At 47.3% G+C, this 57,671-nt stretch carries 47 protein-coding genes, 1 tRNA gene and 1 pseudogene (1 of these 49 running past the window's edge); 21 read left to right on the top strand and 28 right to left on the bottom strand.

Annotated elements, in window-relative coordinates; all coding sequences use genetic code 11:
- Window positions 1-70 precede the first annotated feature (70 nt).
- Window positions 71-589, top strand: coding sequence for a hypothetical protein (locus QGP82_RS18705; protein WP_163666583.1), 519 nt, complete (start codon window positions 71-73; stop codon window positions 587-589).
- Between the two features lie 319 nt (window positions 590-908).
- Window positions 909-2,756 carry a biosynthetic-type acetolactate synthase large subunit gene (gene ilvB / locus QGP82_RS18700; protein ID WP_163703334.1) on the top strand — a complete coding sequence of 616 codons (1,848 nt, stop codon included), beginning with the start codon at window positions 909-911 and terminating at the stop codon, window positions 2,754-2,756.
- A gap of 85 nt (window positions 2,757-2,841) precedes the next feature.
- Here ilvB and QGP82_RS18695 read toward each other — a convergent pair whose 3' ends face one another.
- The gene (locus tag QGP82_RS18695; RefSeq protein WP_163703333.1) at window positions 2,842-3,981 is read right to left on the bottom strand and encodes a SpoIID/LytB domain-containing protein; all 1,140 of its coding nucleotides are present in this window, start codon (window positions 3,979-3,981) and stop codon (window positions 2,842-2,844) included.
- A gap of 320 nt (window positions 3,982-4,301) precedes the next feature.
- Window positions 4,302-5,675: a hormogonium tapered terminus morphoprotein TftA gene (tftA, locus tag QGP82_RS18690; protein ID WP_163666590.1), complete on the bottom strand. Its 1,374-nt coding sequence runs from the start codon at window positions 5,673-5,675 to the stop codon at window positions 4,302-4,304.
- A 791-nt stretch (window positions 5,676-6,466) separates the two neighbouring features.
- Here tftA and QGP82_RS18685 point away from each other — a divergent pair.
- Complete coding sequence (locus QGP82_RS18685) at window positions 6,467-6,637, top strand: hypothetical protein (RefSeq protein ID WP_163666591.1); 171 nt, start codon at window positions 6,467-6,469, stop codon at window positions 6,635-6,637.
- A 45-nt stretch (window positions 6,638-6,682) separates the two neighbouring features.
- Here the strand turns inward: QGP82_RS18685 and QGP82_RS18680 are convergent, their stop codons facing one another.
- From QGP82_RS18680 to QGP82_RS18665, 4 genes are all read right to left on the bottom strand, one after another.
- Entirely contained in the window at window positions 6,683-9,538 is a 2,856-nt protein-coding gene (locus QGP82_RS18680) for a CHAT domain-containing protein (RefSeq protein ID WP_499060649.1), read from the bottom strand.
- A gap of 98 nt (window positions 9,539-9,636) precedes the next feature.
- Window positions 9,637-14,097 carry a two-partner secretion domain-containing protein gene (locus QGP82_RS18675; protein ID WP_499060648.1) on the bottom strand — a complete coding sequence of 1,487 codons (4,461 nt, stop codon included), beginning with the start codon at window positions 14,095-14,097 and terminating at the stop codon, window positions 9,637-9,639.
- A gap of 100 nt (window positions 14,098-14,197) precedes the next feature.
- Window positions 14,198-15,898 carry a ShlB/FhaC/HecB family hemolysin secretion/activation protein gene (locus tag QGP82_RS18670; RefSeq protein WP_499060647.1) on the bottom strand — a complete coding sequence of 567 codons (1,701 nt, stop codon included), beginning with the start codon at window positions 15,896-15,898 and terminating at the stop codon, window positions 14,198-14,200.
- A gap of 568 nt (window positions 15,899-16,466) precedes the next feature.
- A tRNA-His gene (locus QGP82_RS18665) sits at window positions 16,467-16,539 on the bottom strand.
- A 558-nt stretch (window positions 16,540-17,097) separates the two neighbouring features.
- On the opposite strand from QGP82_RS18665, the gene QGP82_RS18660 reads away from it, so the two are divergent.
- From QGP82_RS18660 to QGP82_RS18650, 3 genes are all read left to right on the top strand, one after another.
- The gene (locus tag QGP82_RS18660; RefSeq protein ID WP_163671015.1) at window positions 17,098-17,994 is read left to right on the top strand and encodes a CbiX/SirB N-terminal domain-containing protein; all 897 of its coding nucleotides are present in this window, start codon (window positions 17,098-17,100) and stop codon (window positions 17,992-17,994) included.
- A 200-nt stretch (window positions 17,995-18,194) separates the two neighbouring features.
- The gene (gene cobA / locus QGP82_RS18655; protein WP_163671870.1) at window positions 18,195-19,001 is read left to right on the top strand and encodes a uroporphyrinogen-III C-methyltransferase; all 807 of its coding nucleotides are present in this window, start codon (window positions 18,195-18,197) and stop codon (window positions 18,999-19,001) included.
- A 59-nt stretch (window positions 19,002-19,060) separates the two neighbouring features.
- Window positions 19,061-20,017 carry an RluA family pseudouridine synthase gene (locus QGP82_RS18650; protein WP_163671016.1) on the top strand — a complete coding sequence of 319 codons (957 nt, stop codon included), beginning with the start codon at window positions 19,061-19,063 and terminating at the stop codon, window positions 20,015-20,017.
- Between the two features lie 89 nt (window positions 20,018-20,106).
- On the opposite strand, the gene QGP82_RS18645 is transcribed toward QGP82_RS18650, so the two are convergent.
- The 3 genes from QGP82_RS18645 to QGP82_RS18635 form a co-directional block, all read right to left on the bottom strand.
- Entirely contained in the window at window positions 20,107-20,925 is an 819-nt protein-coding gene (locus tag QGP82_RS18645; RefSeq protein ID WP_163699987.1) for a phycobilisome rod-core linker polypeptide, read from the bottom strand.
- A 137-nt stretch (window positions 20,926-21,062) separates the two neighbouring features.
- Window positions 21,063-21,752: a molybdenum cofactor guanylyltransferase gene (locus QGP82_RS18640; protein WP_499060646.1), complete on the bottom strand. Its 690-nt coding sequence runs from the start codon at window positions 21,750-21,752 to the stop codon at window positions 21,063-21,065.
- The gene (locus QGP82_RS18635; protein WP_499060645.1) at window positions 21,749-22,447 is read right to left on the bottom strand and encodes a hypothetical protein; all 699 of its coding nucleotides are present in this window, start codon (window positions 22,445-22,447) and stop codon (window positions 21,749-21,751) included. The genes QGP82_RS18640 and QGP82_RS18635 overlap by 4 nt, the downstream gene beginning before the upstream one ends.
- 198 nt (window positions 22,448-22,645) lie before the next feature.
- Between QGP82_RS18635 and QGP82_RS18630 the strand changes: the two genes are divergently transcribed.
- Window positions 22,646-23,122 carry a hypothetical protein gene (locus tag QGP82_RS18630; RefSeq protein WP_163671020.1) on the top strand — a complete coding sequence of 159 codons (477 nt, stop codon included), beginning with the start codon at window positions 22,646-22,648 and terminating at the stop codon, window positions 23,120-23,122.
- A gap of 93 nt (window positions 23,123-23,215) precedes the next feature.
- On the opposite strand, the gene dxs is transcribed toward QGP82_RS18630, so the two are convergent.
- Window positions 23,216-25,129, bottom strand: a complete 1,914-nt coding sequence (gene dxs / locus QGP82_RS18625) for a 1-deoxy-D-xylulose-5-phosphate synthase (protein WP_163671021.1) — start codon at window positions 25,127-25,129, stop codon at window positions 23,216-23,218.
- Between the two features lie 328 nt (window positions 25,130-25,457).
- On the opposite strand from dxs, the gene QGP82_RS18620 reads away from it, so the two are divergent.
- Complete coding sequence (locus tag QGP82_RS18620; protein WP_163671022.1) at window positions 25,458-25,970, top strand: hypothetical protein; 513 nt, start codon at window positions 25,458-25,460, stop codon at window positions 25,968-25,970.
- Window positions 25,971-25,997: 27 nt separating this feature from the next.
- Here the strand turns inward: QGP82_RS18620 and QGP82_RS18615 are convergent, their stop codons facing one another.
- The 4 genes from QGP82_RS18615 to QGP82_RS18600 all read right to left on the bottom strand — a co-directional run bounded on the left by QGP82_RS18615 (window position 25,998) and on the right by QGP82_RS18600 (window position 30,583).
- Window positions 25,998-27,722, bottom strand: coding sequence for an NAD+ synthase (locus tag QGP82_RS18615; RefSeq protein ID WP_499060644.1), 1,725 nt, complete (start codon window positions 27,720-27,722; stop codon window positions 25,998-26,000).
- A 68-nt stretch (window positions 27,723-27,790) separates the two neighbouring features.
- Entirely contained in the window at window positions 27,791-28,513 is a 723-nt protein-coding gene (locus tag QGP82_RS18610; protein WP_499060643.1) for an NUDIX hydrolase, read from the bottom strand.
- Window positions 28,483-29,166 (bottom strand): nicotinate-nucleotide adenylyltransferase, encoded by a 684-nt coding sequence (locus QGP82_RS18605; protein WP_499060642.1) that lies wholly within the window; start codon window positions 29,164-29,166, stop codon window positions 28,483-28,485. Before QGP82_RS18605 ends, QGP82_RS18610 begins: the two co-directional genes overlap by 31 nt.
- A 73-nt stretch (window positions 29,167-29,239) precedes the next feature.
- Window positions 29,240-30,583 (bottom strand): nicotinate phosphoribosyltransferase, encoded by a 1,344-nt coding sequence (locus QGP82_RS18600; protein ID WP_163671025.1) that lies wholly within the window; start codon window positions 30,581-30,583, stop codon window positions 29,240-29,242.
- A 424-nt stretch (window positions 30,584-31,007) separates the two neighbouring features.
- Here QGP82_RS18600 and QGP82_RS18595 point away from each other — a divergent pair, with 424 nt between their 5' ends.
- Window positions 31,008-31,892: a 4-hydroxybenzoate solanesyltransferase gene (locus QGP82_RS18595; RefSeq protein WP_163671026.1), complete on the top strand. Its 885-nt coding sequence runs from the start codon at window positions 31,008-31,010 to the stop codon at window positions 31,890-31,892.
- Window positions 31,893-31,970: 78 nt separating this feature from the next.
- Here the strand turns inward: QGP82_RS18595 and QGP82_RS18590 are convergent, their stop codons facing one another.
- A complete protein-coding gene (locus QGP82_RS18590; protein WP_490793932.1) occupies window positions 31,971-32,306 on the bottom strand; it encodes a nucleotidyltransferase family protein in 336 nt (111 codons plus the stop codon).
- A gap of 470 nt (window positions 32,307-32,776) precedes the next feature.
- Between QGP82_RS18590 and QGP82_RS18585 the strand changes: the two genes are divergently transcribed.
- The gene (locus QGP82_RS18585) at window positions 32,777-33,607 is read left to right on the top strand and encodes a PHP domain-containing protein (RefSeq protein WP_499060641.1); all 831 of its coding nucleotides are present in this window, start codon (window positions 32,777-32,779) and stop codon (window positions 33,605-33,607) included.
- Window positions 33,608-33,677: 70 nt separating this feature from the next.
- Here QGP82_RS18585 and QGP82_RS18580 read toward each other — a convergent pair whose 3' ends face one another.
- The gene (locus QGP82_RS18580) at window positions 33,678-34,703 is read right to left on the bottom strand and encodes a DUF6492 family protein (RefSeq protein ID WP_499060640.1); all 1,026 of its coding nucleotides are present in this window, start codon (window positions 34,701-34,703) and stop codon (window positions 33,678-33,680) included.
- Between the two features lie 92 nt (window positions 34,704-34,795).
- A complete protein-coding gene (locus QGP82_RS18575) occupies window positions 34,796-36,568 on the bottom strand; it encodes a sedoheptulose 7-phosphate cyclase (protein ID WP_499060639.1) in 1,773 nt (590 codons plus the stop codon).
- A gap of 517 nt (window positions 36,569-37,085) precedes the next feature.
- Here QGP82_RS18575 and QGP82_RS18570 point away from each other — a divergent pair.
- Window positions 37,086-38,105 carry a zinc-binding alcohol dehydrogenase family protein gene (locus tag QGP82_RS18570; RefSeq protein ID WP_499060721.1) on the top strand — a complete coding sequence of 340 codons (1,020 nt, stop codon included), beginning with the start codon at window positions 37,086-37,088 and terminating at the stop codon, window positions 38,103-38,105.
- 31 nt (window positions 38,106-38,136) lie between these two features.
- On the opposite strand, the gene QGP82_RS18565 is transcribed toward QGP82_RS18570, so the two are convergent.
- Window positions 38,137-38,739: a 5-formyltetrahydrofolate cyclo-ligase gene (locus QGP82_RS18565; RefSeq protein WP_499060638.1), complete on the bottom strand. Its 603-nt coding sequence runs from the start codon at window positions 38,737-38,739 to the stop codon at window positions 38,137-38,139.
- 115 nt (window positions 38,740-38,854) lie between these two features.
- Here QGP82_RS18565 and mutL point away from each other — a divergent pair, with 115 nt between their 5' ends.
- Complete coding sequence (mutL, locus tag QGP82_RS18560) at window positions 38,855-40,507, top strand: DNA mismatch repair endonuclease MutL (RefSeq protein ID WP_499060720.1); 1,653 nt, start codon at window positions 38,855-38,857, stop codon at window positions 40,505-40,507.
- Between the two features lie 308 nt (window positions 40,508-40,815).
- Here the strand turns inward: mutL and miaA are convergent, their stop codons facing one another.
- A complete protein-coding gene (gene miaA / locus QGP82_RS18555) occupies window positions 40,816-41,796 on the bottom strand; it encodes a tRNA (adenosine(37)-N6)-dimethylallyltransferase MiaA (RefSeq protein WP_499060637.1) in 981 nt (326 codons plus the stop codon).
- A gap of 171 nt (window positions 41,797-41,967) precedes the next feature.
- On the opposite strand from miaA, the gene gyrB reads away from it, so the two are divergent.
- The 5 genes from gyrB to QGP82_RS18530 all read left to right on the top strand — a co-directional run bounded on the left by gyrB (window position 41,968) and on the right by QGP82_RS18530 (window position 46,276).
- The gene (gyrB, locus tag QGP82_RS18550; RefSeq protein ID WP_163671035.1) at window positions 41,968-43,905 is read left to right on the top strand and encodes a DNA topoisomerase (ATP-hydrolyzing) subunit B; all 1,938 of its coding nucleotides are present in this window, start codon (window positions 41,968-41,970) and stop codon (window positions 43,903-43,905) included.
- 175 nt (window positions 43,906-44,080) lie between these two features.
- Window positions 44,081-44,413: a pyrophosphohydrolase domain-containing protein gene (locus QGP82_RS18545; RefSeq protein WP_499060636.1), complete on the top strand. Its 333-nt coding sequence runs from the start codon at window positions 44,081-44,083 to the stop codon at window positions 44,411-44,413.
- Window positions 44,414-44,428: 15 nt separating this feature from the next.
- Window positions 44,429-44,698, top strand: a complete 270-nt coding sequence (locus tag QGP82_RS18540) for a phospholipase D-like domain-containing protein (protein WP_499060635.1) — start codon at window positions 44,429-44,431, stop codon at window positions 44,696-44,698.
- A 22-nt stretch (window positions 44,699-44,720) separates the two neighbouring features.
- Window positions 44,721-45,314, top strand: coding sequence for a hypothetical protein (locus QGP82_RS18535; protein ID WP_499060634.1), 594 nt, complete (start codon window positions 44,721-44,723; stop codon window positions 45,312-45,314).
- The gene (locus QGP82_RS18530) at window positions 45,314-46,276 is read left to right on the top strand and encodes an HNH endonuclease (RefSeq protein WP_499060633.1); all 963 of its coding nucleotides are present in this window, start codon (window positions 45,314-45,316) and stop codon (window positions 46,274-46,276) included. Before QGP82_RS18535 ends, QGP82_RS18530 begins: the two co-directional genes overlap by 1 nt.
- A 6-nt stretch (window positions 46,277-46,282) precedes the next feature.
- Here QGP82_RS18530 and QGP82_RS18525 read toward each other — a convergent pair whose 3' ends face one another.
- Complete coding sequence (locus tag QGP82_RS18525) at window positions 46,283-46,516, bottom strand: helix-turn-helix domain-containing protein (RefSeq protein WP_499060632.1); 234 nt, start codon at window positions 46,514-46,516, stop codon at window positions 46,283-46,285.
- Between the two features lie 258 nt (window positions 46,517-46,774).
- On the opposite strand from QGP82_RS18525, the gene QGP82_RS18520 reads away from it, so the two are divergent.
- The 3 genes and pseudogenes from QGP82_RS18520 (at window position 46,775) to dndE (ending at window position 49,362) form a co-directional block, all read left to right on the top strand.
- Entirely contained in the window at window positions 46,775-48,328 is a 1,554-nt protein-coding gene (locus QGP82_RS18520) for an ATP-binding protein (RefSeq protein ID WP_499060631.1), read from the top strand.
- A gap of 324 nt (window positions 48,329-48,652) precedes the next feature.
- Window positions 48,653-48,976: pseudogene (locus QGP82_RS18515) on the top strand (DNA sulfur modification protein DndD); the annotation flags it as partial.
- A 2-nt stretch (window positions 48,977-48,978) separates the two neighbouring features.
- Window positions 48,979-49,362: a DNA sulfur modification protein DndE gene (dndE, locus tag QGP82_RS18510; RefSeq protein WP_163671041.1), complete on the top strand. Its 384-nt coding sequence runs from the start codon at window positions 48,979-48,981 to the stop codon at window positions 49,360-49,362.
- A gap of 15 nt (window positions 49,363-49,377) precedes the next feature.
- Here dndE and QGP82_RS18505 read toward each other — a convergent pair whose 3' ends face one another.
- The 4 genes from QGP82_RS18505 to QGP82_RS18490 are packed head-to-tail and all read right to left on the bottom strand — an operon-like array spanning window position 49,378 to window position 51,638.
- Entirely contained in the window at window positions 49,378-49,737 is a 360-nt protein-coding gene (locus QGP82_RS18505) for a nucleotidyltransferase domain-containing protein (RefSeq protein ID WP_163671042.1), read from the bottom strand.
- A complete protein-coding gene (locus QGP82_RS18500; RefSeq protein WP_023071818.1) occupies window positions 49,727-50,152 on the bottom strand; it encodes a nucleotidyltransferase substrate binding protein in 426 nt (141 codons plus the stop codon). Before QGP82_RS18500 ends, QGP82_RS18505 begins: the two co-directional genes overlap by 11 nt.
- Window positions 50,153-50,162: 10 nt before the next feature.
- Window positions 50,163-50,420 carry an HTH domain-containing protein gene (locus QGP82_RS18495; protein ID WP_499060630.1) on the bottom strand — a complete coding sequence of 86 codons (258 nt, stop codon included), beginning with the start codon at window positions 50,418-50,420 and terminating at the stop codon, window positions 50,163-50,165.
- A gap of 21 nt (window positions 50,421-50,441) precedes the next feature.
- On the bottom strand, window positions 50,442-51,638 hold the full coding sequence (locus QGP82_RS18490) for a phosphoadenosine phosphosulfate reductase domain-containing protein (RefSeq protein ID WP_499060629.1): 1,197 nt from the start codon (window positions 51,636-51,638) through the stop codon (window positions 50,442-50,444).
- A gap of 294 nt (window positions 51,639-51,932) precedes the next feature.
- Between QGP82_RS18490 and QGP82_RS18485 the strand changes: the two genes are divergently transcribed.
- Window positions 51,933-54,023: a DNA phosphorothioation-associated putative methyltransferase gene (locus tag QGP82_RS18485; RefSeq protein ID WP_499060628.1), complete on the top strand. Its 2,091-nt coding sequence runs from the start codon at window positions 51,933-51,935 to the stop codon at window positions 54,021-54,023.
- 18 nt (window positions 54,024-54,041) lie between these two features.
- Here the strand turns inward: QGP82_RS18485 and QGP82_RS18480 are convergent, their stop codons facing one another.
- The 4 genes from QGP82_RS18480 to QGP82_RS18465 form a co-directional block, all read right to left on the bottom strand.
- A complete protein-coding gene (locus tag QGP82_RS18480; protein WP_499060627.1) occupies window positions 54,042-54,620 on the bottom strand; it encodes a hypothetical protein in 579 nt (192 codons plus the stop codon).
- 34 nt (window positions 54,621-54,654) lie between these two features.
- A complete protein-coding gene (locus QGP82_RS18475) occupies window positions 54,655-55,227 on the bottom strand; it encodes a hypothetical protein (protein ID WP_499060626.1) in 573 nt (190 codons plus the stop codon).
- Window positions 55,228-55,394: 167 nt separating this feature from the next.
- The gene (locus QGP82_RS18470; RefSeq protein ID WP_499060625.1) at window positions 55,395-56,753 is read right to left on the bottom strand and encodes a cytochrome P450; all 1,359 of its coding nucleotides are present in this window, start codon (window positions 56,751-56,753) and stop codon (window positions 55,395-55,397) included.
- A 96-nt stretch (window positions 56,754-56,849) separates the two neighbouring features.
- Window positions 56,850-57,671: the end of a lipoxygenase family protein gene (locus tag QGP82_RS18465; protein ID WP_499060624.1), read on the bottom strand. Its footprint extends 1,071 nt past the window's final position; only the last 822 of its 1,893 coding nucleotides appear in the window; the start codon falls outside the window, past its right edge — the gene reads right to left on this strand; the stop codon is at window positions 56,850-56,852.

Genomic DNA, 57,671 nt, shown 5'->3' with positions numbered 1-57,671 from the left:
TAACAGCTGTTGCAATGTTTTTTTACCTTGCGATCATTTTGTTTCAATTCGGGCGAATCATGTTGTGACGATGCAGTTGTTGATTTGTTCTGGTTATCATTCCGCCGATTTAACCTATGACTTCCTGCAATCTTTGTTGAGGGTAATTACGCCAGAGCGGTTATGGGTGATGCCAATTTGGGCGGCCCCCGGAACGTTGCCCTGGCTGCTCAATTCACCACAAGCGCCACGCCGCGATCGCTTGTTACAGGTGATTGCATTTAGTGCTGGGGTGGTTGCCGCTTACCCAATGTTAATGACCTGGACAAAGATGGGGGGAAGCAGTCGATTAATTGCAATCGATGGATGGGGCATGCCGCTCCTGGGGGACCTGGAAATTTATCGTATGAGTCATGACCATTGGACCCATCGCACTACATACTTTCCTGCAGCGATTGAGAGTCAGGGCTACTTCTATTCAGATCCGGCGGTTGAGCACCTAACACTCTGGCAGTCACCTGATTCCACTACGGGAATGGGGGCTATAAATGCACGGAGTCAGCCGATGACCGCGCTTGAGTTCATCTGTTCTGTTTTGTCCTTGGATTAAGGTGAACTTGATTTTGTTATCAGGTGTTGACGTAATTTTGTCCTGAGATGAATTAACTTACGAATGATTGGGGAACCTTGAATCCATGCTATTTAGGGCGGCAGATGGTGATGCCGTGCTCCTCTATTTACTATCTCAGAACCTGCTCAGAGCCCGATTGTTTGTTTGCTTGAGTCTTCTGACCTGAGGCTAGAAAATCGTTTTTCTATGAAATTTGTCTAACTCCTTGGAATTGGGATTGTAAAATAGACAACCATCAGCAATTATGCCTAGATAGCATTCCCGTAGCTGACGCACTTCTGACTGCCCTTCGAAAATTATGACTTCAACGTCTGTTAAGCCTTCCATTAAAGCAAAACCCGTCATTCAGCGAGCGACCGGTGCCTTTGCTCTAATCGATAGCCTGGTGCGCCATGGCGTGCGTCACGTGTTTGGCTATCCCGGTGGGGCAATTCTGCCGGTTTATGACGAACTTTATAAAGCAGAAGAGAGAGGTGATATTCAGCATATTCTGGTGCGTCATGAACAGGCTGCATCCCATGCGGCGGATGGGTATGCTCGGGCGACAGGACAGGTGGGTGTGTGTATTGCCACTTCGGGACCTGGGGCGACCAACCTGGTCACAGGAATTGCAACGGCCCAGATGGATTCGGTGCCAATGGTTGCTATCACTGGGCAGGTAACTCGCAAAGCAATCGGTAGTGATGCGTTTCAGGAAACCGATATTTTTGGTATCACGCTGCCCATCGTTAAGCACTCCTATGTGGTCCGCGATCCGCGACAGATGGCAAATATCGTGGCTGAGGCGTTTTACATTGCTCAGTCTGGTCGTCCTGGTCCAGTGCTGATCGATGTGCCTAAGGATGTTGGCTTAGAAGAATTTGACTATGCTCCAGTGGCACCACGCTCCATTGCAATTCCAGGGTATAAGCCCACGACACGAGGGAATCCCCGGCAGATTGTTAATGCGATCGCACTGCTGCGCAGCGCTCAAAAGCCTTTGCTCTACGTCGGTGGTGGGGCTGTTATTTCCGGGGCCCATGCAGAAATTGCTCAGCTAGCCGAACATTTTCAGATTCCTGTTACCACCACGCTGATGGGTAAGGGGGCTTTTGATGAGCGACATCCTCTATCTGTTGGCATGCTAGGGATGCATGGTACAGCCTATGCCAACTTTGCCGTGAGTGAGTGCGACCTTTTGCTGGCCATTGGTGCCCGCTTTGATGACCGAGTAGCGAGCAACCTGGAGCAGTTTGCACAGCACGCTAAAGTCGTTCATGTCGATATTGACCCCGCTGAGGTCGGTAAGTGTCGTGTGCCTGATGTGCCGATTGTGGGCGATGTCAGAAATGTTTTGACTGAGTTGTTGGCTCGTCTGGACAAACCCGCCAACCCAGACCAAACAGGTGCTTGGCGTGCCCGCATTGATGAATGGAAAACGGATTATCCCCTCAAAGTTCCTACGTATAGCGATCAGCTTGCTCCACAGCACGTGATTGCTCAAGTGGGTCGTTATGCCCCTGATGCCTACTACACCACTGATGTCGGTCAGCATCAGATGTGGGCAGCTCAGTTTCTTCAGAATGGTCCGCGTAAATGGATCTCTAGTGCGGGTCTGGGCACCATGGGTTACGGTATGCCAGCAGCATTGGGTGTGCAAATCGGTGTGGGTGATGAGCAGGTCATTTGCATTAGTGGTGATGCCAGCTTCCAGATGAATTTGCAAGAGCTAGCGACCCTGGCTCAATACAATATCAAGGTTAAAACCGTCATTATTAACAACGGCTGGCAAGGGATGGTACGTCAGTGGCAACAGGGCTTCTATGGTGAGCGCTATGCCTCTTCCAATATGGAAGTGGGTATGCCTGACTTTGAGAAGTTGGCCGCCGCCTTTGGTGTAAAAGGGATTGTTGTGCAATCGCCTGATCAACTTGATCAGGCCATCGTTGATATGCTTGCCCATGACGGTCCAGTACTCTTGGACGTGTGGGTCCGTCGTGATGAGAACTGTTATCCTATGGTTCCACCTGGCAAGAACAACTCTCAGATGATTGGTTTAGCCGAGCCTGCAACTAAGCGCCCAGTAGAATTTGTTCATTGTCATAGTTGTGGCAGTGACAACAAAGTGAGTCATCGATTCTGTTCTGAGTGTGGCACTAAGCTGTAATAGATTGCTCGCCTAAGTCACGATCTGCTCATCTGGAAGGTGAATGCGTCGTGATTGGGGTTGCTCTATGGATACTTTTGGTTCCCTATAGCGACCCTAGGCGAGTTCCATTATAAAAATGCGTGAGAATATCACGGTATTGCTGACCCCGTTCAGCCATGCCTCGGGCTCCCCACTGGCTCATGCCAATGCCGTGACCAAACCCATTGCCCGCCACTGAAATGCTGGTGGGACTGACGGCCAGATCAAACTTAGTGCTACGTAGACCCAACTTTTGACGGAATGTATTGCCCGTAATGGTTAATGCGCCAGCATCACCAATGATGCTCATGCGATTGGCCCGACCTTGGGGGCTGCGACTCAGGACTTCCACAGCCTGGATGATGCCAGGGTAGCCGATGCGTGCGCCAACTTCTTCCAACGAAAACTGTGCTCGCCAGCTGTAAACAGGCGCATTTTGATCAAAGTCAGGCACCCCCTTCAGATAAGGCACAGCTTGAGACCATACATGTTCTGAATTTTCGGTGTGGCCGCCGGATGACGAATGAAACACGGCTTCAATCACTTTGCCGCCATGGGTAAGTACCTTGCCATGGGTGGCATCTACGGCAGACTGGGTAGAGGCTGCTTCACCGTCTAATCCTTTATACACTTGGGACGCTTGAGTGCTTTTTAGATCATAGGATTGACCGTTAGCTTTGCTCTTGTGATACATGGCATAGGAGCGAGCCGCCACGGCTTGCGATCGCAATGCTTCCTGGGGCCAGCTCGCAGGCATTTCACTACCAACAACGCTGTAGAGATAATCGTCGATATCGACATAATTAATCGCCGTTACCCCACCATTACTGGGTATTAGCTTAACTCTACCTCTATACCAACGGTCGCCAATCCAGACCACTCCATCGTTGGAGGGCTCTAACCAAAAGGTGTTGGCTTGACCAAAGTCGCTATAGCCATCAGTAAGTTCCAATCGTCCACCGTTTGTATCGACGCTGATGGACTGTAACTCAGGTAGCTGAAGAATTGCCTGTCCTCGGTTGTCGCGAATAACACCTGTTGTAGACGCGCCAATCTGGACTTGATTAGCACTGTTGCGGATAGCAATTCTCAGCTCGGTAGCATGGGCAGGAATAACCCAGAGGAACCACAGGAGGGCACCCCACCAGCTATGACGGCCAAGGGCTAAAAAAAGTTTAAGAGGCCAAGAAGAGGTATTAAGCATGGCAGATAGTCAGGAATTGAGGCAGATATCAGTAGACCAGTTCTAAGGGTGCCCGGTAATACGCAGTATTTAAAACCTAAGCAGATGCTGGGTGACAAATCATAACCATAAAAGGTAGTCTGCCAACCCCAATGTCTAAGAAAAACCTACACAATGACCGCTTAAAGGCTGTAAACAGCGCTATTTTGGCGGCAGTTCGGTGTTCTCAGAATAATCTCTACAGGGATGTGTGCCAGTTGGCATATGACAGTTTGCCGATGGGCATTAGCCATGAATAATACCAGTTTGAGGAACATCTATCTGGGGCTACTTTTGCGAAGTTATAGTAGCTTTGCAGACTCATAAAGTCGTCTCACCATGTTGAGAATTTTCTCACCATAGTTTGGATCAGCAGCCCAACGACCGCTGAGCTGACCCACGAGTACGGCACTGCCCCGACTGACAAATTTGAAACGGGGATCTACCTGTTCCTGCACCAGGGGTTCTTTACTGCCATAGGCTTTGAGGTGTTGAATGTGAGCCCTCACGCCAATACGTGCACTGGGGAAGGATGCCCCTGCTGCATCCCCTCCCAGGCCGCCAATTCCTGCAAAATTATTTTGCGAGGCTTTCACATTCCCGCCAAATCGTAGAAAAGAGGTTTCTACACACATCTGACAGAAAGCGATGTCATAATTCACACCCTCAATTATTCCTTCTTGACGATAAATTTTATGCAAATCCGGGAAGTCTCGAAGTGCTTGTTCGTTATTGTTCTTCAAGAACATCATCAGGCTGATTTCAGAGGCGTTGCCGTGGCCCATGATTTGATCAATGAGGCCTGGGCAGATGGTAAGGGCCGACTGAGACTTGAGTTGCACGGTACGGCTAGCAGCATCCCAGCCGATGGAGATGCTAAAGTCTCTTAAATCAACGGCTTTGACGTACACCACATTGCCATACCGTACTTTGCGGATGTCATCATTACTGGCCAGATTAAGCCCAAGTCGGTCTGCGACATCAATCGGCACATAGGAGTTACCGCTGACTAAGACGCCTTTCTCGTCATACTGACCGCCATTAATGGTGATATTGATGATGGGAAACTGGGGCGCAGGTGTGGGTGCTGTCGGCTGGGTGCCACTAATCTCACGACTCCAGGCTGCCAGACCATCCGCTAAGCCAATGGCAATTTCGCGGCGGCGACTGAGGATAATGCCGCGATCGCGATCATTGGTTATGTAGCCCAGTTCTAGTAAAAGGGATGGCGGTTCTACCTGTCGACAAAAGGCCAAGCGACCCATACCAGCCTCGGTGTCTGGTCTAACGCCTGGACCTCCTGGGCCAGTTAACGTCGGTACCCGGCGCAGCATGGCTACCAACACAACCCGGGCATTTTCCGCCCGAGCTTTGTTGCCTGCAATGTAATAAGCAGTTGCTCCCCGGACGTTCTTATTTTGAAAGGCTCCCACATGTATTTCTAACGCAACATCACCGGGACGGTTGCGGGCATTTATCCAGCGGATGCTTTCTTGTAGGCTGAGGTCGTCGGGGACGGAAAGGACTGCGAGTCCACGTGCTCGCAACTCCGGGACAATTAGATCCCGAATGCGGATCATTTCCTGGGCTTCCGTAATACCCTCGACTTTTGCTCCAGAATCGCGGACTCCATTTTCAAATCCACCGTGGCCTGCTGAGATAAAAATTTGTGCCATGTGACCCTGTAAAGCGTTCTATCCAGGCATATTGCCAATTGTCCCCGCAAGGATACATCAATTTCTCAATCTTGGGGAATGAAATGGAGGATGTGTACGTACCTATCTTTGACGCGCAACTTTGGCCTCAGCAGGTGATTGAGCATCAAGGGTGTGGAATTTCGGATGACATAGCATGCTTGGCGCGAGTTAATCCCTGGTGGGATAAGTATTTTGGATAAGTATTTTTGAAAAGACGACTATCAAGATAGTCACTGGTATCAGTTTCAGGAGTTAGCAAAAGCTCAACAAGCATCTGTATGGAAAATTTTGCAAGAGAGTTCTTTTCGTGAGTTGGCTATTAGTAAACCTAGAGGAAATAGCTAGCACAAAAATAAAAACGAATAGCCTACTAATTTTGATCGAAAGAAAAGGAAATAGCGTGTTTTTACCGTTGACAGATGTTGTTCTTAGATCTGAATATTGGGGGTGAAACGATTGAGCCGTGAGATTTGTCCGAAGTTTAGTACAGAGAGCAATAATTAACATCCTCTGCTAATCTCTTGAAGTATGTCTTCGAAACATTAAGCAATATGGCAAATATAAAAACACTTGCATGGGTGATTTATGGTGTGAATAGATAGCGGTATATAAAAGTAAGATCTTGTTAGATTTCAGGGATTTCTGATGCAAGATTGAGAGGGGTGTGTGATTTAAGTGAGTGGGTCTTGAAGTGGTTCAGATCTCCCCCCTTTGCCAGTGAGTTAATGCCTTGATGCTCCCTTAGACAATGGTGGAGGCTTGTATTAGCCATGGAAACATACGTTAGCATAGCTCAGGTGGAAGCGCCTGTAATTACGAACGAGATTGAGCAGGATAGTCTTGCCCCCTATTTTGGTGTGAGTGTATTAGTTTATGTCTTGCTACTGTTTATGTTTGCTCCAAGACGTAATCGATTAAATCGGCGTAAGTCTTCTTTGTAGTCCTTGCTTGTGGCGTTAGAGTGGGTATTCGCCTTGAAATGCTCTCTAACGCCAGTCTCCTACTAATAGATAGGGAGCCCAATAAGAGGGTCTTATATTCTGTCTAATTAGGTTTACCTGTGCCTGTTGTAGAGCTTTTGCCTTAGAAATATCTGGGTTAACTAACTGTTCGTAAAAATCCTTAATTAACTCAGCTGTAGAGAAATCATTAATACTCCATAGAGAGGCCACAGTGCTGCGAGCGCCTGATTGTACTGCAAGGCCTGCAATACCCAATACCTCCCGACTATCACCTGTAGCTGTTTCGCATGCACTAAGAACCAGTAACTCAAGTGGTGTTTGGTTGCGAGTTCTAAGCAAACGGTCAAAGTCATTAAGGTCCATTTTTTCTACTTCAATAGCCTGACCTTTCTGCTCTGCCCTGTTTTCTGTGGGTTGCTCTGATGCTGCCACCAATAAATAAGTGTCGTCTCGGGTAAAGCCAAATACGCCATGGGTGGCAAAATGAATAATATTGTGAGTAGATGAGCGCATTTTGGTTTGTACACTGCTCTTCTTGAATTCTAAGTTGAGCAGGTTTTCTGTCTCGCCCATGATGTTTTGAATGGCTTCTAGTTCATCTTCTACAAAGGCCAGTGCGTGGAAATACATTGTAGACTCGGGCGCATTGGAGTTTGAGGTGATGCTTTGCTCTGGGGCTATGGGTAATGAACTTGCAGAAGATAGGCCCCCTGTGAAAATACTGAAAGATTGTGCGGGAGGGGCTTGGGGAATGGCTAAATCACCAAAGGTGACTGCGATCGCATATTTCTCAATCAAAAATTGTTTTGTTTGTTGATCATACAACGCTGCCATGGGCACATTACGAAATGCTCCATCTAGAACAAAGACTAGGGTGTCTATGGATTCTAGCCAGCCTTGTTCTTCAGCCGGGCGAATTAACCAATCATAAATTTCGTTAGCCAGCCGTTGCCCAGGTTGAGAAAGCACATAATTGTATGTTCTCTCAAGCTCATGGCGAAACTTTTCTAGTTTTGCTTTTACCTTAGAAGACCGCTGCTCAGGACTGTCAGTATTTTGTGTATGCGATAAACCGGTCTGGCTGACTTTCGGAGAATATCTTTGGATGGTCTGGTCTGGAGCCTTGTCTGGTAATTGAAGGAGAACTTCAATGCGGTCTCCTCCAGGTTCATCTGGCAAAATAATTGGGTAAATAATTGCTGTGGTTTTATCTGTATTTGCCACATCCTGAATAGTCGTGCGTTGAATATTGTCATCAGGTGCAATGAGTCCGCAGGCCAGGAAGCTTTCTAACTCGGCTACGCGCAAATCATCAATGACGGTTTGTGCTCGGAGCAGTTGAGCTGTATTGTCTGAAATCGCGATCTCTTCTTTGGGTAGAAGGAGGCTGATATATTCTCGGTATAGAGGTTCGATGCGATCTCGAAAATAAAATTGTATGTCTGGCCCTACATACAATAAATCGTTACGCACTGCCTGCACCTTTTGAAAAGCTACATCATAGTGAGAGAGTACTCGTTCTCGCGTAAACTCTAGCTTGTTCTCAATGCGTCCTAACTGCCATTCCCATTGATAAATAAGACTGGGCTGATGGTGTCCTTGCTTCAGGGCAGCCTCAGTTAGTTTTTGCGCATCTACATACTGTTCTTCTATTTCATAAAGATGGCCTAGATATCCCAGCGCATAAGATACGGCCACTGGATCTCTGATGGCTTCAGCCTGTTGCTTTGCTTTCCAAAGCAAAGAATAGATCTGTTGTTGAGGAATAGTTATCTCTGCAAGGCAGGCGTTTGTGCATTTATCCATTAGTAAGCGTGCCAGCCTCATATGAATAAAAGCAGATGTGCGACCTGAGGGTAGAGCGTCAAGTTTTGATAGTAACGATGTTTGTATAGAGTTTGCCCTTGACCACCCCTTACGATGCAAAGAAATATCAAACTGATTTAACAGGGCTTGAGTTTGAACCAGTAAAGGAGCTTGGACAGAAATCGCTGCATAGGAATCCAATGCCTGTTGATATAAGATGTCAGCCTTTGCCTGATCTGTTTTATTTCGAGTACGGCGAGCAAAGGTTTCCTGTTGTTGCGCCCTGACATGTAGAGTATTGCCAACACTCAATTGAGTGGCTGCTAATTCTTTATCTACAGCAAATTCCTCAGCTAGCTGTAGGCTCTTATCTAGTGAAGCCTGAGATGCTTTAAATTCTCCCAGCAAACGCTGATGATCTCCTACAGTTCGAGTAAGAGCTACTTTTAGTGAGATATTGTCTTGTGCCTCTATAAGTGCCTCTACTTGTGACAAACGACTACGGGACTCTAGTAGAAAGCCTAGCCTGCGTAAGGCATGGGTTTGGTTAAGTAAACTTTTGACTACACCTTCGGAATAGTTAGCTTGCGTATAAATATCAGCTGTCTGTTCCCAGATTTCCAATGCTTTTTGTGTATGTCCCTGAGTTAAGTACAGGCTACCTTGAGTATTTAAGGCTTGACCATAGAGTCTTAATCCTTCAGTCGTTAGAGGGTTTATATTCTGAAGTATTTCAAGACTTTTGCCTATAGCACTTTCAGCCTCTGACCATTGACCTAGTTGACGATAGGCGAGGGCTAAATTGTTGAGAGCCAATACCTGATTCAGTCCATCACGCTGGATGGAAAAGCGCTTCTCTGCTTCTAACCACAGATTGGCAGCCTGGGTAAATTGTTCGGCTCTATAATGTTCTCTACCTTGCTGTAAAAGTTGTTGAGCACTGGTTAAATAGAACGGTGATTGCCCATGCTGACTCAGGGAGATATCATCTGATGTAGTGATTGCTATGGCAGAGCTCAATAGGCTGACTGGTGTTTGTAGTCCTAGAAGGGCTGTCAACCCAGCAGTAACCATTATTAATCTTAAAAAGCGGGACCTCAGTAACCCTCGTTTGAAGACGTTTACTTTCATGGCTGTTACCCCTTGCTGTTAGTTAATTCAACTCATCAGGCCTATCGTAAAGATGAGCAGGAAATAGAGGGTAGCCAGCTACCCTCAGCCACTAAAAAGACATCGCCTGATTCTGTTACAACGGCTTCTTGTGCATCTGCTAGTGATACAGGTTCCTGGTGGGGAAAGCTGGTAATTATTGGAGCCGATGCCTGTGGTTGACCAGTTTCTGGTCCTAGATCGTCTTGTATGAGGTCCTCGCTAGCAATATCTATCGGACTCAAGGGTTGACCACCCCGCCCCGTGATAATAAAGTCGCCTACTTGACTATCTGCAATGTTGTTGTTGGCAAGATTGCAGCCTTGGGCAATTTGATTGCTGGGGTCTACCACATCAATGGGCAGTTCTGATAAGCCTTGGTTCGGATCAACCGCTAAATTATTAATACTGACCTCACCGTCACCGCCCCTTTCAGACTGGGCGCTGATATCATTGAGACCATTGCCGCGAAGGTCATTACTAAAGGTCTGAACTTCTCGAAAGCCAAGGATACGCTCAGTGGTAATGTCAATGTTGCCACCTGTGCCAGTATTGGTGTCGGCCAAAATATCATTATCTTCATCAGGAACCGTGAGCACCAAGTTAGCATCGATGTCAATATCTCCACCGTTGCCGTTTGCACTGGCCCCAGCCTGAATCAAGCTACCCTGGCGTAAAAGGAGAACATCTACATTCTCAACGATGATACTGCCTGCATCTCCAGAGCCATCACTGCCGGTTACAAGGCTGGTATTTCTCAAGATTGCAAGATCTGCATCCCGAAGGATGATGTTGCCGCCTTGACCATTGCTGTTACGTGTTGTAGAAGCGGAAAATTGTGGGCCATCTGTAATGGTTGCAATGATAATGTCACCACTGTTCAGTGGTCTAAGCGTAATGTTGCCAGCCTTGGCCAAACCATTGGTACTGACAGATATTTCTGTCTCGTTACCAGAAAGATTAATGACATCGGCTGCAATATCAAAATCACCACCATCTCCATTCTCTTCTAGACTATTAGTCGCAGCGGTTAATTGTGCTCCGTTCTGAAGGTTCAATAGAGGTGTGCGAATGCGGATACTTCCTGCACGCCCAATACCGTCAGTATTGGTATTTATAAGGGCATTATCTAAAGTTACACTCTCATCACCTCGAATAATGATGCTGCCTCCATTACCGCTGCTGTTGAGTGTTGTAGAGGCTGAAATTTGTGGCTCATTATTGATGCTAGAGACACTAATACTACCACCACTATTGAATGGTTCTAAGCTAATGCTGCCAGCATTGGCTGGACCATTTGTACTTACAGTGATTTCAGTATCAGCATCGGCAAGGGTAATTGTTTCGGCATTGACTCTAATACTTCCGCCAATACCATTTCTCTCTGGGCTATTAGTTGCAGCCGTGATTTGTGCTCCGTTCTGAAGGTTCAATAGAGGTGTGCGAATGCGAATACCCCCTGCAGTTCCTCTACCATCCGTATTCGTATTGATTCTACTATTGGTCTCTAGGGTGATGCTGCTTGCACTTTCAAGCAAGACGTTACCGCCGCTACCACTACTACCAGTATTGGTATTACTCAAAATCTGACTATTATCAAGTTGAATATTGCCTGTCCTAGAGATGATGCTGACATTCCCAGCATCTGCAGACCGGTTCGCATCACTTAACAATTGAACATTATTGAGATTGAGATCCCCATTACTTATTATGAAAACCTCGCCAGACTGATCAAAATCACTGAGCTCTAAGGAAATACGTTGACCATCATTTACAACAGGATTGATAACTTCAAGCTGACCACTAGTGACTAGGTTGAGATTACTTATAGTCAGGTCATTGTTCCCTCCTTGGATTGTGACGTTGCCTGATGCATCACCACTGGAGACAGTTGACACCTGTACATCTAAGATCCTAGATGCTTGTAGGGTAACATTCCCGCCTGCTCCAGTATCTTCGTTGATCTCTGAAGCGGCCACTGTACTTATTCGATTATCGTTATTAAAAATAGTGCCTTCTACAGTGCGAACAGAAATATCACCGCCTCTGCCAACATCCCCATTACGTGAAACTGAGCCTGAGAACAAAGTGTTATTGTTAGTGATATCACCAACTTCTGAGAAAATCGAGATATTACCACCGTTCCCCACGGTACCAGTCTGTTCTGAAAAAACTGGGTTAGATGAAGGTGCATAGAAGGTCGATGATGAATCTATGCGGTTAGTGGAAATATCACCGAAATTGGAAGATAGAAAAATATCTCCACCATTACCTGAACCACCATTTTCTAAAGAAGACGCAGAAGATGAGAAAGAACTCAAACGACCATTTGCTGAGATATTGCCAAATCTTGAGATGAAAGAAATATCTCCACCATTGCCCGATTTGCCTCCAGCTTGTCGCACAAATGAGAACGACCTAATAAATGTTTCTGTTGATATATTTCCACGAACTGAAGAAAGGTTAATATTCCCGCCATTGCCAGCATTGCCAGCACGTGATATCGAAAATGCTGCTAATGGATTATTGTTGATAATATCTCCTGTCTCTGAGGAGATAGATATGTCTCCCCCATTGCCAGAGTCGCTTGAAAACGACTCCGAGAATGTTACTAAATTGTTGAATGTGGCGATGTCTCCAAACCTCGACGAGATCGAGATATTGCCGCCATTGTCTGATCTGCCGCCATCATTGCGTGCGGTTGAATTTGTATCTATGCGTCCACGAGTTGTGATATTACCTGTGATGGAAGAGATAGAGATATCACCGCCCCTACTGGGTCTGCCAGCTGATGCTTCCGAAAATGCATTCAATCGTTCATTGATTGTCAGGTCGCCAGATATGGAAGAAATAGAAATATTTCCAGCATTTCCAGCATTGCCAATTGTGTTCCTTTGGCTAAGGGAGAAAGCATTGATTCTGTCGTTGGTTGTGATGTTACCTGTGATGGAAGAGATCGAGATATTGCCGCCATTGCTAGCATTCCCATCTCCACGCCGTGCCTGCGAGAATGAGGCTATCCTGCCATCAATTAAGATATTTCCAGATAATGAGGAGATCAAAATAGGTCCACCATTGCCAGCATTGCCTGTATCTGAACGCGAAAACGAACGCAAATTTTCACCAGTTGTGATATCACCATCTGCTTCTAGGATGATGGGTCCTCCATCTCCCCCATCTATGACAGATGTTGTATCTATAATGTTGACTGCAATACTGCCGGGAGGTTGATTAGCTACAGGTCCTGCGTTAAAAGAGGTGCCTCCAGATTCCTGTGGTATATTAGGCCGTCCAACTGTTTCGACTCCGGCCCGTAAGATTGCAGCTGAACTGCTGGCTAATAAGTCTTCATCAGAACCGGAGCCATCTGGCGTCAACGTAGTATCGGGACCCGTGATGCGAATATTGCCTGCTTGAATGCTTCCTGTGGCTTCAACTTTGAGGGCGGCTCCTTCATAATTGCCGAAAACCACATCTCCATTGGCAAAGATAATCGGATCATATAAGCTAATAAAATTACCAGGTGTACCGGTCAGGGTTAAAAACTGTAAGCCACCACCACTCTCAAAGTGAGCATCAGCTGAAATCTCTCCATCACTAATCAGGCGTAAATCTCCGCCACTCAAAAAAGGTGTCTGCTCCAAATGCTGAAGTGTCCAAATATCAATGCTTTCATTTCCCTGGATAATGAGGTCATTGCCTGAGCGGGCAATAAAAGCGTCAGTTTCTGTATCCCTAATGGTCACTGCATCTTGTGCCTGTAGAGTCAGATTGTTGCCTGCGCTTAACTGTCCTTCCAAATACAGCTGATTCCCTAACAGTGTAAGATCGCCTCCGGTTTCCAGGTTCCCAGTGTTGTTAATATCTCCTTGAGGTAAGCCACTAAATTGGACGCCTAGTGGCACACTCATCGTTAATAGTGAAGTACCTTGTGGACTGGCAGCACTGAATACACTACCATCTGTAAATTCGATGCTCCCTGCTGTGCTGGCTGTGAACGCACCGCGAATATCTAATTGAGCATTGGGTCCAAAGGTAATGCCATTGGGGTTTAAAAAATATAAATTGGCAGGGCCGTCAATGCCTAATAGCCCATCAATCTCAGAGGGATTACTGCCAGTAACCCGACTGAGAATCATCTCAATGCCATCCGGATTTATAAAATAAACCTGCTGCCCTGGATTGATATTGAATTCTTCAAAGCTATGAAATAAACTTTCTCCCCGGATAGCTCCACCGTTAATGCGCTCAGTACTATTCTCCTTAATTATAGATGAGGACTCAAGCCCCAATGTGTTATCAGGAATAATCTGAGCGACTAGCATGTTTCCTCTGAGAGACTCTGTTGCTTTATCCTCAGAATATCCAGCGGCTAGATGGTTCTGGGAATTACCAGATGAGGCTGCATAAACAACCGTTGCTAGCTGACTAATGGCAAGTATGGAACTAAATAGGAGAAAATGGGGGGATGGGCGATAAGTCATAGGGTAATGACGTTAAATTGTGCTGATACTATCAACTATGTGAGCTTTTAGATGCTGGCTCAATCTTTTTTATAGATTGCTGTTCTCTTCTAATTCATTGCTAAAAGAACGAATACTGAAGCGTAAAATATAGGCCATTTTCTTGCAGAGAATCGCGATCATCTTCTTCAGAAATGAGGGGAATGCCCCAGTCCAGGCGGCCTATCAGATCTTGCTGACGGAATAGCAGGCCAATGCCTACACTGGCTAATGGATCAGGATTATTACCTTCACGATTCCAGCCATAGCCCGCCTCCAAAAATGGTGTAACTTGCAGTAGCCTATCATTGGTGCGATCGCGCCAGATTGGCAATCGTACCTCCGCAGATGCCAACAACCCATTATCTGTAGACAAAAGATTTTGACGATAGCCTCGCACAGTAGACTGTCCCCCAAGACTCAACTGCTCCAAACTTAATAGCGGATCAGTCGTCAACTGAGCACTGCCCTTCAGTAGCAATAACGTGTCGGGTGCAAGAATCCGCAGCCACTGGGCTTGACCTTGCCACGAAAAGAAACGACTATCTGGTATATCTCCGTCATTGACGGTGGCATCTAGCATGTCGAGGCCGAGATTAAACTGCGATCGCAATGCTAAAACCTCTGTTGTACTACGCTGGGTCCACGCTTGAAAAAAACGCAAGGCAGAGACTCTGGTACGTCCTTCATTGTCAGCTCCCAATGACAGTGGTATGGGGCCAATATCATCAATGCCTAAAGATGTTTGAGCGCGTTGATGAGAGGCTGTGAGTCCAATGGCAAACTCTTGAGCTGGAGTGAACTTTAGGGGATATTTGAGGGTAAGCTCAAAAAAATTAGAATCTGAGTCAATATCTAAAACATCAAAAGGCTCCTCAATGACATCATTATCAGAAGTATCAACCGCTAATCTCAGCGTGCTGCCGTGGGGACTAACGGGTAATGTGTAATCAACATTAATTCCATTACTACCACTAGTTGTCGTGTACCCAATACTTAGGCGATCGCCTAAACCGAGTAAATTCGCTTCGGTCGCTTGCAGTTGATTACGCACGGTGCCAACACTGGGAGAGCGATTATTATCCAGGGTGTAGGTGATCCCAAAGCTATCTGCTTCAACCACAGACACCACAAGACGATTGTGGCCTGCTTGCGGACTGGCTTGTAAGTCCGCAGAGATTGTGGTTATTAGCGGATCAAGCTGTAGGAGCTGTAATCTTTTGACTAATGTGTTTACGTTTAAGGGCGCTGTAGCTCCGAGCGCAATGCGACTACTTATATACCCTGGGTGCAGCCGCCGATTGCCTGTGACCAAAATCTCGGACAGGCTACCCTCAATAATCTCCATCAGAACGATCCCATCCACAATTTGTTGTGGTGGAACGATGGCACCGGAGGTAGCATATCCTTCATCTATGTATAGCTGAGTTACGGCTGCACGGGCGGCAGTCACATCTGCAAATGTTTGTGATTCTCCCGTAAATTCATGGGTCACCCCTTGTAAGGTTTCATCATCAAAAGCTGTGTTATTGACAAATTCGAAACGTTTAATCAAAAACGTGCCACTATCTCTTGGGACAGAAGACTGATTGGGTTGATCTTGAGGTTGATCTAAGAGTTCATCCGCAGACGGTAAATCTTGAGCAGGCAGCAGCTCAGGTTGAGGAGTAAGGGGTGGCGGTAACGTGTCTTGGGGGCTGGGCAGCTCTACAGGAGTTGTCTGTGCTTGTGCGTGTTCTATATGATGTGGGCTAAGAAAATGCAGAACGCTGATTGCACTCATCAGCCCAACTGCTAAGAGCAGACCATTTTGAGAGACTGATTGTCTATTCTGTAAGCAGCCCGATGGATGTGAGTTCATTTCCTGTTCTTTTTAGGGATAAGCTTACCTTGGGGGGTATTTATTAGAAAAATTCTTGACCTGCTATCCATAAGCTCAAAATATCTACCGCTATTAGAGAAATACGAACATCTAAATATTTTTATGCAGGAAATTAAATGATAAAATTCTGCAAGAGAAAAATACGAAAAAGTTTTTTTATAGGATTTAGCAAATTAGCTTGTAGGATTTGATTAGCAAGATGTTCTGCAAGAGTAGTCAGTTAAGACATCACAAATCCCTGGGTTCTGTCTATACATCCAATAACGCTTGCTGATGCTGACAGTTGTATTGAGAAAAGTTATGACTACCTTTTAATGTCTGCAACTGTTCTTGCAAGTAGGTTGAGACTTGCTTTGCACGGAGTCTGATAGCTGGTTGAGGGGTTTGACCCCTTTATCAGCAATAACCACTAGCCGATAGATTGAGGCTAGTGGTTGAGCTAACTATTTTCAGCAATCGCTGTAAGGAGGGCGAACGAGGGGACTCGAACCCCCGAATGGTGGAACCACAATCCACTGCCTTAACCACTTGGCTACGCTCGCCGTGTTTGAGTTTCTATAATATCACCCCTGTTCAGCGATTACATGGTTTTCCTGAATATTTTGCGATTAAAAGTTTAACCGATGACTGGGTTGGGCTTACTAAATGCACCCTTGATGATAGATTGAGTTGATTAAATAAGGATGGAAATAGCATCAACCACAACAGAAATCTGGCATGATTCCGTGGATACTACTAAAGTGAGTAGTGTTTATAACAATTGGTGTGTAAGCCGATTATCAAATTGTTTGGGGTCAAGTTGAGAGTGAAAACCTTGATTATGCCCAGCAGCGTTATTCCGGCAACGTTATCAAGAATGTGTGGACTACATAACGTGTGTTGAATAGTTTCCAAGTCTGTTCTAGAGGCATATTGGTAGGTCGCTATACCCGCTGGAAAGTTAGTGAATCTACAGCTACAGCATCGGTTTGCTGCTAGATTAGTGCGCTCACTAGTTATTCCAGCGTCATTAGCTTTGGTTCCTAAAGACAGACATCGGGACAGTGTCCCGGGGATTTATTGATTTCGTCTCACCCTAACAATCTCATTTAAAACTTCTCGTGACATCTACAGCCTATCTTTTGATTTCCCATGGCAGTCGTGATCCACGGCATCAAATCGCTATAAATCGATTGGCTCAGCTAATCAGAGAGCGACTTAACCCGTCTCTAGTGAGCCCATGGAGCAGTCAGTCTTGTGGCCCAGTGATGGTGCCAGACAATCGGTTTACTCCTAAAACGGTTTTAGGTGCTAATCGTCAACAGGCGACGGTATTAGCGGTTGCGCCAGCGTTTAGGTCGACTGTGACTGCCACTACCACTCGATTGCCTCAGGACCGCTTTATTGTTGGAACTGCTGTTTTAGACTGTGGACTTTTGCCGCTACATCAGCAGATTTGTGAATTTGGTCGACGGCTGAGTTCTGCTGGTATCGATCGCTTACACTTGGTGCCGCTGTTTTTGTTGAAGGGTAAGCATGTTATGCAAGATTTACCCGATGAAGTGGATCTAGCTCGCCACGAGCTGGGTGATGTCATTGAGTTGGAACTGGGTCATCATATTGGCGGTGCCCCAGGCATGCATGAACTGATTCAAAATCGATTTTTCCATTCCCCGAAGTCAGGGCGTTTAATCGTTGCCCACGGTAGTCGACGAGTGAGGGGAAATCGAGCTGTGGATAATTTGGCGAAGTCTTTGGGGACAGCGGTTGCTTACTGGACAACTGAGTCTGATATTCAGAACCAAACGATTCATTTAATGCAGCAGGGCTGTTCGACGCTGACTATTTTTCCCTATTTTCTGTTTGCTGGTGGAATTACAGATGCAGTGGCTCATTTGACTGAGGAGTTAGCTGAGCGCTTCCCGCGCACCAATTTCCGGTTATTGCCACCATTAGGGGCCACGTTTGACGTGGCTAATATAGTTGTGCAGACCTTGGGCCACAGCACATCCTCATAATGGTTGTGCTGAAGAGTACGATTTTTAGCCCTTGATTCAGACTATCCATGGGACAACAATGGGACAAATATGACTTAAGGTTAAGGATATCTTAAGTAAAATTAAGCAGGTACATCATTGCTGCTGTATCGATTTTGGCAATCAATGCTGGGTTAGGTTTGCCAGAATTGATCAATCATATCCATCCCATTGCAACTGACATGTCTCATTCCCTGACTCAAGATACGTTTGGCAAAGTCTATTTGGTGGGGGCTGGTCCTGGTGATCCAGGCCTTCTAACTTTGAAAGCTAAGGGCCTGTTAGAGCATGCGGATGTGGTGATTCATGACGCTCTAGTGAGTCCGCCAATTTTGGCCATGATTAGTGAGCATACTCAGGTGATTGATGCGGGTAAACGTCGCGGGCGTCATTCTATGGTGCAACAAGACATTACCCAGCTTTTGATTGAGCAGGCGAAAATTAATGCTGTGGTGGTCAGGCTGAAAGGGGGGGACCCGTTTGTGTTTGGCCGAGGTGGCGAAGAGATGATGGGGTTGCTGGAAGCTGGGATTGATGTGGAGGTGGTGCCAGGGATTACGGCTGGCATTGCGGCTCCTGCCTATGCGGGTATCCCAGTAACGCACCGCAATTATAGTTCGTCGGTGACGTTCGTAACTGGTCATGAGGCTGCGGGTAAGTATCGTCCGCAGGTCAATTGGTCGGCATTGGCCCATGGCTCGGAAACCATTGTTATTTACATGGGTGTGCACAATTTAGTGAATATTGTGTCGGAACTTACGGCAGCTGGCATGGCTGAGGAAACGTCAGTGGCTTTGGTGAGATGGGGAACGCGACCTGACCAGGAAGAGTTGATTGGAACATTGGCTACAATTGTTCAGCAAGTTGAGGAACAGCAGTTTCAAGCACCTGCGATCGCAATCATTGGTCGTGTTGTCGATCTGTATGAAACATTGGCCTCTGCATCGCCGATGCATTCTCCCCATTGGCAAACGGTTCAGGCAAGATAACCGATCGGGAGAATATTGGGTCTGTCCTGATTGCAATGAATGGGGATAGGTAATTCAAAATGGACAATGGGGAGCAATATGGGAGCGTAATTGAGCTGTCGGTTACGGATGCTGCTAATGAAAGAATTGATCGGTGGCTCTCCCAGAATTGTGATTTATCCCGCAATCGTATTCAAAAGTTGATTGAGCAAGGGGCCCTGAGGATTAATGATCAGCCCTGTATCAATAAAAAGGTAATCGTTAGTTCAGGGGATTGGCTACAGCTAAAAATTCCTGAGGTTGAGGCATTTGAATTAACGCCAGAGGCGATTCCCCTCGATATTTTGTACGAAGATCAATACCTGCTGGTGGTAAATAAGCCTCCAGGCATGGTGGTACATCCAGCTCCAGGTCATCCCAAAGGCACGTTAGTCAATGCCGTGTTGGCCCATTGTGGCGATCAGCTGACGGGGGTGGGCGGTGTGCAACGCCCTGGGATTGTGCACCGTTTGGATAAAGATACAACTGGGGCGATGGTGGTGGCTAAGACGGAGCCGGTATTACATCATCTACAGGGACAAATTCAGGCGAAAACAGCCCAGCGAGAATACCTTGGCGTCGTTTTTGGAGTGCCGAAGCTCCCAGAAAATCAGGATGTTGGGATTGTGGATGCTCCCATCGGACGTCATCCGAGGGATCGAAAAAAAATGGCGGTGGTGCCCATTGAGAAAGGAGGGCGGCGAGCCGTTACCCACTGGCGTATTCAGGAGCGTTTGGGCAACTACACATTAGTGCATTATCGATTGGAAACGGGGCGCACCCACCAAATTCGAGTGCATAGTGCGCTACTGGGGAACCCCATTGTGGGGGATATGACCTACGGCTCAGGACGCTCCATAGGGGTAAAGTTACCAGGTCAGGCGTTGCATGCTCGCCAGCTAACGCTGACTCATCCGATAACGGGAAAAGATGTGGTTGCGATCGCACCTCTCCCCCCACAGTTTGAAACCCTGCTTCAAAGATTACGACAACGCTAGAAATACTAGAAATATCTACGTGCTAATAAAAAAGGGAGTGGATCCAGAAAATCTACCCCCTTTTTAATTTTTAAGAGTTATAAAAAATCCTAAGCACCTTGCTTAGCTTTTTCAACAGCGGCAGCTGCTACAGGATCATTAATGGGGAAATTAACTCGACGGTAGGGCACACCCGACGTAAAGTTAACGCTCACAGCTGATACTCGCTGGGAAGGCAGGGGCTGGCTGTTGCTTAACCCACGAGCCATATCCATAAACAACGCTGGGCTACCAGCCTTAGGCTGCTTCTCTTGCGGTGTAAAGCGACGGACAGAAGATTGGAAGACAGGCTTGGGGAAACCCAAGATAGACCGGTAGTACTCGTCGTAGCGAGGTGACTTGATGTTGAAAGGCAGTTCACCTTGATTACGAGTAGGTAGAACACGACGACGCTGATAGGGCAGAATGTCATCGCCAAAGTTGTCTAAATACTCATCACTATCGAGGAGAGCATCAACAAACCCTTCAATACCTTTGGTCGCTACTATAATCGACCAGGCTAAAGTTTCTTCCTTATTAAAGATGTCACGGCCCAGAACTCGCTGAACTGTCTGCTCCACAAAACGATAGTTGTTATTCATTTTGTAGAAGCTGTTGCGATAAGTGTTAGCCAACAGCAGACCACGTACAAATTCACGTACAGTGATTTGGTTACTACGCAACTGAGATTCTAGGAATTTTTCCCGGTCAGCTTTAAATGCATGGAAAAAGATCTGACGGTAGGCCGCTTCAATCAGATCGTCGATATCAGTCGAAGAAAGAATATTCTGAGTCGAATAGATCTTAGGCTGATCATCCCCAGGAATTTCATAGCCCTCAACCCGAGAATTTTGAGTAACCGGTGAATAGTTCAGCAGAGGAATCGCCACTTGAGAATCTCCAGAATATGAGGAAATTTAACAAACGTTAATCATAACTATAAGGGTTTATGGGATCGGCACCGGATATTGTCGGGCAAAATAATACACAGCTTAACATTGAAAAAAAGGACCGTTTGTCAAGCTACCTATGGGTTTCTGGCGTTTATAAAATCTAAAAACTGCTGCCATTGGCCCGGAGTATTGCAATTTCGTAACATATTAGAATCTGCACTGGATAGCGGCACAATTGTTTCGGTTGCTAACCATCGTTGGAATGATCGGATATTATCTGCCAAAGCCTTGTTTAGACTAGGAATGCAGCGACGGTGATAAAACCCGCAGAGGGGTTCCCAGCGATCGCCTGCTTTCGGTAGGGTTGCGATCGCATTCTCATCTATCGTTTTCAGCTGCTCCTGCCATTGCTGGATTGTGGTTGTATCAAGAGCGGGCATATCGCAGGCCAGCAGGAGCAGCCAGTCAGGAATTTCCTGGTCCCGTCTCTGACTTTGGGCCAAAATCATGGACCAACCTTGAGCTAACGCAACCAGTGGGCCAGCCCCAGCAGCTTCTTCCTTTAGCAAAATGGCAGTTGACGTCAAGCGACTGGCGTATTTTGCTGGCCAAGGAGTTAATACATAGGTATGAGCTGCACACCTTTCGGCCACGGAGCAAGTCTGCTGCAGTAACGTTAATGCCTCCCCTGTTTGCCCTGCCATCGGTAATGTCAGTAGGGCCTTATCTTGCCCCATGCGGCTGCTTCGCCCCCCGGCTAATACTAAAGCAGCAGTCCTATGCCCATCATGAACTGATTGATTGACGTCACAGTCTCCGTTCATTGGCGACGCTGGCGATTAGCCCACAGCTGCCCTCTATAAAAATATGACAGCCCCATAAACCCAGACAGCACTGCATAAGCAACGCGGATGCCCCAGCCCGCATTATTAAAAAGCCAGTTATAAATATCGAAAGCCAACCTTAATAACCCCGTCTGCTGTCGCCCTAAATCAGTCAACTGAGTTTGCAGTGGGCTAGTATCATTGGGATTTTCCAGATTGTCTAATCGAGTCGGTGGGGTCGCTCGAGTGGCCGTATACCAGTAAAATCCCACATTGCCAGACTTTGCCGTCTCCCGTCGCAAAAAATCGTCAGTGAGCTGTTGAGCGTGAGTGATCGATAAACTTTCTTGGTTGGCGACCTGTCTGACCCAAGCGTTATAACGCACTCGGTGGCCAAGCATCAGAACCAACGGTAGAGTGATGCCAAGTAGCACCAAGCGCAGGTTGAGGTTGCTGCCTGTGGGTAAATAGTAAGTGAGTGCACCCAGGGTGACCCCTAACAGCGCTAACAGGATTGGGCTAGCAAGTTCAGCAATTTCAAGAGACGCGAGAACACCACCCACAATGGGCAAGGAATATACGTATGAGTCAACACTCCAAACAATGGCAAGTTTGGAAACGATAGCCAATACACAGGCAAGGATGCCGAGTAAAAAATAAATCCCAATGTGTCTTGGACGTGACTTCACTTGCATGAACAACCGAAACAGAGGATTAGTAACGCCTTGTGTCAGGCTAAAAATGCCTATGGAAAATCATTTTCTGCCTAGAAGGTGACAAACACGCCAACAACGATACCATTCGACTGGCTTTTCTCCCATGATGGAGTCATGAGCACAATAAAATAGTACAATTGAACTAATATCCATTAAATCAAGTGGAGTTTGGTTGTGATGTCTTCTGTCCAAACGGGTCAACTCATCTCACTGTTGGTCAATAACGTCTTGATGGTGATTATCGTGATGACGGTGACTCTAGCTGCTTGGCTGCGGTGGTGCTGGTTGCGCTCAGGCAGTACGGTGACCCGAGGAATAAGACGGCGGTGTCGGTGGGCTTACCTTAGTTTTGTGCTGACAGTCGCCACGCTGCTGGGCATGTTGACCAGTTTAGGTGTGCTGACCCTGCGTGCCATGATTGCTGTTAATGCTCTGGTAGTTGGGGCAATGGCTATTTTTTTGTTAAGTGTGATTACTCTGTTAATAGCCTTGGGGCTATGGTTTGTTGATCTATGTAGCGATCTGCCTGCTTTCCCGGTCGGTAGGCGGTCTAGGGAGGGTGATCTGCTTCATGCCCCGCCGATAGCTCTGCTACCTGCTTCGATGGCAACGGGTACTCGTCGTCGTCGCGTCCAGCGTAGACAGCGACGGTAATCAGCAAACCAGAATCAGCAAGATTTTCAAAAAGAAACCCCTGCTAGGACAGTCTGGCAGGGGCGTAATGATATTAGATGTGAGTGTATGTGGTTAACCCATGCTGGCCAGTTCACGCTGAGCTAAGGCGAACCGCTTGAGGATTTTGTCTGCCATCTGAGCAGGGGTCAATCCTAGGGCTGTTTTGGCTTGAGCTTGAGTAGCATGATCCACCAAGATGTCAGGGATGCCCAGACGCAAAATGGGTACGTTGACATCGTTATCTAGTAAGGCTTCTGCTACGGCTGAACCGAACCCACCCATGAGGCAGCCCTCTTCAAAGGTGACGACCCGTTGGATTTTCTGAGCCAACGGCGCAATCAATTCCTCATCTAGAGGTTTCACAAAGCGTGCGTTGATCACAGTCGCTTCAATGCCATGCTCACTTAAAATCTCTGCCGTTTGCATGGTTGAGTAAACCATGGAGCCGTAGCCGAGCAAGAGTAGGTCATCACCCTGGCGTAGAACTTCTCCTTTGCCAATGGGTAGAGCTTCCCAACCTTCTTCCATGAGCGGAGCGCCATAGCCACTGCCTCGGGGGTAACGTACTGCAATGGGGCCATCAGTGTGCTCAATGCCCGTAACAATCATCTGCTGAAGCTCGGCCTCGTCTTTAGGGGCCATAACCACCATGTTGGGGATAGAGCGCAGATAGGAAATGTCGTACATGCCCTGGTGGGTAGGACCGTCAGCACCGACAATGCCCGCGCGATCTAGGCAGAAAAATACCGGCAGGTTTTGGATGCAAACATCATGGACAATCTGGTCGTAGGCGCGTTGCAGGAAGGTGGAGTAGATAGCGGCCACTGGGCGCATTCCTTCACAGGCTAGGCCCGCTGCCAGGGTAACGGCATGCTGTTCGGCGATACCAACATCTATATATTGCTGAGGGAGTGTGGCTTGGAGCTTCTCGAGGCCAGTACCGGTGGCCATGGCTGCTGTAATGCCAACAACCTTCGGATTATCTTCTGCCAGTTTGACCAGAGTTTCTGCAAAAACCTTGGAATATTTTGGTGGCGTTGGCTTTGTAGATGGATACCCCTTGCCAGTCGTTAAGTTGAAGGGGGACTGAGCGTGATAGCCCACCTGATCTTTTTCAGCGATTTCATACCCTTTGCCTTTGATCGTAGACACATGTACTAATACAGGTCCCCCTTTGGCATGGGCTTCTTTAAACGTGTTGATCAGTTCACTTAAGTTGTGACCATCAACCGGACCCATGTAGGTAAAGCCGAGTTCTTCAAAAACAGCCCCTACTTTAGACATTGCCAACCGTTTCATCCCTTCCTTGACTCGGTCTAATTCCGGTGAGAAAGAATCACCGACGAAGGGTATTTGTTTTAATTGCTCCTCAAGGTTATCGCTGAGAAACTGTATCGGTGGGCTCAGGCGAATTTTATTGAGGTAACGAGGAATTGCACCGACGTTGGGAGAGATGGACATTTCATTGTCGTTAAGCACCACCACCAGGTTGGTGTTGGGTAGGTGCCCGGCATGGTTGATGGCTTCTAGGGCCATACCTCCGGTGAGTGCCCCATCACCGATAATGGCAGCGACTTTATAGTCATCCCCTTGTAAATCGCGGGCAATCGCCATGCCTAATGCGGCAGAAATGCTGGTGGATGCATGGCCAGCCCCAAAATGATCAAACTTACTTTCGCAGCGCTTGAGGTAGCCAGCCACACCATCCTTCTGTCGTAGGGATGAAAAGTCGTTGTAACGGCCTGTAATTAATTTGTGAGGATAGGCCTGGTGCCCTACATCCCAGACGACTTTGTCACGATCTAAATCTAGGGTTTGATATAAACCCAACGTTAGCTCTACCACGCCCAGCCCCGGTCCCAGATGCCCTCCGCTGGCGGATACCGTTTTAAGATGCTTTTCTCGAATTTGCTGGGCAATGGCTTCTAACTGTTTCACAGACAAGCCATGCAACTGGTTTGGATGGGTGATTTCACTCAGATGCATGTTAAAGACCCTCTAGATCGTTTGCTGTAATTATGTGTGGCGTTTTTGTAGTGCCGCTCATTTATGAGTCTGAAAGAATAACCTGGATTATTTCCGAACTCAGAAACGGCTCATGTTTTGTCACTCATTCACTGTAGATTAGATCAGGGTTTCAAAGGACAATGATTACAAAATTACCGTTGTCTTATTTAACGATTAATATGCATAGGTAATCTGTTTGCCATTCACTGCATTGCTATGCATGGCATGGTGATTTTGGCAGCAATTTAGGCGCATCGAATGCTAATTAGCAATCTCTGTTCTATTAGACCTATTGATAATGATTAATATGACTGCTACTTCAGTTTTGCATCGTTGTTTAGTGCGTTCACTACTTATGCCAGTGACCCTTGGTTTGGCCACGGCTTCGCTGGTGGCTTTGCCTGGCTATGCAGAAGAAGATGATAGCTATGGTCAATGTGTGGCCGCTCTTAAAGACAGCGGGGTGAGTGCAGAGCAAGCAACGGCTAGCTGTGCTGGTGCTCGCTTCCCAGGTACTCTTGGCGAATGTGTTGTAGATGTTAGTCAGGACGCTGGCATTGGCGCGTTGGATGCTCTAGAGGGCTGTGAGCGTTCCCGTCGCCCTGATGACGTTGCTGATTGCACTGTTGATATTCACCGAGCGTTGCTGACACAGCCGTCAGTCAATGCCTTAGAACACTGTAGCCGCAGCTTACTGCCAGAACGATTTGGCCAATGTGTTGTCGATCTTAGTGATGAGGCTCAATTATCGGTAGATGCCGCCCTCGACCAATGTATTCGAGCTGGCTACCGTCCCTGGACAACGTCTCCCCGGCAGTAGCTGCTATCCAAAATAAGCAGCACTTGATTAGGTGCTCCAGCGGCTGGCGATGGGCATGCGCCAGCCAAGGCCAAAGGCCCGATCGGTTACTTTTAGTACTGGTGGGGCCTGTCTGCGTTTAAACTCGGCACGGGTTAGTAGGCGCACAATTTTGCCGACAACAGTGGGATCGTGCCCTGCGGTGACAATATCGTCTGTGGACTGATGGCGTTGAATTAGGCGTTCGAGAATATCGTCAAGGATGTCGTAGGGGGGTAGGGAGTCTTGGTCAACTTGGTCAGGACGTAGTTCTGCACTCGGGGGTTTTGTCAGAATGTTGTTGGGAATGATTTCTGTTTTACGATCGCACTCGATTAGACCTAGGGCAGTGTCTGTTGTTTGAATACAGTGATTCAGCCAATGGCATAGGCTGTAAACTTGGGTTTTCGGCACATCGGCAATGACAGCTAAGCCGCCATTCATATCGCCGTACAGGGTACAGTAACCCACTGCCATTTCTGATTTGTTGCCGGTGGAGAGTAACAAATGACCAAATTTATTGGTGATGGCCATGAGCAAATTGCCCCGAATACGGGACTGAAGATTCTCTTCGGTAACGCCGGGTTCAGTGCCGGTAAAGAGATCAAGCAGCGTGTTGTCGTAGCCCGCCATGAGTTCGCCAATGGGCAGTTTTTGTGTGGTGATGCCTAGATTATGGGCGAGTTTTTCAGCATCGCTAATGGAGTGGTCAGAGCTATAGGGCGAGGGCATGAGTACGCCTAGAACGTTATCGGGACCCAGGGCAGCGGTTGCGATCGCAGCCACCAATGCGGAGTCAATGCCACCACTAAGACCCACGACAGCTTTACTAAATCCACACTTACGGCTGTAGTCCTTAACGCCTAGAACTAAGGCCGACCATATCTCTGCTTCTGGAGTATCTAGCAGCGGGTGAATAGTTCCAGGGACCAGAGTTTGCTGTTCCAGGTCATAGTCCACTATCTGAACCGCTGGTTGAAAGCTGGTGCTACGGCTGACCACAGTTCCCTGACGATCCATGGCAACACTGCAGCCATCAAAAATCAAGTCGTCGTTGCTCCCCACCTGATTGACATAGATAATCGGGCAGCTATGCTGACGGGCCGCATGGGCAATCATTTTCTCTCGTAATGCTTGTTTACCCACCGTAAAGGGTGATGCCGAGAGATTAACCACCAGATCGACGCCTGCTGCCACCACCTCGGCTGTGGGGTTGACCTTATAGGTCCGCTGTCCCCAAAAGTCATCTTCATTCCAAAGATCTTCACAAATGGTGACGCCAATATGCAATGAGCTGCCACCGGCTTCCAGGGTAAAATGATTGGGGTCGGTACCCGATTCAAAGTAGCGATCTTCATCAAAAACGTCATAGGTTGGCAGCAGACGTTTATGAAACACAGTTTTAATGGTGCCGTTTTCTAACAACGCCATGCTGTTGTAAAGAGGTTTTTGCCCTTTGTTACCTGCGTCAGTATTGGGTTGGGCCAGGCCTATTAAAGTGGTTAAGCCTTGGGGTAAGTCTTTGGCCAGTTTTTCTAAAACAGTCTGCATCTGTTGGATAAAGCCAGGACGCAATAATAAGTCTCTTGGTGGATAGCCACACAAGGAGAGTTCTGGCGTGAGTAAAAGATGGGCCCCTTGTTCTGCCGCATTTTGCGCAGCGGCTAAAATCTGTTGGGCATTACCAGTAAGGTCGCCGACAGTGGGATCGAGTTGAGCAATAGCGAATTTCATGGTGAGTTAAATGGTAATGGAGAGACGTTCCATGGAACGTCTGTACATGGGGGTGGTAATGGAGCGTTTTAAACAAAGACCATTGGTTTATCCTTGAGTGGTTCAAACGCCTCTGCATCAAACCGATACAGGCTGGCAGGGCGTCCCGCTCCGCGAGAGGTTTTAATACCTGTATCTTCCAAGAAACCAAGCTTTAAGAGACGAGTGCGAAAATTTGAATAATCAGAGAAATCTTCACCTAAGATCGTAATATACAGCTGATATAAATCGCTGAGGGTAAACATCTCGGGGAGTACATCAAAGGCAACGGGGCTGTATTTCACCTTGTTACGCAGGCGCATGGTGCCATAGGTGAGAATCTCTTGATGGTCAAAGGCAAGGTCCGGTAGATGGTCTAGGGGATACCAGGCAATCCCGCTGACACCATCGGCGATGAGCTCGGCTTCTGCATACCGTACAAGGGCAAAATAGCTGACTGAGAGATAGCGCACATTGTAGGCATCTTCGGCTTCACGTGGGTCTCGTTTAGGCCCCCCAAAGGAATAAAGCTGTTCTACATAGAGATTTTTGACCCGAATTTTTTCAGAGAGGACTCGGTAGGATGCTGTTTCTAACGATTCACCTTGCCTTACCAGGGTACCCGGTAACGACCACTGTCCTAAGAAGGGGGCTTCGTGGCGCATCACCAACAGCACCAACAGCCGATTGAGCTCGGTATCGACCGAGAAAATAACGTTATCAATGCCCACTTTAAAGTCGGCTAAGGGATGGTTGGTGTGTTTTCCGGGCATGGATACAGGTTGTGTTGGTGGATGTAGGCTTGCACGACAGCAGGGATTTCATCGGGTTTTTCTAGGCAGCCCTGGCGGAGCGTGCTGGAGGATATGTGATGTTGACTTAGGGGCGTGGCGATCGCCACATTTGCCCCCAGCGATCGCAAATGGTCTAACTCAGTTTTATTGAGCCCATAGCCGGGGCGTGGAAAGACCAATATCTTGGCCCACCGCATCACATCCTCTGAGCGATACCAACTGGGTAGCTGTTTAACTAAGTCGGCTCCAATCACAAAGGTAAATTCGGCGTGGGGCCAGATGCGTCGAGCCCGCTCTAGGGTAACGGCGGTATAGGGGTGGCTTAGTTCCCGATGTAGCTTGATGGTGCCGGGGGTATTGAGATCTGCGATCGCAAGTTCCAGCATATCCATTCGCATTTCAATGGGAGATTGGTTTTCTTTCCATGGATTATCCGACGCCCACACTGCCACATGATCAAACTGATGCCCCAACGTTGCCACAATACTGCGATGGCCATTGTGGGGCGGGTCGGCACTGGTCCCAAAAAGTGCCACGCGGAGTTGGTTGGCAGGGGGAATAGTCACTGGCAGTCGCAGGGTAAAGAAGTCTCCTATGAGATTATTCGACATATCCTTAGGTAGATGCTGCATAGTGAATACGAATTTTGTAAGTTTTGCATTGGGTGCTAGATGCAAAATAGGCAAAACTCACCTCACAGGAGTTTCAATTAACAGTAGCGAGGTGACTACGGCGAGTGCAATTGGTTAGATCCCGCAGCGCAGTCGAAATTTCTGCCTGGGGTACGACAGGCTGATACACATCACGTACCGACAATGGCAGTTGTGCCACAGATTGGCTGGCTCGTTCTCGAATTGTCTCTAATGGATCGTCAGGGACTAGCCGGACTCCGTTTCGCATAATGGGGTTTAATAGCCCGCCGCTATCCGCAGACGTGGCTTCTTCTGCCAGCCCTAGCCGGTCGCCAGCCGCAGACCGAAATATCTGTTTGCGACCTGGATATGTGAGTTTGCCACTAGACTCCTTCATGACTGGAACACCATCAATGTCCACTATTTTGTATACCCCATTGACTGGAACCCCTGTGACTAGCTTAGTCCCTAGCCCATATCCATCAATGCAGGCCCCCGCTTGTTTTAAGCGGAGAATTTCTTGTTCGTCCAAATCGCCACTGGCGAAAATCGGCACATCGGGTAATTCGTGACGTACCTGCTGAGATAGCGTTACCAAGTCCCCAGAGTCAATCCGCACACCTGCTAGAGAGTGATCGGTCTGTTGCCCTAGTAATCTTGCTGCTGCCACAGTGTCGTAGGTGTCAATCAGCAGTGCTGCCCCAGGGAAATAGCGGTGAAATGCTTCAAATGCATCTGCCTCACTCCCCTCTAAGGCAGAAATCGCCATCACCAAGGCATGGGCCATGGTGCCCACGGGCTTACGACCCAGCTTGAGTGCTGCTAGCACATTGGATGTCGCATCCAATCCCCCGGCCAATGCAGCGCGTGCCGCCCATAGGGAAGCTTGGGGGCTAAACGCCCGTCTGGTGCCAAATTCTAAGAGTATGGCCTCCGAACCAGCGACATCTCGCAGTCGAGCTGCCCTGGTGGCAATTAGAGTTTGATAATTGATGGCATTTAATAAATAAGTCTCCACGATCTGGGCCTGCCATAGGGGGGCTTCGACTCGCAAAATGGGCTCATTGGCAAATATGGCTGTGCCTTCTGGCACGGCCCACACATCTCCTGAAAACTGGCTGCTTTCCAAAAGGTCCCAAAACTTGGGGGGTGCCCCTGGGAAAATATCGGTCTCTTTAAGAGCCGCTAGCTGGGCTGCCGTAAATCGAAAGTTTTCTAGATAATCGAGGGCTGCCGCTAGCCCTGCCGCAATCAGATAGCCAAAGCCCTTGGGTAAACGGCGCACAAACAGTTCAAAACTAGCCCGACGTTGATCTAGCCCTTCGCCTACGTAACAGGCAGCCATGGTTAGCTGATACAAATCGGTCAGGAGCCCGTATTCATCAGACTTCATTAACAGTGATGCATCATTGGTCATCGGAATTTTATCCTGTAGTTATGGTTATTTTAACCAAAATATACTTGCTGATTTCAGATGATTTATAAATTTATAGCTAAGCTTTCTGGCGATAAATATTGGTTATGAGCGGCCTGATGGGATATTCAAGTTTGTTCGTTAGCAGATTCCAGTTGATTTCAGAGTCTGTGGACAAAGAGAGCGAATAGGGATAATTAAATAGGTGACAGATGGGGGATGATTTTTGGTGTCCTTAAATATAAGTAAGTGTCTGATTACTGGTGTTCAAGGTCTGCATTTTTTGTGATTTGCTGTGGAGATAAGTGCTAGGGGGCAACTCCTCGATTCCCGCCTGCGTCCCTGCTTTCTTCCTCTGACCCCTTCCTTGTTAACAATTAGAAAGATATTCTTAAAAAAGAATATTAAACTTACATCCCTGTCCCCCATGGCTCCGTCTTCGCCAATTGTTGAACCCACGTGGAAAACAGTCATCCGACTGATGCGTTGGGATAAACCCACAGGCCGTTTGATTTTAATGGTGCCAGCCTTGTGGGCTTTGTTTTTGGCGGCAGAGGGTCGGCCTGATGGGGTGCTGTTGGCAGTGATTATTTGTGGCAGCCTGGCTACGAGTGCAGGTGGCTGTGTCGTTAATGATTTGTGGGACCGGAATATTGATCCAAAGGTGGAGCGGACGCGTAATCGGCCTCTAGCTTCGCGGGCGTTGACGGTGAAAACGGGGATTGCGATCGCAGTTGTGACCTTTCTCTGTGCCATTGGCTTTGCGCTATATCTTACTCCGTTGAGTATTTTGCTGTGTTTTTTGGCATCGCCAGTTATTTTGCTTTACCCATTAGCCAAGCGTGTGTTTCCAGTGCCGCAGCTAGTATTAGCCATTGCTTGGGGGTTCGCAGTATTGATTCCCTGGAGTGCTGTCACTGGCAGTTTAGATACTGCCGCCTGGTTGTTATGGGGCGCAACCGTGCTTTGGACCCTTGGCTTTGACACAGTTTATGCAATCCCCGATCGTAAGTATGACGCTCAGCTCGGCGTGAATTCTAGTGCTCGCTTTTTCGGTTCGAATACCCCTGAAATTGTTGGGTTACTCTTTATGGGGACTGCAATATTGTTGTTGTGGTTAGGCAGTTATAAGGCATTAGGTGCACCCTATATGGTTACTTGGGCCATTGCCTGTGGTATTTGGTTTACCCATTATCGAAAATTACGGAATAAGCGCCAGCCTGCCCATGTATATGGGCAAATCTTTCGTCAAAACGTGATTTTAGGGTTTGTATTGTTAGGTGGAATGATCACAGGCTCTTTGATTGGATGATGTTTGCGTAGGTTGGGTTGAGGCACGAAACCCAACAATCGATACCCTCTGAGAATGTCGTTCAGGTAAAAAGATATATCACGCGACACGGATGGCTTCCTTTAAGACAGTTGCTTGTAGTGCAGGTTTCAGAGAACGTTTGGTCACAAGATCAATGGGACATTTAAATAAATTTTCAAGGAAAAACTTTAGATCCATATAGCGATCAAAGGTCGCAGGACTATTGAAATCAACTAGAAAATCCAGGTCACTTGATTCTGTGGCTTCGTTGCGTGCCACTGACCCAAACAGTTCTAGAGATTTGACATCAAAACTTTGAATGCTTTGCAAGTTTTCTTGAATGGATGCTGCAACTGCTTTATGGGTAAGTATGTTCTTTTCTGAGGTGTTTGATAATGATTGTGCAGTCCCCATATGTTTGGAAGAGTGTCGTTTTGCTTATTTTAGCCATTGATTAGGTTATACAACAGAAATGCCATGGAGACGTAGGTTGGGTTGAGGCACGAAACCCAACAATCGATACCCTCCGCCATTAATCTGGTCGATGAACCTCCATGATTTTAACTGTGGGGTGTTGGCGATGTTGGGTTAGGAGAGGGATTGATGTATGGCGAACATGTTGTTGAGGTTTTAACCCAACCTACGGGGAGTGTATTTTTGCAAATTGTTGCCGACTAAATAAACCATAATCACACAGTGTGTTGAGGAGAGTTCCAATATCCATGGGCAAGCCGCTACGATTTTCTACACAGGCTATTTAGTGAATATCGAGTTGTATCAACAAATCCTTATTTTTCTTGGCTGAGCCGGTAGCCACTAAATCTGCCCATAATAGGAAAGGTAGGCCGTCATTCAGTCTACTACCCACCGCCTTTCCATACCCTATGCTTGAACTCCACTGCCACACCACCTTTTCTGACGGGACCCTCACACCACAAAAACTGGTGGAACGGGCTGCGGCCAAAGGTGTTAAAGCGTTGGCGATTACCGATCACGATACAATTTCTGGATGGACTGAAGCCCGTTCAGCGGCTCAATCCTACGACTTGGAAATAGTTCCTGGTATTGAACTCAGTACGACATATAACGAGCGTTCTATGCATATTCTGGGGTTTTACCCAGATCCACAAAAGCTAGCAACACCCTTAAGCGAGCGTATTCAGGGCCGTCATCGCCGGGCTCAGAAAATGGTAGATAAGCTGGCTGAGTTAGGCTTTCCCATTGCACTACCACCGATGCCGGGCACCATGGCCCCTGGTCGCCCCCATATCGCTAATGCACTGCTGGCAGCGGGCCATGTGACATCTCAACAAGAAGCCTTCCAGCGGTTTATCGGCGATCATGGTCCGGCCTATGTTCCCTACGAAAAATTTACTGCTCAAGAAGGGATAGAGTTGCTAAGAAGCTGTGGTGCTGTGCCTGTGTGGGCCCATCCCTATTTGTTTAGAGGTGGCATTGTAGAAGAGGTATTGCCAGAATTGGTTAAGGCAGGTCTGATGGGTGTGGAAGTGTATCACCCACAGCACAGCATTAGTGAAGAGCGGGTTCTCGAAGAACTTTGTGCACAGTACAACTTACTCATGACTGGCGGTAGTGATTACCATGGACCTCAACCCAAGCCCAAGGCTGGTGCCATTGATCTCAACGGATTGCATCTTTCCTTGGAGCTGTTGGATGGGGTGAAGCAAGCAGCAGCAAAGCTGGATAAAGAGTAAAGCGGCGGAGAGTAAAGGGATAAAGAGTGACTCTTGACTTTCTACTCTTTACCCTTCACTGCATCATTCATTAAACTGTAGCCGCTTCCTCTACCATACGAGGATTCCAACGAGAACGTTGTTCCTCAATGTGCATATTTTCACTATTTTTCTTTAAATGGCGAGGGCTGCTCTCAAAGGCTAGAGATGAGGGTAAGGCATCTGCACCATATTCTGTTTGAATAAATGTGTTGACCTCTTTATAGGAAGGGGAGAATCCATCATCTGGTCCAACGGAATTAATGGAGAGATACTCTCTAAGAGACGTTGAAAACATGCCAGTTCCATCATCAAAGAAGCGCTCAGTGGTCTCACCATACTGAGCATAGGTATAAAATGCGATGTCTGTGGGAGCTTGAGTAGCAACCCAAGAAACATAGGCCCAATACTCACTAAATGTGCCAAAATCATTGGCTGAACGCATCATTAGGGAGAGCCAGTGATCGGTCGATGTGTAATGATGATTGATGCGCTGGGCAAATGTTTTGAGGTGTTCTTGCTTAAACCACATGTGATGGGGGATAAACGTGCCAGTTTCGTCTGTCAGTGGTGTTACACCTAACACGTTGCGAATCCAGGTATCCCATTTGCCAACAATGGCAGGATTGCCATATTTGTTGTGTTGTAGCAGTGCAAAGGTATGTTCTAAGGTCGTATCCTCACCACGAAATGCAGGCCAGGTTGCGGCTGGGAGTAGATCACTGTCCCACACTAGATACCATTCGCTGAGATTAGAGATGCCTTCAAAGGCCCCTAGTTTCAGAAGCTGCTGATAAAACCAGCCAGGGTTATACAAAGACTTGCCTAAATTAAGCTCTTCACAGATGACAGTTTTGGTCAGCCCACTTGCCTGGAAAAAGATTTCTTCGTTGTGAATATGGATCGGGGCTGTTTTCCAGCCTTGAGACTTTTCCTGGAGACTAGCTACTTCTGTAGGTAGGGTGATGATATGTATTGAGCGAGGCTGATAATGATGGGTGAGCCCTTCCATGACCGCCCGTGTATTCCATCGAGTACGAAAGAGGGGGATGACAATATCAAAAGGTGGGTGTGCCATAGGTTCTCAAAGCATTGGGATTAACTGGACGCGATCGCGACCTCCTAAATAGAGGCCACGACCGTTGTTTTATACTAATCTCCTAGAATCATTTAAACAGGAGATAGCAGTTCAGTTGGTTCTGTAGAATGGGCTTTGACAGTTTCCATCAGGCTGTGGCCCACTGTAGATGGATCTTCGAGGCCAACATCGCTGCAAAGTGGATCGATGCCAACTCCCTGACGTGGATAGTCTTGGCAGATCTCACGATAGGCGCTGATCGCTTCGTATAGCTCATCTTGAGTCATGGAGTTGAGATAACCACATTTACCAACCCCACCCTTGGGTAGGGGCGCGGCTAAGTTGCCGCCCCGTTTCTGAACAATCTTTTCTTGAGAAGCCCAGAGAGTGTCGTTATTAAGTAGTACGTCATTCCAAAGACTTAACCCAAAGGAACTGATCAGGCGAAGAATCCGGTGGAACTCATCAGCTGTGATCCAGCTGTCGCGGTAGCTGAGATACGCGCCAAAGCCCATGCCAATGGCTACAGCATGCCCGTGCAACAAGCCAGCCTCAATTTCGAAACCGGGTGACCAAGTGTGGCCGTAGGCGTGGGGACGACACTGGTGAGTCTCATAAAGGTTGTCGTACTCAGCTTCAACGTAGCTTCTGAGGGCGGCACCCAGAATTTTTTGAGAAAGAGTGCTAATATCAGCGCCAGGCTCACAGTTGAGAGTCCCAAAGCGAGTCTCAATCAATTCAGGGCCAGCCTGTTCTAGATACTCAAACAGCTCAATATTCTTGACGGTTGCCATTTTGATGATCTCGGCAATACCGTGGCGCAACCACCCTTCCCGCAATGTCTTAAAGAACGAGCGATCGGTTAGGGAGAGTACAGGTGCATGGTAGGCTCCAAAGAGATTCTTATAACCAAATCCATCGCAGCAAGTGCGAGGAGAAGGACCTGCATCAATGCCTGCCACAATGGACGTGGAAAGCATGACATAGGGAGTGTTGCGGTGGTAAAGGGCACAGGCCAACCCACCCGTGTCAGTCAAAACACCACCACCAATGATCAGTACAGGTTCGTTACGGCAGACGCCAATCATTTTGAAATCGCCAAGCATACGTTCCACGGTATGAATACCCTTATCCACTTCCATGGCCCGGTAAACTAGTTTCTCCAGGTGAATGCCGTGGTGCTTGAAATACTTCTCGATTTGCTCCCCGTAGTAATTTTCGACATTTTGGTCGACCATGCAAACGCATCGCCCATGGGCAATATACATGTCTCTTAAAACTGTTTCCTGGGGGTCTAAACAGTTTTCGACTACACGAATTGACGTGAATGTCCGTGATGTCATGACCGCTTCGATGATCTGATCGTCATCGGTGCTGACCACAGAGGCCTGACTCTCACGGTAGCTAGACGTTGGATAAACCGCGTGGGGATTTTCGTCAACCAAATGTGCGGCCAGGTCTTGATAGAAATTTCTGTCAGCGCTTCGCAGCAGACGCTCTAATAGCTTGCTACCCCCTAAATTTGACTGGTGTACTCGGTCTGCGAATGTACTCCACTCCTCCCCAGCTGTTTGATCAAAGGCAGAAATTACTTCTGCCAACAGTCCAAAAAATCGACTAATGGAGAAGTTTAGACAACTGCGTAAACTGCGACAGGCTGATAAACCTGCGATCGCACCTGCTGCTTCAAACTCTTTGCCCAGTTCTTCGGAGAAGGCGGGACTATTTACCAATGCGAGAATTAAACTTCTAAAAACCTCGCCACAGCAAACAGCTTCAATGGCATCGTCCAAATTTTGGTACGCCAAAGGCTCACTGTCGTATGCCGAGATAAACGCTTTAACAGCTGGGGGGGTATTTGCCATTGTTGTTTCGAGAAAATAGCAACCGCAATATAACAAACTTTACAGTATCAGATAAAACCACAAAAAACTTAGTGGAACTGCCCAAAACAATAATTTCCCCGACAAACTTTGGGTAAGTAGCTTAGGCTACATCAAACAAGATGATTTTTAGGTTATGACAACAGAAAAAACAATATTTTATCTGCTTGTAGAATAAATGAAAGACCCGTTGGCGAAGTGTATGTGGTGCTTTCAATTCTGAGTATAACCACATTGTTGTGTAGTTAGTCTGTCAGCTAGAAGACTTTTTTGTATTAATCAATGGATTGACATGTGTATTCGTATACTGTTTCGTTGCCCTTTTTGTTAATATGTAAGCAACCGTATTTGGTTTTTTCTATGGCAATAGCCGCCTCATTTGTCATGAATTGATGTTTTGTAGTATCTTATGGCCTTTTTTAGCCTGGATCGGTGACTATCTAAGTTGAGGGAGGATATGTTGCGATCTCGGTAAGGTGTTTACATCGCTGTCATAATGATCAAAGCATTTGGTGTTAGTCAATTTTTGCCGACAGGGCATCCTGATTGTTTTGCTGAGTGTTTCCTCAGTGATTTATCTCCTGGTCAGCGAGATTTGCAGGTGCAGGTGCGTGCCGTATCTGTGAACCCCATTGATTGTAAGATGCGTGCCTCTGTGCAGGGGCGGTTGATCACCCCGAAAATTTTAGGTTGGGATGTGGCGGGTGTGGTGACTGCTGTAGGTGAGCGGGTGACGCTGTTCAAGCCTGGAGATGACGTTTACTACGCCGGTAGTATGGCACGACAGGGATGTAACAGCGAATATCATTTGGTGGATGAGCGAATTGTGGGTCATAAGCCCAGGAGCTTGTCCTTTGAGGAAGCTGCCGCGCTGCCGCTAACGACCATTACTGCCTGGGAATCTCTTTTTGAACGTTTAAATATTTCTCCTGAACCTCGCAGTAGTGATGCCACTCTTTTAATTATTGGTGGTGCAGGTGGGGTGGGCTCTATGGCTATCCAGCTGGCCAAGTATGCTGGTTTACGGGTGATTGCAACGGCTTCCAGGGATGTGTCAAGACAGTGGTGTATGCAGTTGGGTGCATCTCGCTGTGTCAATCACCATGGAGACTTGCGAGTTGAGCTTGAACGGCTTGGTGTTGCTGCTGTTGATTATATCCTTTGCCTTAATGATACTAATCACTACTGGCAGGTAATGGCCGATGTGATTAAGCCCCAGGGGAATATTTGTGCTGTTGTTTCAACTAAAGAACCCCCTGATCTTAATCTGTTGAAGAATAAGAGTGTCACCTTTGCCTGGGAGTTTATGTTTACCAAAGCGCTGCATGGGACAGACGATATGGTCTCTCAGCATAGATTACTAAATCGAGTGGCGCAATTAGTGGATCAGGGGATTGTTAAAACTACGATGACGGAACATCTGGGAGCTATGAATGTGGCTAATTTGGCTAAGGCCCATGGACGTTTGGAGTCTGGAAAGATGGTTGGGAAATTAGTGCTGTCAGGTGTTGAGTCTTAGGTTGCCTGGGATTTGCCCCCTCAGCTGGTATTTAGCTGGCAAGAAAGAGGCCGCTCTCGGTACAGATGCCATCTAAAGGACGGTCCCAGCGGTTTTTAGGAATCTCGGGCAGGCGAGCAAACTCAAATACAATGCCGATTGTCGTTTTGCCTTGCCAGCTGGTTTGGCTGAGCATGCGGTCATAAAATCCTCCGCCATAGCCTAAGCGGTATCCTCTGACATCGCAGGCGACGGCTGGGACCAAAATTACATCTACCCGGCGAGGATCTACCACAGGTGATGTTGGATCAGGTTCGGTGATGCCGTAGGTGCCAGAGCGTAATGGCCAGCCACAGGTAGGAAACCATCGATGCCAAATCAGTTCTTTGCCCTGACAGCGTGGGAGTCCCCAAGATCGCTGTTGAGCCAGCAAGCTTCCCAGGTCTGGCTCATTACGAAAGCTACAGTAAGCCAATATTGTGCGCGCGTTTTGCAAGGTTGGCCATTGGGCTAAATGGGTGCAAATGCGATCGCACTTTTGATGCCACACCTGGGGTGGCATCGCCTGGCGTGCCTTTAGTAGAGACCGACGCATTTGGGCTTTCTGGTCTTGAATTTTGGCAATTGCTGTTGACTTATAGGTCTCTGACATCATTGCGTTGAACCGATTAGGTGCCGTTATGGTACATCAGAGGAGGGGGGTGGGGAGTGGGGGATAGGCGGTTTTCGCGATAGCGTTAGAAGAACATCAACATCAGGGAGTCTTTACTATTACCACCGTCTCACCTATCCAACGTTTATCTCAGGATGTGATCAGCCTGATTGCTGCTGGGGAAGTGATTGATTCCCTGGCGGCTGTTGTGCGGGAGCTGTCGGAAAATGCGCTGGATGCTGGGGCTACCAGGATTGTGATTCATTTGTGGCCAGAGGTGTGGCGGGTCCGGGTGACGGATAACGGCATGGGTATCTCCCGTGCTGACTTAGAACAAGCGGCCACGGCCCATAGCACGAGCAAGATTCGCACCTGTGATGATCTGAGTCAAATTCAGAGTCTGGGGTTTCGGGGTGAGGCGCTGCATAGTTTGGCGCAGCTATCGGACTTAGAAATTCGTAGTCGGGTGGCTGGGGCTGTGGGTTGGCGTGTGAATTATGGTGTAGAAGGAACGGTGACAGAGATTGAGGAAGTTGCGATCGCACCTGGCACCGTTGTCACCGCTGATACTCTTTTTACACGATTACCTAATCGTCGTCAGGTGTTGCCGTCTGTGGCCCAACAGCTACGCCAGGTGCAACAAACTGTGCAGCAGTTAGCCCTGTGTCATCCCCAAGTCACCTGGCAGGTGGCCCACACTGACCGTGACTGGTTTACCCTGTGGCCGGGGTCTACGGCGAAAACTATTCTGCCTCAGATTCTGCGGGATGTGACGGTCCATGATTTAGCGAACGTAAGTTTGACGGCTGATGATTTGGGGTGTGCGCATGGGCAGTTGAACCTGTTGGTGGGATTGCCGGATCGCTGTCATCGAGGACGTCCGGACTGGGTACGGGTGGCGATTAATGGACGAACGGTGACGGCTCCTGTTTTAGTACAGTCGTTGATCTATAACTTTCGCCGTACGTTACCCCGCGATCGCTATCCCGTGTGTTTTTTGCATTTGCGGGTACCGGCTAAGCAAATTGACTGGAATCGTAATCCGGCCAAGTCGGAGATTTATTTGCAAGATACGGACGTGTGGTGCGATCGCATTGCCATTGCAGTTGAAAAGACTTTGCGACTGTCTAATTTGGCGGACAGTGCCCAAACTCAGCGTACTAAACAGCTGTTTAAGGCGGCTGAGGTCGCTGGTAGTTATGGTCCTAGTAATCATAATCTGCCGAGTCAGCTTAAGGCTGTTGCCCAGGTTCAGGAGACCTATATAGTGGCTGAACACAGTGGTGGCCTGTGTTTAGTGGAGCAGCACATTGCCCATGAGCGGGTTATTTACGAACAAATTAAATCGCGTTGGCAAACGGTTGAGATCGAGCCAGCGATTATTTTGAGTCAGCTTAGTGCCCGTCAGGTTGAGCAATTGAGGCGGTTGAGTTTAGAGGTAGACCTATTTGGTGAAAATCTTTGGGCTGTGCGTTCGGTACCGGTACCGTTGGCGGAGCGAGACGATTGCGCAGATGCTCTGCTGGAGTTGAGTTTAGGTGGAGATGTTGATGAGGCGATGGTGGCGACGGCTTGTCGTACGGCAATTCGCAATGGGACGCCGTTGACGTTAGAGACAATGCAAACGTTGTTGGATGATTGGCAGCGGACTAAGAATCCAAGGACCTGCCCCCATGGGAGGCCGATTTGTTTGACGTTGGAGGAGTCGAGTTTGTCGAGGTATTTTCGGCGGCATTGGGTGATTGGTAAGAGCCATGGGTTGAGGCAGTAGGGGCATGTTTTATGCATGCCCTGGAATAACGACTGCTATTTGACAAAACTCTCTGGTACGAGGGTTGTAGGGCGGCGTCCCGCCCTGCCCAGGGGGGTGTGGGCTTCGACGTGAGCTCAGCCGAACGTGAACACGGAGGGACCCCACGCAACCGGTTTTGGTTCCAGCCGAGAAGCTACATAAATGAAGCCTTACAGCTACCCCTTCAATCAATGCGTTCAGACTACGAGGCTGTACGAAATCCTGACTGATAGCGCCTGTTATCGCAGGGCATCCACAAGGGAATGCCCCTACAAGATTGTCCATTTTTAGGGGCTAAGGAAAGAAGGTCCCCCCATAACCGGTTTTGCATCCAACCCAACAAGCCGATCAGACACATAATCCCAAACCCTATCAAGCAAATCAGGTGCATTAGCATCAAACCACTCAATCGCCTTTTCCTTCCTAAACCAAGTCCGTTGCCGCTTAGCAAACTGCTGCGTATGACGAATCACCAAAGCAGCCGCTTCCGCTAAACTTACATCCCCAGCTAAATGCTGTTTAATCTCCGCATACCCTAGCGTGTTTAATAATGGCAAATCCGCACCGTAACGATTGATCAAGGTGTGCACCTCGTCTACCAAACCAGCATCTATCATATGGTGGGTGCGTTGGGCAATGCGCTGACGTAGGTCCTCACCACAGTCCAAGCCCACATATATAAGGGGATAGTCCGGCGGATTTTCGCCTTGTTGGGCCGAAATAGTATGTCCAGTCGCATAATAAACCTCTAATGCACGCAGGGTGCGAACGGCATCATTGGGGTGAATCCGCTGAGTCGCTGCCGGGTCTACTTGGTGTAAAAAGGCATAACACTGGGGTTGACCTAACTCAGTCAGTTGCTGACGCAGGTTTGGTTGAGGTGCAACACGAGGAATAATTAAACCTTTTGCGATCGCATTCACATACAACCCTGTCCCACCTACCAACAAGGGCACCTGCTCTTGCCGTACGTGTATCTGCTGAATTAATTCCTGGGCCTTGGCTTGATAATCAGCAACTGTTAAAGTTTCAGTCGGCTCACATATATCAATTAGATAGTGAGGTACCTGCTGCTGTTCTGCTAAGGATGGCTTTGCCGTACCAATATCAAACTCACGGTATACCTGACGTGAATCTGCTCCCAAAATCACCCCATTTAACCGCTGAGCTATCTGCAACGCTAGGCCAGATTTCCCCGATGCCGTTGGGCCAACGACTATAATAAGGGATGGTACATAAGCACTAAATTTTAAACTGATTTTAGTCAATGAAAATTGTCCGTATATTTTACGTGTAAATTTTTTTGATCCATCCCTAATAAATACGCTTTCTAAAATCCATTCAGAATCGCTTTTAACACCGTTGTGCTAGAATTCGGGGGCACAATTTCATTTCTAATGCTATTGCGGCTTTACGACCGTCTTAGGAGATAGGAACGCATGACAACCGATTATGGTGCTGATCAGATTCAGGTGCTTGAAGGCCTGGAACCTGTGCGCAAGCGACCGGGTATGTACATTGGTAGTACGGGGCCGCGTGGTTTGCATCACCTAGTTTACGAGGTTGTTGACAACTCCGTAGACGAAGCGCTTGCGGGTTATTGCAAAACGATTACCATCGACCTTAATGCCGACGGTTCTGTCACCGTTACTGACGACGGACGCGGTATTCCCACGGATGTCCATGCCCGTACCGGTAAGTCTGCCCTGGAAACCGTCATGACGGTCCTCCACGCTGGCGGTAAGTTTGGCGGTGGTGGCTATAAAGTATCCGGTGGTCTCCATGGTGTGGGTGTTTCAGTGGTTAACGCTTTGTCAGAATGGGTGGAAGTTACTGTCTGGCGTAATCAAAAAGAGCATCTTCAACGCTACGAGCGTGGTGAAGCCCAAGGAGAATTATCAGTAAAAAGCGGTGCTGGTAGTCAGACGGGTACATCGGTCAGCTTTAAGCCCGACCAGCTGATTTTTACGGAGACCGTTGAGTTTGATTACAGCACCCTGGCCGGTCGTTTGCGAGAGTTAGCGTACCTCAATGCGGGTGTGGATATTACGTTCACGGATCATCGCTTAGAACTGCTCAAGGCAGATGAACCTAAAGTAAACCGCTACTTCTATGAAGGCGGTATCCGTGAATACGTTGAATATATCAATAAAGAGAAGCAGCCTATTCACCCAGACATTATTTACGTGACTGGCGAGAAAAACGGTGTCCAAGTAGAAGCCGCTCTGCAATGGTCTGTCGATGCCTACTCTGATAACTTGATGGGCTTTGCAAATAATATTCGCACTGTTGATGGTGGTACACATTTAGAGGGACTCAAAGCGGTGCTCACACGCACCATGAACAATTTTGCTCGCAAGCGTAATAAGCGTAAGGATAATGAGTCCAACCTCGCTGGTGAGAACATTCGCGAAGGCCTAACGGCGGTTATTTCCGTAAAGGTGCCAGAACCCGAATTTGAAGGCCAGACTAAAACTAAGCTGGGTAATACCGAGGTGCGCGGTATTGTCGATTCGCTGATTGGAGAAACCCTGAGCGAGTATCTAGACTTCAATCCCAATGTGGTGGATTCTATCTTAGAAAAAGCCATTCAATCGTTTAACGCAGCGGAAGCGGCCCGTCGTGCGCGAGATCTGGTCAGACGTAAGTCAGTTTTAGAATCCTCCACACTGCCGGGTAAGTTGGCGGACTGTAGCTCCCGTGACCCCGCTGAGTCTGAAATCTTTATCGTAGAGGGTGATTCTGCGGGAGGTAGTGCCAAGCAGGGGCGTGATCGTCGTTTTCAAGCCATTCTGCCGCTGCGAGGCAAGATTCTCAACATTGAGAAAACCGATGACTCGAAGATTTATAAAAACAACGAAGTCCAGTCATTGATTACGGCTTTGGGATTAGGTATCAAGGGCGAAGAATTTGATGCATCCCAGCTACGCTACCATCGCATTTGTCTAATGACAGATGCAGATGTGGATGGCGCTCACATTCGCACACTGCTGCTGACGTTCTTCTATCGCTATCAGCGAGCGTTGATCGATCAAGGCTTTGTATACATTGCTTGCCCACCCTTATATAAGTTAGAGCGGGGCCGCAGTCATACCTACTGTTATAGCGAGCAAGAACTCCAGCGAGGTATTAGCGCATTGCCTGCTAATGCAAAATACAATGTGCAGCGATTTAAGGGTCTGGGTGAAATGATGCCTACTCAGCTGTGGGATACCACCATGAACCCGGAGAGTCGCACGCTGAAGAAGGTGGAGATCGAAGATGCAGCGGAGGCCGAGCGGATCTTTACGGTGCTCATGGGTGATCGTGTAGCACCTCGCCGTGAGTTTATTGAGACCTATGGTCCAAAGCTGAACATGGCGGATCTAGATATCTAAAGTCTGACAACTGTCGGAGGGCTCAGTCGGTGATTGCGAAAATACAATACGGCTAAAGTCATTAGCCATTCCATCAATAGATAATAGAGCTGATTAGAAGCATAGTTGATTCCTTGCTTCTAATCAGCTTTTAGATTTTTAGCTGATGAGTATTTTGATGGTAGAGGTAGTCTGAGTGAGAAAAGACTATAACAAGCTTGTACGGGATAAGGTGCCGGACCTCATTGAGGCGGCAGGTAAAAAGTTTTTGACACTGCGACTTTCTGAAGATAAGTATAAAAGAGCTTTGAAACAGAAACTTGTGGAAGAAACTAGGGAAGTTCAGGGAGCTGAGTCTATAACTGAGTTGACAGAAGAACTTGCTGATGTGGCGGAAGTGATGGATACATTGATTGTTGTTTTGGGTATTAGTTGGCAAGAGGTGCGAGAGGCCCAAAAACAGAAGAGGCTGGAACGTGGTGGATTTGAGGAACGGTTGAAATTGATGTGGGTTGAAGAAAAGGATTAGGAGTTGAGCACAGGTGTGACGTTACAAGATGTAGCTATTCATGAGGATTATCGGAGCGATCGCAACGACTTGATCCGCGATTTTTATATCCCATGCTTGAGTCAGTCGGTGCGGTATGACCGGGCGGTGGGCTTTTTTTCGAGTACGTCGATGGCGGCGGTAGCGCGAGGACTGGCGACATTTATTCGAGCTGAGGGAAAAATGCGGTTGATTGCGTCGCCTCAACTATCTGCGGAGGATGTGGAGCATTCACAATGTGGATATGATGTTTTGAGGATAGCGTGACCTGAAGAACCTTGAAAGCGTTATGGGTAATACCCTCGAAACATTAGAATTACTAGACTTTTATGGCAAAAAGTTTCAGAAAATCCGGGTGGACCGTGCTCATGGTGTCGCGCCTCATAAGCCAATTCTATTATTGTCTGTTATTGAACATATTCAAAAACACCAGATTCAGGAAAACAAAATATTCCTACAACCTCAGCTGATTCACACTTTCCTCAAATACTGGTTATATCTAGGTTCAAACACCCATAACCCTGATATTTCAAAGCCATTCTTCTTTATGAAAAGCGGTAAGTTCTGGCACCTATGGCCTAATCGTCAATTTGAGTCAGTGCTCTCTTCTAAGGTGAAACTTAAAACCTTTGCTGAAGTAAAGCGAGTGATTAAATATGCTTACTTAGATGAAGATTTATTTGAACTGCTTCAACAGCCTATTCCCAGGGAAAATTTATTACGGGTATTAGTCAGCAAATGGTTTCCTGGACAGATAGACAATATTTTTGATATTGCAGCGATTGACAAACTAGATGATACAGAATCTAAGTTGTTGGAAAAATATGCCCGTTTCTATACCCAGGACGATGTAGGGCCTATTCTGAAAACGGTTTTAAGCTGATGTCTTCAGATCTTCTTTACTACGCTAAGAAGTTTTCTAAACTTCGAGTCAATTATAACCGTCAGCGTGGTGTAGCGCCCCATAAGCCAATATTATTGCTTTCAGCAATTGAACAAATTAAACAGGGAAAAGTTCAGCGTAATCAGTTTTATCTATCTCCAGAGCTGATTGCTACATTTCTAAAATATTGGGGACAGTTCGGCTCTGCCAATCACAACGCTGATATCGCTCTACCGTTCTTTCACTTGCAGGGCGATGACTTTTGGCACTTGAGAGCAAATCCAGGTTTTGAGGCTACCGTAGCCTCTAAGACTAAAATCAGAGGGTTAAATGCTCTGAGGAATGTTGTGAAATATGCCTACGTTGATGACGCTTTGTTCTCTCTTTTAACAGCCAGTAAAACTAGGCGAGAGCTGACTGATGTACTTATCAACAGTTGGTTTAACCATCAAGCAGAGACAGTTGAGGAATTATTGTCCTACGATGAATTTGAACAAACCCAGCTCAAACTGTTTGACAGTGGTGGAGCGACGTATACCGTAGAAGATCTGAAAGATCAACAACGCATCTTTGTCCGCAATGCCGCGTTTAGGCGCATTGTTACATCCTTATATAATCAGCAGTGTGCTTTCTGTCACCTCAGAATTGTTAGCGATAATAATCACAATATTGTCGATGGCTCCCATATTTTGCCCTTTGCAGAATTTCGGGATGATCGTTTTGATAATGGTATCTCCCTTTGTAAAAATCATCACTGGGCATTTGATCATGGCTGGTTTGGCATTGATGATAATTATCGAATTATTGTTGCCAGGGATCGTTTATATGAGGAACCCTCTGAGTACACAAGACAGATAAAGGATTTTCATGGTGAACAGATTCTTCTACCTGTTGAAACTGAGTATGAGCCCCGTTTATCAGCCATAGAGTGGCATCGTGAGTACTGGGGAATTGCCAGTTGAAACAACTCAAAGACCTCTAAGGTCTTTGAGATAAAGCGCTTTAAATTCATCAGCGGCTTCTGGCTGAATCTGTTTTAGGGCTTTAATTAGACTAATTACCGTTTCAGAGCTAGGATCACGCACCTCATTGGCCCAGCGATAAATATTGGATGCACCGATACCCATCACGGCCGCCAATCGTCCCTGGCTAATGCCGTGGTTCTCCATCACCGTTTTTAGTACTTTACCCGCTCTGCCCATGCCTTTGATCCTTACAAAGGTTATAGCGTTTCGTATGCAGTCCAATTGGACTGTGATATCTTGAATAAGTCCAATTGGACTGTGCCTATTCGATGGATAGGTAATGAAAAGTGAAGAGATGGAGAGTGACAGTAGGGGCATTGCATGCAATGCCTGGAGCAGTGTTAGGGAGTGGGGATGAAGGGTAGTGGATGAAGTATCGCTAGTGAAATACCTACCCCGTTAGTAAACTATTGAAAGCTTTTCGCTAACTCCCTTATGGCTCGCTGGTTTAACACAACAGGCCCTTGTGTCCAAACAAAGCACTACACACTGACCACAGCTCGCTGGTCAATGCCTGGATTAAAGCGCCTAATAGACCAGGAAAACTACTTTGTCCTCCACGCCCCGCGCCAAATCGGCAAAACCACAGCTATGCTTGCCCTGGCCAAACAACTGACCGACTCAGGGCAATATGCCGCACTGGTCGTCTCCGCCGAGCTAGGGGCTCCCTTCTCAGATGATCCAGGGGCCATGGAGCTAGCCTTACTAAACAGCTGGCGTGGCAATGCCAACATGTACTTACCTGCAGATTGCCAGCCACCCCCCTGGCCAGAGTCAACGGCTGGTCAACGGATTGAAGCAGCCCTAAATGCCTGGAGTCAAGCTATTCCAAGGCCACTGGTGCTCTTTATTGATGAAATAGACACCCTACAAGATGCCGCACTGATATCAGTTTTACGGCAGTTGCGTAACGGGTTTCGTAGCCGTCCCCACGGGTTTCCCCAGTCTGTGGCACTGATTGGTTTACGGGATGTGCGGGACTACAAAGTAGCATCTGGCGGCAGCAACCGACTGACCACATCGAGCCCGTTCAACATCAAAGCCGAATCCATCACGATGCGAAATTTTACAGCGGCTGAAGTAGCAGAGCTGTATCAACAGCATACGGATGAAACAGGTCAGGTCTTTTCAACCGCTGCCACAAATTTAGTGTTTGAGCTAACCGATGGCCAACCCTGGTTAGTCAACGCCCTGGCCCGTCAGCTAGTAGAAGTGTTAGCACCAGACTCCGCCATTACCATTACGCCAGACCTGGTGCAGCAAGCCAAAGAGATTCTCATCAAGCGTCAGGACACCCACCTGGATAGCCTGGCCGAGCGCTTACAAGAAAAACGGATCAAGGCCATCATCGAACCCATGCTAGCGGGTTTACCACTACCGGTCACGTCCAATGATGATCGTCAATATTTGGTGGATCTGGGTTTGCTCAAGCGTTCTCAAGCCGGTGGATTAGTGGTCACAAACCCAATTTATCGGGAAGTACTGGTGTGCTTTTTAGTGCAAGGCTCCCAGGACAGCTTGCCCATGATCGCTCCCACATGGCTAACGGCTACGGGCGAGCTGGATACTAAAGCGCTGTTGGATGCATTTTTAGCCTTCTGGCGACAGCATGGTGAGCCATTGCTCAATAGTGCGGCGTATCACGAAATCGCCCCCCATTTAGTATTGATGGCATTTTTGCACCGGGTGGTCAACGGGGGTGGCACGTTGGAACGAGAGTATGCCATTGGTAGCGATCGCATGGATCTTTGCCTACGCTATGGCAATGTTACCTTGGGCATTGAGCTAAAAGTATGGCGAGACAAAAGGGCAGATCCGCTGGAGGCAGGTCTAGAACAGTTAGACAGCTATCTAGCCCGATTAGATCAGGACCATGGCTGGCTAGTTATTTTTGATCGCCGACCCCAGGCACTTCCTATGGCAGAACGCCTAACCACGAAGACCATACAGTCAAACGGACAGAGATTAATTACCGTCATTCGAGCATAGTATTTGTTCGTTCTCAATCGACTAGCTGGCCAATACCATGAACATTACCGTTATTTATGTTGAGGCAGATGTCCCAAACCTGATTACCCCATAAAGGTTTATGACTAAACGCTGCTATGCCGATACAGTGCCCCTATGTCATTTAGTCCACACACCACAGTTTACAAATTTGAGGTACTGTCAGCTTCATGAATCAGAACAACATGGCAGAAAACGTTAGCCCTTTGCCCTCGCAAGTTGAGGACGTGATACAGCAATGCAAAAAAGTCCTTGAGCAGCATTATCAGCAGCGTCTTACCGATGTGTTTCTGTATGGTTCAGCAGCTCCCTAAACATCGGCTATCTGCTGGAGAGCAACAGCTCTTAGCCATTGCCCTGCTGTGGGGGCTGGCCAATGCTTCAGGGCGACAGCTTCCTGTTGCTATTGATACTCCCCTGGGACGGCTAGATTCGGAACATCGTCAACACCTGGTTGAACGCTACTTTCCCCAGGCCAGCCATCAGGTGTTGTTGCTGTCTACGGATACTGAGATTCGAGAAGAAGAGGTGGGGGTGTTGCGATCTCAGTCCTCTATTGCCCGTGAGTACCTGCTTGATTATCATCCCAAGAAACGACAGACCACAGTGAAACCAGGATATTTTTGGTAGACATGCAAGCCCCCATTGACCGAATCAAACTCTCACAGCCCGCAAAAGATCAGCTGATTAAACTCAAGCGAGTTACCAAGATCCAAAACTGGAATGTTCTTTGTCGCTGGGCACTTTGTCGATCATTGGCTGAAAAGTCCCCACCATCACCTGTGCCTATTCCTGCGGACAGTAACGTAGAAATGACATGGCAAGTATTTGGTGGTCCTATTGCTGATTTGTTACTAATTGCCCTTAAGCAGCGTTGTCACGATGACGGTATAGATACCGATGATGAAACCCTTGCTCAGCAACTAAGGTTACACCTACATCGAGGAATCGGCTATCTTGCCGGTGATCCCAACATCAAAAAACTTGAAGATTTTATCGAGCTAACAACGTTGTAGAGATTGAATGAAACGCTATAGTCTTTCAGAAACCTTCTTCTGCTCATCAGTCGATGACTTTTTTTCATAGAAAATAAGCCCGACTCGATTAATGTGATCAATCACATCTGGATCTTCAATATGGCTAAAAATCGACAGGTCAAACAGATACGGCAACAATAAATCATCTAACTGATGTTCAATGGATAACAATTGCTCGTGAGAAATTTGCTTACCTACGAGAGTTAAATCAATATCTGAACCGGCTCGATAGGTACCTTTAGCTCGTGAACCGTACAAAATAACCCGTTCAATTTCAGTATATTGCTGAAAAATACTTGAAATATCCTCAATAGTCTTCGATTCAAGGCCAAATTTTAGGTTTTTACTCTCCATTCTGTAGTTCCTCAGTCTGTAGAGCCTGCATCTTGACTTGCAGTTTTACAAACAAATCAAAGAATCGACCTTTTATATTGGCTGCGATCGCTTGAGCCGTTGTCTGATTGTAAGTATGGCTAGTACGATTTCGCTCTTTAATCATATCCATCCAGCTACCACCATCTTCAATTAGACCCACATTAAAGGCAAGGCGGGTGGCATCGCGAGAACCATAGATGTTTTGATTTCCTTGATACTGCAGATAATCTTTCAAGACATTCCAGGCTAGTTCATGGGTATATTCAAATGCCTGTATTAGTCCTTGTTCTTCCAGTTCATTCAATTCACCCTTATCAATAAACTTCGTAAGCTGAGCCAGGGCTCGTTCATAGTTTGCAAATCGCTGCTTCCATCGAATATCTGGATCCGTCATAGAAATGAGCCTAACTTACCGCCTGTTTTAGCTCATATCGCTTATCAGGAAGTTTAGTAAACCATGCAGGTGATACCGTCCGCTTTTTCCCTTCACCATCACACCGTCGCTCAATTGCCGAGCGTACAATTTGCCTGGGGCTTTTGGCATTAAATGTATAGAGATTTTGCTCTTGAATAATTTGAGTAATTTCAGCTGCAGTCATCGGCGAATTAGCCTCTTTGAGAATATCAACTGCAATCTGGGCAATAGTTTTCTTTTTTTCCATAGCTATAGAGTTGAACAATTATCAGAATAATAATGGCTGAATACTGCCATCTGGCAGTATTTCTGGCAACCACATATCTCCACGATGCTCAGTGCCATCCCACTTTTTAGGCCAGGTTTCAGCATCAATTAGCTCGTGAATCCGCGCTAGTTCCTCATCATTAATCAGCATGACTTCAGGCTGGCCAATTGCCCGAGCCCTCTGATTCACCTCATCCTGGATTGCTAGAATTTCTGCCAATATTTCCTGCCGAGCATCCAAATGCAATGGTCCCAAACGCCCTTGTTTTTTCGCCAGGGTGCCATCTTTTCTCAACTCACCATGCTTTCTTAGCCGATACTGAGGCTGCTTGATCCGCCAGTACAAGGGTCTTAGCTGCTGTAACGGAGCCAAATATGCCCACTTAGGATTTGCTACCACACGGTCTAAAGCAGAGTCCTTCTGTACCAGCGGGCATCCAATACATCCCGTTCGAGCATTCATCGGCTCCATCTCACCTAGCTCATCTTGAGGATCGTGGCCGTATACTTCCGCGATCGCAAACGTCGGATAACCCAGATCCACATCCGCCTGCACCAGCCAGTCCCAAATATGACACACACGCCAGTGCAGCAAAGGAGCCAGTGTATCTGCCACCGCATTGGCCGATGAATGCTGAAACCACCCCTGACCGCACTCACCGCCATCCTTCGTGCAGCTCATGGCAATCCGCTGGTCTCGCGCCGCGCTCTCCCCAATGCGCACACCCGTCAGCATCAAAAACTTTTCGCCCCTTTCCTGCCGCAGCGCCTCCAGTTCCCGCTCCATGCTCATCACCTTGAGCTTAGGCGTACACCAACGGAACGTATTACTCGGTGGAGGCACACCACGCCCGAGCATGTAAACAAAGTAGCGATGGTCCAGCTCAGGCAGCACTACACGAGTATCAAATCCCTGCTGACGCAGCTTATCCAGGAGGTTTATCGCTGCATTATGCAGGGGTGGCAGCTCTTGGCGGGTATCAGCGTACAAAATCGTGACGCTCTCGGGCTGTGGAATTCTACCTGTTTCTAACAAATGAGCAACTAGCGTTACAGTTGCTGAAGAATCCTTACCACCGCTAAACGCAATGGCCCAATGCTTGTATAAAGCTCCATAGGCGGTCAGGGAGTCGATGGTCAGCTCAATGCTGCGCTCCAATGACAGTCGTTCAGTTTCAAATAGACTGAGATTTCGCATCAGGCTCCTAGGACTAGCGCTAGTTTATCTATTAAACGCTATATCTAGAGTGCATTAAAGAATTAGTTCACAAGAATGGGTGAAAACAGGGATGGTTTGGACAGGTTCAAAGTTAGAAATTTGGGTTTGGGCATTGATGATGAGTAGAGAGTGAAGGGATAAAGGGTTAAGAGTGAAGCAATGAAGGATGACTTTTTACTCTTTACCCTTCACACCTTTACCCAAAAATTTTAGTCTGGACAGACCATCAATATATCTCAGTTTTAGAACATATGTATTGAGTTTTGTAGGACCATGGCATCTTTCCCAGCGATGACGTCTGAGCGATTGGTTTCTGCGCCACCTAATCTGGTGCAGCAATGCCAGCACAGTACTTTAGGAAAATGCTTGCCAGGGGCCTTTTATGTACACATTTCCACCTTACGTCATCTGGATAAAGCATTACAGCAATACGAGGCTAAGGCTCGCCCCTATCTGCGAGACGATATTCCCCTGACCCTAGTTAAATTTCATTTCGAGCAGCCTAAGCTGTCTTACCTTTACTACCCTGACTTTGATCAGGTAGCCCATCCTGCCCTCCATGCCAGTGTTCAAGTTAGTCTCGCCACTGGGCAGTTGCTCTATCGTGACTATAGCCAAACGCTTAATCCACCCGTCTTACATCGCAAAGAAACCTTTGTTGCTCCTGATTATCCACGCTATCAAGACTTTGTCGAACTGACACGACAACAGGAAGCATTTGGTCTGTTGGATAACTCGCGGGTAATTGGCACACAGCAGGGATGGCAGACTCGGCTACAGCAGCACAAACTGATCATTCATGACCATGCCTTAGCGTGCCCGCTTACGCCTAAACAAGCGATCTCAAAACCAAAAATTGAGCGCCATAAAGCTGCTATCGTCCGTAAGGCACTTTCTAAGCCGGTTCGCTTAGCCCTGGAAGCCGGTTTATTTACCTCACAGACAAGTTTTTTTGACTACGGCTGTGGCCATGGGGGGGATGTCAGTCGCATCGGTCAGAAAGGATTTCAGTCCATGGGCTGGGATCCGTTTTATCAGCCGGATACTCCGCAACAAACAGCTGATATCGTTAATCTGGGCTATGTCATCAATGTGATCGAAGACCTGACAGAGCGGCGAGATGCTTTGCTTCAAGCTTGGCAGCTTACCCAGCAGGTCATGATCGTAGCTGCTCAGGTGCTAGTAGCCGACAGCCGCCGAGGTCTGGTGGCTTACGAAGACGGGATTATTACCCACCGTAATACATTTCAAAAGTATTACGAGCAAGAGGAGTTAAAAGCCTACATTGATCAGGTTTTGGGCGTGGATGCGATTCCTGCTGCTTTAGGTATCTACTTAATCTTTCGTGATCCAGCCCAGGCCGAAGCGTTTCGCGCATCGCGATTTCGTTCTCGGGCAACAACGCCTAGGGTTCGTCTCAGTGTTAAACGCTTTGAGGAATATAAGGCACTGCTCCAACCGCTGATGGATTTTGTGACTGAGCGAGGCCGAGTGCCAACTGCTGATGAACTGTCACCCGAACAGCTAGAACCATTGACCCGTGAGTTTGGTTCGGTGAAGCGGGCGTTTAATTTGGTAGTTAAGGTGACGGATACGGGGGAGTGGGATGAGATCGCATCCAAACGTCGCCAAGATCTCTTGGTATATCTGGCCCTCAGTCACTTTGATAAACGTCCCAAACTACGCGATTTAAGCCCACTTGTAAAAAACGATATCAAATCACTCTTCGGCAGCTATCGCCAGGCCTGCACAGCAGCAGATCTGATGTTGCTGAGTCTAGGTAACCTGGATTTACTAGCCAACCACTGCCAACAAAGCACAATTGGTAAACAGATGGCCAATTCCCTCTGGGTACATCTATCAGCTTTAGAGAAGCTTGATCCACTGCTGAGACTATATGAAGGTTGCGTATCAAGAACTCTAGGCCGTCCGACAGAAGTCACAGTCGTCAAACTTAATTACACCAAACCACAAATTACCTATCTGTTTTTCCCAGATTTTGATAATGTACCACATCCCATTTTGCACACCAGCATGAAAGTTGGCTTACAAGATTTACAAGTGCGTTACCGAGACTTTGATCCACAGGACAATCCGCCTATTCTCCTCCAAAAAGAACAGCTTTTATCAGCTGACTATTCTAACTACGACAAATTTGCTAAACTCAGCCGCCAAGAACAGGATTGGGGATTATTAGACGGCTCTAGCTACATCACTTTCAATGAGTGGAATCAACGTCTTGATGAACAGTGCGCTCAGTTGCAAGGATACCGATTAGTATGGCGTAAAGATGCTGATCCCTATACCCTTAAGTTACGCAAGTCTCAGGTTCGTGCTCGGCAGAAAGTGAAGAGTAAAGAGTAGAAAGGAAAGAGTCACTCTTCATCCCTTCACCTGCCTCTGCCAATGCTGTGCACCCTGCTTAGTCGGTGTCCCTTGTTCGGTAAATGCCCAAATCTGTCGCTTATGCTGTGGCCCATAGCTAATGTGGATGGGACGATTTGGTCCGTAGTAGTAAAGCGAGTCAAAGGGTAAGGCCTGGCCTAAGATCCACTCCACCAGGGCATTACTGTCTAGGTCCACAATTCTAAAATCACAGGCAGCCCCTAAGCGATCGCAATAATAACGACCATGACGATTTTTCTCACAGGCCATGTGTTGATCCACACTGGGGGTAGATTTGCCATTCTTTAGGCCTGTCAACGGATCTTTTTGGGCCAAAAATCGCTTTAAATCTGACGAACAAAATCCATAGGTCAGCTTAAATTGTGTCTGTCCATACTGGTCTATGACAGGGTCAATAATGTAATTACATAGCGCCTGTACAGCTGGAATAGTTTCTTCCAGATTTTTAGGAAATGGTTCAATTGAATCTGACCATCGTCGATAGGTCTGTGTGCATGTGCAAAATTCTTCTAGATTCAGATAGCGCCCCAAACGAATCGATCTTTGAGCTTTCATTGCAATACACTGCTAGACTAGCCATATCTTAGCTCTACACATCGTGAGCTTTCGAGTCTTGGACGAGCACTAAACATTCAGTATCAACTTTGCTAAGCATCTCTTGAAAAGCAGGTGTGTATTGGCCGTTTTCATCAACGACCCGTCGTAGAACATATTCGCCAGCTCTGGGTAAACCGCCAAACCAGAGATTTTTGCGTTGCCACACATCGCCATGTTGAGCATTTTCATCCTGGCGCAGGGTTGCATTAATAATCACCTTTGGCACAGGAATACCAAAGGTGATAGGCGTAATTTGAGCCAATTTCAAGTCATTATCCTGAAATTGAATTTTGTACCGAAATCTAGAAATTTGAGCTGCCCGTAACAACAGCCATCCTAAAAATGTGTGATGAAAGGTCCATTGAGTTGGCCCGGTTACAGGTAACGTGAGGCAATTCATTTTCTCATCCCACTCCAGATTATACATGGTAATGCAGTCATCCGGTAGGGGGTTGCCATCCATATAAAAGATGCCTTTCAACACAGTTGGGAGATTTGTGGGGTGTGTGGCTGTCATCCAAGTGGCAATATCCTCAAACTTTTGAGTAACTACGGTACTTTTCATAATTGTTAGTCCTATGGCGAATGTTGCGATGGCTGTTCAGTGAATAGAAGTTGTTATTGTCTGCCGTTGAAGAACAGAGAATTTACAAATGCCTATGATCTCTCGGCCAAATGTCTCCGTAGGGGATGCATTGCCATGCGATCTTCAACATCGAGGCACATGACTCTTTATGCCTTAGCCTTAAACCCCTGCAATTCCAAATCATTAGGAGTAACGGCAGTCACTTTTTCAAAATCCCATTGCACTTCTGTAAACTGTTCCCACTGATAGCGCTTCAAAAGGTAGATGCAGAAAACTTTGATCAGCTCAATGGATAGGGATTTACCTGGGCAAACGCGTTCATGGTCATCACCGTTCCACGATAAAAGGTCAGAAAAATCTCGTTGGGTTGAAAAGCTATCTGGTTTTTTATATCTATTGGCGTCCCGATTAGCGGTGAAGATGGAGCCAAGCAGTCGCGTACCCTTTTGGAAAGGACATTTCTGACTGCCGACTTTGACCTCCCCTGCCTCTGTTGCCAGTTGGCTGACAAAGCGTACGGGGGGATATAGCCGAGCTGTTTCTAAAATAACCTTATGGAGAAGGGTGGCCTGGCGCAGCATATCCCCTGGGATTGGTTCTGTTCCCTGCCATAGGGTATTTATCTCTTTAATGACATCCTCGCGCAGAGAATTATTGACACATAAAATACCAATTACAGATCCTAATAAAGCACTTGTACCGGCTGTACCGGCAATGTGAATCATATCAAACAGGCCATTGGCAATTTGCTCTGAATTTAGCTGGTACTGCTGCCCTATTTCTACATAGGTCGCCCATTTGGGAGATGTTTGATATCGCTGAATTAGATGTTTGCGATGTTTAATAATGGGACCCGTCTTAAAGGTCAGCAGATAGCGACTCATAAAGTTGGGTAGAGATGCTAGTGGTAAGCCTTTTATATAGCTACGGGAGGCTGTGACTTCTTCTTGAGAAAGAGATATTTGAAATACTAGATGGTGCAAGATTTTGACCATAAACCGGGGGAGATCATTGCCAATATGCAAGGTCCCCTGGCTGGATGCTTCTGATAGAAGGCTGTCAATATATTGGCCTATGTCATCCCCATGTTCAAAGGGATCAGGTAAAGCTTGTTGAAAGATGGCTCGAATCCCAGTATGTTCTTTGCCATTTGTCCCCAAGCTCAGCGGGTGATTCAGCATGTAGCTAGGAGCAAGAATTCTAATGATGCCCAGGTCATTGCTGCGCACCTGCGGCTCAATCTGCATTAGCTTCTTTACCTGGGCATGATCAGCATGCATGATGGCATGATCGACGGCAAAAAATGTGTCACCGATGTGATTTTTACGAATGTATAGAAAATCTCGCCATGCTTTTAAGATGGTGAACCCCTCTTTGTAATAGGCCATTAAACGTAGCAACTTTCCACGGGGGCTGTTATATCCGAATTTTTCTAGCTTTTTAGAGAGCTTGATTTGGTTATTGTGGGTTTTAAGAATTTTTTGAGTTAGTGCATTGATGTCCATGATAATTGCATTAGGTAGGGGGTATCTAGCTGATGTTCGACGATCAGTGCGCTGAGAAATTGGGCATGTGCCAGAGAGAGAATACAACGGGTGTATCTATATATTGATGCTTTGGGGAATATTCTTGGGTAATAGATATTCGTAGGCGGGACGATTGCGATTTCGCTGGTAGATCACATCTGTGATTTCTTCTAATCGATTCTGGAAACATTCCAAGGGGGCTTGTACTTGAGTGTCTTGAAAATGTCCCTTTTCGTACTGGCCTAACTCTGTAAAATGCACGGAGCCAAGCAAGTGCAATAGCTTGAGCTGTTCTTGGGCTTGGTTTAAAGGCGGTAACAAACTCAGGTAATCTTCTTTTGTGGTCTGTTCTCCCAGATTTAGTAACTCATCATAGCCAGCGGTCGGCATTGCTGGGGTGAAGCTCATGATGTCCTTTTGGGGAAAGTTCACAGCAGCGTGTTGAGCACTGGCGGTAAAAATAATTAGAGTAATGGCATCAATGAGATACGTCAGGGTTTGCAGCAGCGTTTGCAGTTGTCCCTCAGTTTCACCAAACTCTATGACGCGACCGCCATCATAAGCAATGAGTTCCTGTGCCCAGGCTTGCAAATTAGCGTCTTGCTGTACAGCAGCGTCATCGGCATAGTACAGCTTGAGATAGTCCTCTACCCAATGGTGGATGGCGTCCCAAATTAAGATGCCGTCATCACGGTAGGGGTAGATGGGTAGGCTGTTTGTGTCGTCTACACCGCGCTGTTGGAGCTGCTTGGGGAACATGGCGGCATTGAAGCCATAGGTTTGTACCCCCAGGACGGCAAATACTCGGGACGCATCGATGGTTGCTGAGAGAATTTTGTTAACGCCACCACCGGCAGCAATCAGCTTGGCCTGGGCTTCGTTGTTGATGGCCAGCAT

This window comes from Leptothoe sp. LEGE 181152 (genome assembly GCF_032906605.1).
In the GTDB taxonomy this organism is placed as follows: domain Bacteria; phylum Cyanobacteriota; class Cyanobacteriia; order Phormidesmidales; family Phormidesmidaceae; genus Leptothoe; species Leptothoe turfae.
This window is presented reverse-complemented; position numbering and strand designations above follow the sequence as displayed.

Bases quoted from the DNA above. Each gene is read 5' to 3' on its own strand.
- QGP82_RS18695 (WP_163703333.1), bottom strand. From the start codon at position 3,981: ATGCTTAATACCTCTTCTTGGCCTCTTAAACTTTTTTTAGCCCTTGGC.
- QGP82_RS18505 (WP_163671042.1), bottom strand. From the start codon at position 49,737: ATGGAGAGTAAAAACCTAAAATTTGGCCTTGAATCGAAGACTATTGAG.
- QGP82_RS18615 (WP_499060644.1), bottom strand. From the start codon at position 27,722: ATGAAATTCGCTATTGCTCAACTCGATCCCACTGTCGGCGACCTTACT.
- QGP82_RS18580 (WP_499060640.1), bottom strand. From the start codon at position 34,703: ATGGCACACCCACCTTTTGATATTGTCATCCCCCTCTTTCGTACTCGA.
- QGP82_RS18495 (WP_499060630.1), bottom strand. From the start codon at position 50,420: ATGGAAAAAAAGAAAACTATTGCCCAGATTGCAGTTGATATTCTCAAA.
- QGP82_RS18685 (WP_163666591.1), top strand. From the start codon at position 6,467: ATGGAAACATACGTTAGCATAGCTCAGGTGGAAGCGCCTGTAATTACG.
- QGP82_RS18500 (WP_023071818.1), bottom strand. From the start codon at position 50,152: ATGACGGATCCAGATATTCGATGGAAGCAGCGATTTGCAAACTATGAA.
- QGP82_RS18535 (WP_499060634.1), top strand. From the start codon at position 44,721: ATGGGTAATACCCTCGAAACATTAGAATTACTAGACTTTTATGGCAAA.
- QGP82_RS18635 (WP_499060645.1), bottom strand. From the start codon at position 22,447: ATGCAAGTGAAGTCACGTCCAAGACACATTGGGATTTATTTTTTACTC.
- gyrB (WP_163671035.1), top strand. From the start codon at position 41,968: ATGACAACCGATTATGGTGCTGATCAGATTCAGGTGCTTGAAGGCCTG.
- QGP82_RS18485 (WP_499060628.1), top strand. From the start codon at position 51,933: ATGGCATCTTTCCCAGCGATGACGTCTGAGCGATTGGTTTCTGCGCCA.
- dxs (WP_163671021.1), bottom strand. From the start codon at position 25,129: ATGCATCTGAGTGAAATCACCCATCCAAACCAGTTGCATGGCTTGTCT.
- QGP82_RS18680 (WP_499060649.1), bottom strand. From the start codon at position 9,538: ATGGTTACTGCTGGGTTGACAGCCCTTCTAGGACTACAAACACCAGTC.
- QGP82_RS18640 (WP_499060646.1), bottom strand. From the start codon at position 21,752: ATGAACGGAGACTGTGACGTCAATCAATCAGTTCATGATGGGCATAGG.
- cobA (WP_163671870.1), top strand. From the start codon at position 18,195: ATGTCTCATTCCCTGACTCAAGATACGTTTGGCAAAGTCTATTTGGTG.
- QGP82_RS18490 (WP_499060629.1), bottom strand. From the start codon at position 51,638: ATGCGAAATCTCAGTCTATTTGAAACTGAACGACTGTCATTGGAGCGC.
- ilvB (WP_163703334.1), top strand. From the start codon at position 909: ATGACTTCAACGTCTGTTAAGCCTTCCATTAAAGCAAAACCCGTCATT.
- QGP82_RS18470 (WP_499060625.1), bottom strand. From the start codon at position 56,753: ATGGACATCAATGCACTAACTCAAAAAATTCTTAAAACCCACAATAAC.
- QGP82_RS18610 (WP_499060643.1), bottom strand. From the start codon at position 28,513: ATGCCCGGAAAACACACCAACCATCCCTTAGCCGACTTTAAAGTGGGC.
- QGP82_RS18590 (WP_490793932.1), bottom strand. From the start codon at position 32,306: ATGGGGACTGCACAATCATTATCAAACACCTCAGAAAAGAACATACTT.
- QGP82_RS18605 (WP_499060642.1), bottom strand. From the start codon at position 29,166: ATGCAGCATCTACCTAAGGATATGTCGAATAATCTCATAGGAGACTTC.
- QGP82_RS18630 (WP_163671020.1), top strand. From the start codon at position 22,646: ATGTCTTCTGTCCAAACGGGTCAACTCATCTCACTGTTGGTCAATAAC.
- QGP82_RS18670 (WP_499060647.1), bottom strand. From the start codon at position 15,898: ATGAGTGCAATCAGCGTTCTGCATTTTCTTAGCCCACATCATATAGAA.
- QGP82_RS18565 (WP_499060638.1), bottom strand. From the start codon at position 38,739: ATGATGTCAGAGACCTATAAGTCAACAGCAATTGCCAAAATTCAAGAC.
- QGP82_RS18585 (WP_499060641.1), top strand. From the start codon at position 32,777: ATGCTTGAACTCCACTGCCACACCACCTTTTCTGACGGGACCCTCACA.
- QGP82_RS18520 (WP_499060631.1), top strand. From the start codon at position 46,775: ATGGCTCGCTGGTTTAACACAACAGGCCCTTGTGTCCAAACAAAGCAC.
- QGP82_RS18675 (WP_499060648.1), bottom strand. From the start codon at position 14,097: ATGACTTATCGCCCATCCCCCCATTTTCTCCTATTTAGTTCCATACTT.
- QGP82_RS18595 (WP_163671026.1), top strand. From the start codon at position 31,008: ATGGCTCCGTCTTCGCCAATTGTTGAACCCACGTGGAAAACAGTCATC.
- QGP82_RS18530 (WP_499060633.1), top strand. From the start codon at position 45,314: ATGTCTTCAGATCTTCTTTACTACGCTAAGAAGTTTTCTAAACTTCGA.
- QGP82_RS18525 (WP_499060632.1), bottom strand. From the start codon at position 46,516: ATGGGCAGAGCGGGTAAAGTACTAAAAACGGTGATGGAGAACCACGGC.
- QGP82_RS18575 (WP_499060639.1), bottom strand. From the start codon at position 36,568: ATGGCAAATACCCCCCCAGCTGTTAAAGCGTTTATCTCGGCATACGAC.
- QGP82_RS18705 (WP_163666583.1), top strand. From the start codon at position 71: ATGCAGTTGTTGATTTGTTCTGGTTATCATTCCGCCGATTTAACCTAT.
- QGP82_RS18620 (WP_163671022.1), top strand. From the start codon at position 25,458: ATGACTGCTACTTCAGTTTTGCATCGTTGTTTAGTGCGTTCACTACTT.
- QGP82_RS18600 (WP_163671025.1), bottom strand. From the start codon at position 30,583: ATGACCAATGATGCATCACTGTTAATGAAGTCTGATGAATACGGGCTC.
- QGP82_RS18650 (WP_163671016.1), top strand. From the start codon at position 19,061: ATGGACAATGGGGAGCAATATGGGAGCGTAATTGAGCTGTCGGTTACG.
- QGP82_RS18475 (WP_499060626.1), bottom strand. From the start codon at position 55,227: ATGAAAAGTACCGTAGTTACTCAAAAGTTTGAGGATATTGCCACTTGG.
- QGP82_RS18480 (WP_499060627.1), bottom strand. From the start codon at position 54,620: ATGAAAGCTCAAAGATCGATTCGTTTGGGGCGCTATCTGAATCTAGAA.
- dndE (WP_163671041.1), top strand. From the start codon at position 48,979: ATGCAAGCCCCCATTGACCGAATCAAACTCTCACAGCCCGCAAAAGAT.
- tftA (WP_163666590.1), bottom strand. From the start codon at position 5,675: ATGGCACAAATTTTTATCTCAGCAGGCCACGGTGGATTTGAAAATGGA.